The 43,359-nt window shown below is 72.8% G+C and carries 42 protein-coding genes, 1 tRNA gene and 1 pseudogene; 19 read left to right on the forward strand and 25 right to left on the reverse strand.

The window, feature by feature from the left end:
• Nucleotides 1–10: 10 nt before the first annotated feature.
• The 6 genes and pseudogenes from CUT83_RS08895 to CUT83_RS08920 all read right to left on the reverse strand — a co-directional run bounded on the left by CUT83_RS08895 (nucleotide 11) and on the right by CUT83_RS08920 (nucleotide 4,735).
• Complete coding sequence (locus tag CUT83_RS08895) at nucleotides 11–757, reverse strand: transposase family protein (RefSeq protein ID WP_101254054.1); 747 nt, start codon at nucleotides 755–757, stop codon at nucleotides 11–13.
• A 289-nt stretch (nucleotides 758–1,046) separates the two neighbouring features.
• Nucleotides 1,047–1,586 (reverse strand): GNAT family N-acetyltransferase, encoded by a 540-nt coding sequence (locus CUT83_RS08900; protein ID WP_101255323.1) that lies wholly within the window; start codon nucleotides 1,584–1,586, stop codon nucleotides 1,047–1,049.
• A gap of 42 nt (nucleotides 1,587–1,628) precedes the next feature.
• Nucleotides 1,629–2,107, reverse strand: a pseudogene (locus CUT83_RS08905) (hypothetical protein).
• 24 nt (nucleotides 2,108–2,131) lie between these two features.
• Nucleotides 2,132–2,290 (reverse strand): hypothetical protein, encoded by a 159-nt coding sequence (locus tag CUT83_RS30055; protein ID WP_158238982.1) that lies wholly within the window; start codon nucleotides 2,288–2,290, stop codon nucleotides 2,132–2,134.
• A 73-nt stretch (nucleotides 2,291–2,363) separates the two neighbouring features.
• A complete protein-coding gene (locus tag CUT83_RS08915) occupies nucleotides 2,364–3,269 on the reverse strand; it encodes an aminoglycoside phosphotransferase family protein (RefSeq protein WP_101255325.1) in 906 nt (301 codons plus the stop codon).
• Nucleotides 3,270–3,301: 32 nt separating this feature from the next.
• The gene (locus tag CUT83_RS08920; protein WP_101255326.1) at nucleotides 3,302–4,735 is read right to left on the reverse strand and encodes an NsdA family TPR-like regulatory protein; all 1,434 of its coding nucleotides are present in this window, start codon (nucleotides 4,733–4,735) and stop codon (nucleotides 3,302–3,304) included.
• A gap of 362 nt (nucleotides 4,736–5,097) precedes the next feature.
• On the opposite strand from CUT83_RS08920, the gene CUT83_RS08925 reads away from it, so the two are divergent.
• From CUT83_RS08925 to CUT83_RS08950, 6 genes are all read left to right on the forward strand, one after another.
• Complete coding sequence (locus CUT83_RS08925) at nucleotides 5,098–5,502, forward strand: hypothetical protein (RefSeq protein ID WP_158238983.1); 405 nt, start codon at nucleotides 5,098–5,100, stop codon at nucleotides 5,500–5,502.
• Complete coding sequence (locus CUT83_RS08930) at nucleotides 5,499–6,125, forward strand: hypothetical protein (protein ID WP_240958181.1); 627 nt, start codon at nucleotides 5,499–5,501, stop codon at nucleotides 6,123–6,125. Before CUT83_RS08925 ends, CUT83_RS08930 begins: the two co-directional genes overlap by 4 nt.
• Complete coding sequence (locus CUT83_RS08935; RefSeq protein WP_194074703.1) at nucleotides 6,122–6,547, forward strand: hypothetical protein; 426 nt, start codon at nucleotides 6,122–6,124, stop codon at nucleotides 6,545–6,547. The genes CUT83_RS08930 and CUT83_RS08935 overlap by 4 nt, the downstream gene beginning before the upstream one ends.
• Entirely contained in the window at nucleotides 6,544–6,831 is a 288-nt protein-coding gene (locus CUT83_RS08940; protein WP_101255328.1) for a hypothetical protein, read from the forward strand. The genes CUT83_RS08935 and CUT83_RS08940 overlap by 4 nt, the downstream gene beginning before the upstream one ends.
• A 91-nt stretch (nucleotides 6,832–6,922) precedes the next feature.
• On the forward strand, nucleotides 6,923–7,282 hold the full coding sequence (locus CUT83_RS08945) for a hypothetical protein (protein ID WP_101255329.1): 360 nt from the start codon (nucleotides 6,923–6,925) through the stop codon (nucleotides 7,280–7,282).
• A 217-nt stretch (nucleotides 7,283–7,499) separates the two neighbouring features.
• Complete coding sequence (locus CUT83_RS08950; protein ID WP_240958183.1) at nucleotides 7,500–8,357, forward strand: class I SAM-dependent methyltransferase; 858 nt, start codon at nucleotides 7,500–7,502, stop codon at nucleotides 8,355–8,357.
• 120 nt (nucleotides 8,358–8,477) lie between these two features.
• Here the strand turns inward: CUT83_RS08950 and CUT83_RS08955 are convergent, their stop codons facing one another.
• Together CUT83_RS08955 and CUT83_RS08960 are read right to left on the reverse strand one after the other, a co-directional pair.
• Entirely contained in the window at nucleotides 8,478–9,266 is a 789-nt protein-coding gene (locus CUT83_RS08955; RefSeq protein ID WP_101255331.1) for a DUF6928 family protein, read from the reverse strand.
• A gap of 304 nt (nucleotides 9,267–9,570) precedes the next feature.
• Nucleotides 9,571–9,963 carry a hypothetical protein gene (locus CUT83_RS08960; protein WP_101255332.1) on the reverse strand — a complete coding sequence of 131 codons (393 nt, stop codon included), beginning with the start codon at nucleotides 9,961–9,963 and terminating at the stop codon, nucleotides 9,571–9,573.
• A 121-nt stretch (nucleotides 9,964–10,084) separates the two neighbouring features.
• Between CUT83_RS08960 and CUT83_RS08965 the strand changes: the two genes are divergently transcribed.
• Nucleotides 10,085–10,897 (forward strand): nucleotidyltransferase domain-containing protein, encoded by an 813-nt coding sequence (locus CUT83_RS08965; RefSeq protein WP_101255333.1) that lies wholly within the window; start codon nucleotides 10,085–10,087, stop codon nucleotides 10,895–10,897.
• A gap of 75 nt (nucleotides 10,898–10,972) precedes the next feature.
• Here CUT83_RS08965 and CUT83_RS08970 read toward each other — a convergent pair whose 3' ends face one another.
• The 7 genes from CUT83_RS08970 to CUT83_RS09000 form a co-directional block, all read right to left on the reverse strand.
• Complete coding sequence (locus CUT83_RS08970; protein WP_101255334.1) at nucleotides 10,973–12,463, reverse strand: ATP-binding protein; 1,491 nt, start codon at nucleotides 12,461–12,463, stop codon at nucleotides 10,973–10,975.
• A 76-nt stretch (nucleotides 12,464–12,539) separates the two neighbouring features.
• Entirely contained in the window at nucleotides 12,540–13,766 is a 1,227-nt protein-coding gene (locus CUT83_RS08975) for an acyl-CoA dehydrogenase family protein (RefSeq protein ID WP_101255335.1), read from the reverse strand.
• Nucleotides 13,767–13,772: 6 nt separating this feature from the next.
• Nucleotides 13,773–14,795 (reverse strand): phosphotransferase family protein, encoded by a 1,023-nt coding sequence (locus CUT83_RS08980; RefSeq protein WP_101255336.1) that lies wholly within the window; start codon nucleotides 14,793–14,795, stop codon nucleotides 13,773–13,775.
• Between the two features lie 154 nt (nucleotides 14,796–14,949).
• A complete protein-coding gene (locus tag CUT83_RS08985) occupies nucleotides 14,950–15,423 on the reverse strand; it encodes a gluconokinase (RefSeq protein WP_101255356.1) in 474 nt (157 codons plus the stop codon).
• Nucleotides 15,424–15,440: 17 nt separating this feature from the next.
• Nucleotides 15,441–15,782, reverse strand: coding sequence for a DUF202 domain-containing protein (locus tag CUT83_RS08990; protein WP_241524780.1), 342 nt, complete (start codon nucleotides 15,780–15,782; stop codon nucleotides 15,441–15,443).
• On the reverse strand, nucleotides 15,779–16,189 hold the full coding sequence (locus tag CUT83_RS08995) for a YidH family protein (RefSeq protein WP_101255337.1): 411 nt from the start codon (nucleotides 16,187–16,189) through the stop codon (nucleotides 15,779–15,781). Before CUT83_RS08995 ends, CUT83_RS08990 begins: the two co-directional genes overlap by 4 nt.
• A 10-nt stretch (nucleotides 16,190–16,199) precedes the next feature.
• Nucleotides 16,200–16,748, reverse strand: coding sequence for an NUDIX domain-containing protein (locus CUT83_RS09000; protein WP_101255338.1), 549 nt, complete (start codon nucleotides 16,746–16,748; stop codon nucleotides 16,200–16,202).
• 94 nt (nucleotides 16,749–16,842) lie between these two features.
• Between CUT83_RS09000 and CUT83_RS09005 the strand changes: the two genes are divergently transcribed.
• Nucleotides 16,843–18,498, forward strand: a complete 1,656-nt coding sequence (locus tag CUT83_RS09005) for an FAD-binding dehydrogenase (protein ID WP_101255339.1) — start codon at nucleotides 16,843–16,845, stop codon at nucleotides 18,496–18,498.
• 190 nt (nucleotides 18,499–18,688) lie between these two features.
• Here the strand turns inward: CUT83_RS09005 and CUT83_RS09010 are convergent.
• Nucleotides 18,689–18,773, reverse strand: a tRNA-Leu gene (locus CUT83_RS09010).
• Between the two features lie 140 nt (nucleotides 18,774–18,913).
• Between CUT83_RS09010 and CUT83_RS09015 the strand changes: the two genes are divergently transcribed.
• From CUT83_RS09015 to CUT83_RS09025, 3 genes are all read left to right on the forward strand, one after another.
• Complete coding sequence (locus CUT83_RS09015) at nucleotides 18,914–20,251, forward strand: M20/M25/M40 family metallo-hydrolase (protein WP_101255340.1); 1,338 nt, start codon at nucleotides 18,914–18,916, stop codon at nucleotides 20,249–20,251.
• 160 nt (nucleotides 20,252–20,411) lie between these two features.
• Entirely contained in the window at nucleotides 20,412–20,645 is a 234-nt protein-coding gene (locus CUT83_RS09020) for a chaplin (protein ID WP_093851602.1), read from the forward strand.
• 167 nt (nucleotides 20,646–20,812) lie between these two features.
• Nucleotides 20,813–21,694: a chaplin gene (locus tag CUT83_RS09025; protein WP_101255341.1), complete on the forward strand. Its 882-nt coding sequence runs from the start codon at nucleotides 20,813–20,815 to the stop codon at nucleotides 21,692–21,694.
• Nucleotides 21,695–21,782: 88 nt separating this feature from the next.
• Here CUT83_RS09025 and CUT83_RS09030 read toward each other — a convergent pair whose 3' ends face one another.
• A complete protein-coding gene (locus CUT83_RS09030; RefSeq protein WP_093662929.1) occupies nucleotides 21,783–21,971 on the reverse strand; it encodes a DUF5703 family protein in 189 nt (62 codons plus the stop codon).
• Nucleotides 21,972–22,018: 47 nt separating this feature from the next.
• On the opposite strand from CUT83_RS09030, the gene CUT83_RS09035 reads away from it, so the two are divergent.
• Nucleotides 22,019–22,726 (forward strand): hypothetical protein, encoded by a 708-nt coding sequence (locus CUT83_RS09035; RefSeq protein WP_101255342.1) that lies wholly within the window; start codon nucleotides 22,019–22,021, stop codon nucleotides 22,724–22,726.
• Nucleotides 22,727–22,814: 88 nt separating this feature from the next.
• Here the strand turns inward: CUT83_RS09035 and CUT83_RS09040 are convergent, their stop codons facing one another.
• Entirely contained in the window at nucleotides 22,815–24,818 is a 2,004-nt protein-coding gene (locus tag CUT83_RS09040) for a helix-hairpin-helix domain-containing protein (protein ID WP_101255358.1), read from the reverse strand.
• A 77-nt stretch (nucleotides 24,819–24,895) separates the two neighbouring features.
• On the reverse strand, nucleotides 24,896–25,879 hold the full coding sequence (locus tag CUT83_RS09045) for an aldo/keto reductase (protein ID WP_101255343.1): 984 nt from the start codon (nucleotides 25,877–25,879) through the stop codon (nucleotides 24,896–24,898).
• Nucleotides 25,880–25,954: 75 nt separating this feature from the next.
• Here CUT83_RS09045 and CUT83_RS09050 point away from each other — a divergent pair, with 75 nt between their 5' ends.
• Nucleotides 25,955–27,007 (forward strand): LLM class F420-dependent oxidoreductase, encoded by a 1,053-nt coding sequence (locus tag CUT83_RS09050; protein ID WP_101255344.1) that lies wholly within the window; start codon nucleotides 25,955–25,957, stop codon nucleotides 27,005–27,007.
• A 320-nt stretch (nucleotides 27,008–27,327) separates the two neighbouring features.
• Nucleotides 27,328–28,203, forward strand: coding sequence for a hypothetical protein (locus CUT83_RS09055; protein ID WP_101255345.1), 876 nt, complete (start codon nucleotides 27,328–27,330; stop codon nucleotides 28,201–28,203).
• Here CUT83_RS09055 and corA read toward each other — a convergent pair.
• Nucleotides 28,181–29,173, reverse strand: coding sequence for a magnesium/cobalt transporter CorA (corA, locus tag CUT83_RS09060; RefSeq protein ID WP_101255346.1), 993 nt, complete (start codon nucleotides 29,171–29,173; stop codon nucleotides 28,181–28,183). The two genes, CUT83_RS09055 and corA, sit on opposite strands and share 23 nt — an antisense overlap.
• A 97-nt stretch (nucleotides 29,174–29,270) precedes the next feature.
• Between corA and CUT83_RS09065 the strand changes: the two genes are divergently transcribed.
• From CUT83_RS09065 to mshC, 4 genes are all read left to right on the forward strand, one after another.
• The gene (locus tag CUT83_RS09065; RefSeq protein WP_101255347.1) at nucleotides 29,271–29,975 is read left to right on the forward strand and encodes a histidine phosphatase family protein; all 705 of its coding nucleotides are present in this window, start codon (nucleotides 29,271–29,273) and stop codon (nucleotides 29,973–29,975) included.
• 179 nt (nucleotides 29,976–30,154) lie between these two features.
• Complete coding sequence (locus CUT83_RS09070; protein ID WP_101255348.1) at nucleotides 30,155–30,745, forward strand: DUF3090 domain-containing protein; 591 nt, start codon at nucleotides 30,155–30,157, stop codon at nucleotides 30,743–30,745.
• Nucleotides 30,709–31,614, forward strand: coding sequence for an SCO1664 family protein (locus CUT83_RS09075; protein ID WP_101255349.1), 906 nt, complete (start codon nucleotides 30,709–30,711; stop codon nucleotides 31,612–31,614). Before CUT83_RS09070 ends, CUT83_RS09075 begins: the two co-directional genes overlap by 37 nt.
• A 189-nt stretch (nucleotides 31,615–31,803) precedes the next feature.
• The gene (mshC, locus tag CUT83_RS09080; RefSeq protein ID WP_101255359.1) at nucleotides 31,804–33,033 is read left to right on the forward strand and encodes a cysteine--1-D-myo-inosityl 2-amino-2-deoxy-alpha-D-glucopyranoside ligase; all 1,230 of its coding nucleotides are present in this window, start codon (nucleotides 31,804–31,806) and stop codon (nucleotides 33,031–33,033) included.
• Between the two features lie 84 nt (nucleotides 33,034–33,117).
• Here mshC and CUT83_RS09085 read toward each other — a convergent pair whose 3' ends face one another.
• The 5 genes from CUT83_RS09085 to CUT83_RS09105 form a co-directional block, all read right to left on the reverse strand.
• Nucleotides 33,118–34,212, reverse strand: a complete 1,095-nt coding sequence (locus CUT83_RS09085) for a PAC2 family protein (protein WP_101255350.1) — start codon at nucleotides 34,210–34,212, stop codon at nucleotides 33,118–33,120.
• 231 nt (nucleotides 34,213–34,443) lie between these two features.
• Nucleotides 34,444–36,063, reverse strand: coding sequence for a glycerol-3-phosphate dehydrogenase/oxidase (locus CUT83_RS09090; protein WP_101255351.1), 1,620 nt, complete (start codon nucleotides 36,061–36,063; stop codon nucleotides 34,444–34,446).
• A gap of 5 nt (nucleotides 36,064–36,068) precedes the next feature.
• Nucleotides 36,069–37,586, reverse strand: coding sequence for a glycerol kinase GlpK (gene glpK, locus CUT83_RS09095; protein ID WP_101255352.1), 1,518 nt, complete (start codon nucleotides 37,584–37,586; stop codon nucleotides 36,069–36,071).
• A 74-nt stretch (nucleotides 37,587–37,660) separates the two neighbouring features.
• Nucleotides 37,661–38,449: an MIP/aquaporin family protein gene (locus tag CUT83_RS09100; RefSeq protein ID WP_101255353.1), complete on the reverse strand. Its 789-nt coding sequence runs from the start codon at nucleotides 38,447–38,449 to the stop codon at nucleotides 37,661–37,663.
• Between the two features lie 384 nt (nucleotides 38,450–38,833).
• Complete coding sequence (locus CUT83_RS09105) at nucleotides 38,834–39,598, reverse strand: IclR family transcriptional regulator (protein ID WP_101255354.1); 765 nt, start codon at nucleotides 39,596–39,598, stop codon at nucleotides 38,834–38,836.
• A gap of 216 nt (nucleotides 39,599–39,814) precedes the next feature.
• Here CUT83_RS09105 and metH point away from each other — a divergent pair.
• Nucleotides 39,815–43,359: methionine synthase (metH, locus tag CUT83_RS09110; protein WP_101255360.1), on the forward strand; the 3,545-nt coding region annotated here is incomplete at its 3' end.

The raw sequence follows: 43,359 nt of genomic DNA on the forward strand, positions 1-43,359 counted from the left end.
TGAACGCTTCTCATCCTGAGCGCCAGGCGATCTCGATGGCGTGAACGGCGGCGACCGTGCGACCGATGCGGTTGGTGCTGCACCGGGCCTTGCGGAGGATCCGCCATTGCTTGAGGCGGGCGAAGGCGCGTTCGCCCGGGGCGCGCAGCCGGGCGTGGTCGCGGTTGTACTGCTGGTAGTGCTCGGGCAGGTCGCGATGACCGTAGTAGGGGGTGCGGACGGTCGCGCCGGCGCCCTGGTAGGCGCGGTCGGCCAGGACGAGGAGCTGACGGGACAGGCAGGCTTGGATCACACCGTGGGCGCGGGCTGCGGTCAGGTCGTGCGTGCGGCCCGGTGTCGCGCGGGAGAACCAGAGCGGGGTGCCGTCCGGGCGGGCGATGACCTGCACGTTCATCCCGTGGCGGCGGTGCTTCTGCGAGTAGTACGGCTCGTCCGCCGCGATGCGGTTGGTAGTGATCAAAGTGCCGTCGAGGATGACGAACCCCTCCGGCGGCAGCTCGCGCAGGGCCTCGTGCAGGCTCGGGGCGCGCTCGGCGAGGAGGTCGACCGTTTCGCTCACGTACCGGCCGGCGGTGGCGGTGGAGATGCCGAACCCCGCTGCGGCCTGGGCCAGGGTCTCGTTCTTGCGCAGGTGCACCAGGACCAGCAGGGCCTGGCGGAAGCAGCCCAGCTTCCGCCAGCGGGAGTTCAGCTCACGCCTTCGGGCGTAGATGAGCCAGGAAACGTGCTCCACGACTTCGTGGGGGACGTCGAGCATGGCACGATACGGGACCAACAGGGCTCCTGTGTCGAGACGTTGGCGAGTGAGATCACCAGCCGCAACGACCAGGAGCCCTGCCGCGTTACGGCCCCCCGACCACCAGCCGCCATCACCCACGAACCACAGGATGAGAAGCGTTCAGTGACAGAAGGACTACTGATTGAGCGTGTGTGACAAGTCGGGTGCCTTGACTGTGACAGCCAGGATGCTTCGTCCGTTCCCTTTTCCAGCTCGTCCGACCCTGCTGGTGACAACTAACGTGCTTCGGCTCAGCGCTTCGGCCCGACTATCCCGGGTGCGGGTCCGTCGCCAGCCGTGCGTGCAACTCGACGTCGTAGCGGACGCCGTCGTAGGCGAGCTTCTGCCGTTGCAGGCCCTCGGGTGCGAACCCTGCCGCGCGGGCCACGTGGCAGGAGGCCGGGTTGTCGGTGCGGTGCCCCAGCTCCAGGCGGAACAGGCCCAGGTCGGTGAAGCACCAGTCGGCCAGCGCCCGGCAGCCGTGGGCCGCCACGCCCCTGCCACGGGCGGCGGCGGTGGTCCAGTACGAGACCCAGCCGGTGCCGTGCTGCGCGTTGACGCCGCTCACCGCGACACCGCCCAGAGCCGTGTCGCCGCCGTCGGCGACGGCGAAGCCGTAGGCCACTCCACGGTGCCACTGGTCCCGTCGCCGCCGGATCCACTGCTCGGCCTCCGCCGCCGTGGTGACGGGCGCGTCGGCCTGCCGCCCCATCACCGGTTCCGCGAACGCCTCCAGTACGGCGGAGACATCGGACAGCGCCCACGGGCGCAGGCACAACCCGGCCGGTAACCACAGTCGATCACGCATTCCACGGATTCTTCCGCCGGACCGGGCGAGGCGGCAACGCCGTCAGCCCCGGGAGGCGCCCTCGGGCCACAGAACCCGGACGGGGACGCCGGTGCGACGGGCGTAGGCCACCACATCCGCCGTGCCGCCGTAGCCGCGCGCCGGTTTCCCGTCCCAGACGGCGAGCAGAAGGTCCACCAGGCCGACGAGGATCTCGCTGCCCGCCTGGTGGGCGTGGGAGCCGGACTCGACCAGCCCGGTGCGGTGCACCTCGGCCGCGCTCCCCAGCAGTCCGTCGTACGCCGGGTGGTGCCACTGGGGCAGGTCGTCGCGGTACCGCTCGGCGGGCAGGACGGCCTCGACGAGCCCGCCGTGGTCGAGCACGTACTCTCGGCGAACCATGCGTCCGGCCCGTCCGCCAGGCACGACACTGCCACCAGCTCACCCGGCGGGCACTGCCGCACCTCCGCCTCCAGCATGGCCCGAACCCGCTCGGCGACCGGCTCGGGCAGTCCGCGGTGCCCGGTGATTCCCACGTGCATGGGTCTCCTCCGCAGGATGTGGCTTCAGCGCAGGTAGGTGCGCTGCCACTCGGTGATGGACATTCCTTCCGCCGCCTCGGCGAGTGCCTGCGCGGAGGGCGTCCTCAGCTTCGTCCGGGTGGTGTCCACCCACTCCCGTGCGTTGGGATAGCCCTGTTCCAGGTACTCCAGCCCCTGAATCACGCATTCCAACTTGTCGGCGTCGCGCGCGACGAGCACTCTTTCCCCGGTGTGACGGGAAGGGGCGGATACGGCATCAGAGTATGTTCCAGCGCAGCTGGCTATCCGATTCCCGCAGTCCCACGATGCGGCGTTCCACCTCCGCCAGGGAGCCGGGGGTGTGGGCCGCCTTGCGGGCGTTGGTGGTGACCATCCTCAGCTCCCGGATGTCGCGCAGGACCGGATAACCGGACCAGCCCGTGACGTCGTATCCGTAGGCCCGGGCGAACCGCTCGTAGTGTTCGGCGCCGTGGCCGAAGCGGCGGCAGTGGATCTCGATGGTCGTCAGATCCCACTCCGGCTGACCCCAGGCCACGGTGTCCCAGTCGCACAGCACGGTGTGCTTGCCGTCGTACAGGGCGTTGCGGTGCTGAGGGTCACCCTGGAGAACGGCCTCGGGCAGTTCGTACGTGAGGTCGGTGAGTTGCTTCTCCAGCCTGTCCACCCGCCGGGAGAGGAAGCGGACGGATTCCTGCGGCAGCGAGGTGATTGCCGCGAGGGAGGCCCGGATCGCCGACACGTTGTCCAGCGGCCTGAGCCGGAACGGCGGGGCGGGCAATCGGTGCAGGGCGCGCAGCGGCCCGGCGATGCGGCCTGCGGTCACCGGCTTGTCGGGCTGGGGAAGGTACGTCCAGAAGGTGACCGGGTGGCCGTCGATGACGGTCGGCTGATCCGGGCCCGGATACAGCGGGACGGTCGGGAAGTCCCGCTCCATCAGCCACCGGACGAAGCGGATGGTGCGCTCGACCCCGGTCGGGTGCGAGCCCCGTCGTGCGATCTTGACGACGACAGGCGCGTGGGCGAGGCGTACGACGGCATTGGTGTGGCCGCGCAGCAGCACCGCGCCGGTGCTGTCCAGCCCGGCCGTCTCACAGGCGCGTTCCAGCACATGTCGCAGTTCGGACTCGGAGAACCCACCGTGGCGGGGCAGCGGTGCAGTCATGGACCAAGGCTGGCCGAGGGTGCGCATGCCTGTCACACCGTCCCCGGAGGAAGCGCCAGGATCTCGCCCAGTTCCCGTACGGCTCGGGCGGACCTCATCGAGGGTGGCAGCGCCTCGATGACGTGTCGTACCCGTGCTCCCAGGATCGTCGTCCGATGGGCCGGGGATGCCTGAAGGTAGGCCGCGCCCGCCAGTCTGCACGCTTCGGTCAGGTTCCTTTCCCGGGCGAGACAGATGGCCTGCTCCAGTCTGAGCAGTGCGGGGTCGATGCCGCTGTGGCTCGGATACAGGGACAGCGCCCGCTGCTGGACCTCACGGGCCTGGCGGCTGCGGCCGAGGAAGGTGTGCACACCGCTGAGGTAGAGCAGTAGTCGGCGCTCGGGGAAGGCGAAGGCGTCCTCCGCCGACCCGTGCCCGCACTTCTCGAACACGTTGTGCGTGTGGCGAAGCGCCTCTTCCGCTCCCGGGGCATCGCCCTGTCTGGCGAGTGCGCGTGCCTCGGCGGCTGCGGCGAAGGCCCCCGTGGCGCTGAAGCGGTGGCGCAGCAGCAGACGGGCTTCCCGGGCCAGCGAGATCGCGGACTCCAACGGGCCGTAGTAGTAGGGCAGCATCGCCGCCTGAGCACGCACCCTGGCGCGGATCTCGACGTTCCCGCTGTCGTCCGCCGCCGTACGGGCCGTGGCGTACCACGCGCGGGACTGCCTGAGGCGGCCGAGCTTCATCAGGCAGTCGGCGACGAGGGTCGCCAGGAGCGCGATCGTCTCCGACAGCCGCACCTGCGCCGCGGCCGGCTGCCGCTCGGCCGCCAGCGTCCGGACTTCTTCGAGGTCCGCGAGCAGCACCCCCAGCATCGCCTCCGGCGGCGTGGAGATGTACTGCGTACGCAGCCACAACAACCGCTCGTCCAACAGGTCGAGTTGGCCGGCGCTCACGCTGGTGGACGCCAGCGTCCTGTCGACGGACCGGCGTACCGATCCCGCCATGCGTTCGATGGGATCGGCCGGGAGATCGGTGATCGTGCCGCCCTCCGAACGGGCGGCGGAGGAAGGCCCCATCACCGAGTTCTCCTGAACGTACCCCGATGGTGAACGGGGAGTCGGAGCTTCCAACCGAGAGGAGTCGCGGTAATCCCCGACCAGACCGATGCCCTGGGAGTCGGTCCGGTACAGACGGCAGAGAAGATCCACCGTCGCTGCTCTGGGGCGGCGGTCCGGGCGTTTCTCCCACAGGGCGAGCTGGTCCTCGTCCACTTTCGGCGGCGAGGTCACGCCCGATTCGGAGCACATGCGGTGGAACTCGGCCACGGCGGTGCCCAGCGTCCAGCCACGGGCCAGCCGGTGCGCCCGCAGCCTGCTCACTCCGCAGCAACCGTGGATGGCGTCCACCGTCCGCTCGACAGACCACTGTTCGGTGGTCGCGTGCTCCCGCCAGCGCTTGGCACAGGAGGGGCGGTGCTGTCCCTGCATGCTCCTACCTCCGTTTCACCCGGGCAGTCATCGAGCGTAGTGATCGCCTCCACGTTCCGTGACGGAAATCCGTGACTTCTCACGGGTTTGCCCCGGCCGACCGAGAAAAGCCACGGGGTGGGCACCATCCGTGATTTCTCCAGGTTGTTCGTCCCCTGCCGTCATGGCGAACCTGACGAACCTCGCCTCGCCGGGAAACGGAGGCTTCGCCCCGGGCGATGCACTTTCTCCCAGGGGAGGCGAGCAGGAGTGCGGTTTTCCGACGAAGGCAGGAAACAGTGCGTCCACACCTCGACATCGCTCGCCCGGCGGTTTGGAGTAGGTCCAAAACGCGGCGCCTCTTCGTCTGTTCCTCCGCGCAGATGCGGGAGGCGTTGCCCCGTGCCGCTCTCGTCCGGCCGGGTGTGTGGTGCGAGGCGGTCGTCGCCGCCGAGAGCGACCCGGGCGCGGAGAAGTGGTACGACGGGTACGCCGCCGCGTCGCCGGAGACGGCGATCCGGTGGCTGCGGACCGGGGCGCGGACGGTGGCGCCGTCGCTGGGGCCGTTGCAGGCCGGGTACGTGCTGGAACACTGGGTGCACGGGCCCGGCTCGCTCCAGGACTACGTCCGGCTGCGCCGGGGCCGCCCCTGCGCGCTGACCGTCTACCGGGACGGGCACCGGCTGACCTGGAGAGCCCGCCAGGTGCGGTTCCTGCACCTGGCGGCGGTCAACGGCAGGCGGCCGTGTACCGCCGCCGTGCGGGCAGGGGAGGTGCGGTGGCCGTGAACGCACAACCCCTGGACCGGCCGGATGTGGTGCCGTACATCACCGCCTGGAGCGGCGAGCAGCGCCTCACACCTGCGGTGATCGCCACCGCACGAGGCATCGCCTACTCCGACGAGGTACCCCACGACCGCGACGCCGACGGCGCGCTGTGGGTGCGCCGCGCCCTGCACCCGGGCCGGGGCAGGCCGCGCTACTCCCGCGTTCATCCCCAGCGGCAGCGCCGGGCGATGGCCCGGCTGCTGTGCCAGATCTGCGGCTCTCCGGCCGACCGCGACGGGCACGGGGTGCTGTGGCTGCTGGAGGACGACCGCACCGATTGGACCGGCTGGCCGGAGGGCCTGGTCACCGTCCATCCGCCCGTCTGCCTGCCCTGCGCATCGAAGGCCGCCGGGCTCTGCCCCCACTTGCGCGGCACCGGAGCGGTGGCGGTCCGCGTCCGTGACTCCGTACTCGACGGCGTCCACGGCCAGACCTACCGCCTCCACAACGGCCGTCTCGTTCCCGACCTGCAGGCCATCGTCCTGTACGAACAGCCCGAGATCCGCTGGACACTGGCCGCCCAGGCCGCCCGCACTCTCAACGGCTGCACTCTGGTCGACCTCCACACCGGGCGGCCCCTGTGAACCGGCCCCGATCCTTCCGCGAGACGTACGTATCCGGGCCGTTCTGCCACCAGGACGTACGCCGACCACCGCGAGACGCCACGGCCGCCACCGGACTCCGCTCCCTCGGGCCTGCCACCCGTCTCTACCGGTGCCAGGCCATCGCCTCCACCCCCGACGACGGCCGCACCTTCCCCCTCGGCGCCCATACGGCCGGCTCACCCCGCCTGGCCCTGCGCTGGCTCCGACAACGGGCCCGCCACATCGCCGACCAGCTCGACCCGTCGGCCGCACGGCCCCTCCTGGCCTGGCTCCATGACGACCAGGCCCACGAACACGCGTTAGCCGTCCTCGCCTCCGGCATGCCCTACACCCACACCATCCGCGACGACACCGTCCGCTACCAGCTCACCGCCCACCCGACCCCAAGGCGCTACCCGTGACCTTCGACCGTGCTGCCCAGACCGAGCAGTTGTACCGCTACGAGATCACCGCCGCCCTGAACGCCGTCGTCCGCGCCTGCCAGGACATCGTCACCGAACACAGCCACCGCGGCTTCTGGACACCCCACACCAGCACCGAGCCGACCCCCACGCATCAAGACCTGATCGAGGCCGCCCGCCGCGATGTCCTCAACCGTCTCCAGATGGTCATCCACTGCGCCGAGACGGTCGCCTACACCATCGAGCACGACCGCCAACGCCGGCCCAACCGGCTCTCCGGGTAACGACCTTCGCTGAGCGGACGGATCGGCGAGGAAGCCTGGAGGCTCGGCGAACCGGCAGCGCATCGGGCGACGGGCTCAGTATGGTCGGCTCATGGCGGTCGACATCGAGGATCTGGCGACGCTGATCCGTGATCTGCATGCCGCTTACGACAGCAACGAGTGGGAGCCGAGTCCGGCGGAACGGGTCTGCGCTGTCCGGATTCTGGAGGTCGTCGCCTCACGCCCCCTCAGCGAGGCGATCGTCCAGGGTCTGCGGTGGGCGACTCCTCTGTCCGAGGACTCACGCCTTGCGTCCGTCGCGGTCTCGTACGCCGTGCACTTTCGGCGCTCGATGGCCCCGCCTCCCGGTCCCGGTCAGCGGGTCGAGGACGCTTTCCTCGACCTGCTCCGGAAGATCACAGGTCACCCGGGAGAGGGTGCGGCGGTCGCGGTGGGAACGAGTGGGCCGTAGCCCTTAACCGGAAACTCGACGCCGACGATGCGAGCCGTCGGCGGTCCGGTAGGAGACCTGCCCGGTGTCGTGTCGCCGTAGCCGCACGCCGGTTTCCCGTGCCGGACGGGAATCGACCGAGATACCTCCCAAGTGATGCGAAAGAGAAATCAATCCCCTATTGCGAAATTTTTGTTTTAATGATATCATTTGCCAGTTGTTGGCTATGGTGAGTGCTGTGACACCACAGAGCCCAAGCAGTACTGCCCTGACGGCCGCAGCCTCACGCGCCGCCCATCTCGTCGTCGACAGCCCGCCGTCGATCTTTGCCGACACGCTCGCCGAAGCCCTGCTGGGTGCCCAGGCCGAAGAGCTTCTGGGCTACCACCGCGCTTACGGGGACCATCTCGTCCTGTCCGCCGCCCGAGCCCAGACCGTCTGCCGCAGCCGCTACGCCGAAGAGTGCGTCAGCCGCGCGATCCACTCGGGCATACGCCAGTACGTCATCCTCGGCGCCGGTCTCGACACCTTCGCCCACCGCTCCGAACTCGCCGGGCACGTCCGTGTCTTCGAGGTTGACCATCCCGCCACCCAGCAGGACAAGAGGGAGCGGCTGGCTGCCGCGGGAGTTCCGGTCCCCGGCAACCTCACCTATGTGCCGCTGGACTTCGAGCGCGAGCCCCTGGCCGGCGGGCTCGGCGCCCACGGCTTCGATCCGAGCCGGCCGTCGGTCGTCGCCTGGCTGGGCGTGAGCATGTACCTCACCGCCGACTCCGTCGCCGAAACTCTCGGCGCGATAGGAAGCTTCGCTCCCGGTACTCAACTCGTCATGGACTACATGCTCCCCGGGGAACTGCGCGATGCCACCGCGCGGCGATACGCCGACGCCGTCGCGTCCTTCGCCGCCGAACGCGGTGAGCCGTGGCGGACCTTCTTCGCTCCGGACGAACTGACCGCTGTGCTGTCCGGCTGCGGTTTCGAGTCCGTCAGGCATGTCCGCCAGCGCGAGATGCTCGACGCCGCCCTGTGGGACCGTCAGGACGTACTGGTACCGCTCGACCTGTCTCGCATAGCCCACGCCCGGACACGCGGGTAGGAGCGGACGCACTGCATCGCCCGGGAGGTGCTCCTTCGGAGACAACGGCCGTGCACCAGGGATACGGGGCGTCCCGGGGGGCGGCGGAAGGGGAGTCGTGAGCCGGGGCGTCGGAGTGGACTACAGGCTGTCGCGTCTGGTCAGTGAGCCGTCGGGATTCATGGTGTAGAAGCGCGGTGGGCCCATGGCCTCCACGGCCCGCCTCAGTTCCGCTTCCCGCTCGGCTGAGCCGGGTCCGCATGCGTCCCGCACGCGGAAACCGTGGAGTTCGACGGCTCCCGCGTCGATGTCGCCGGGCTCGGGGCGTCCCTCCAGGACGAATCCGCACAGTGCGCGCAGCGCGTCTTCGCCGAGCTCAAGAGGATGGAAGGGCAGCGGGTACGGTTCCTCCTCTTCCTCCTCTTCCTCCTCTTCCCCTTCCTCCTCGTCCGGCCAGGGGATGACGTCGGCGGGACGGTTCCCGGCCCAGTAGGGCAGTTCGAAGGGGAGTGGTTTGCCGATGTTCTCGATGATCCCGTCGTCCGGCGACAGGCTCAGGGAACGGACGAGGCGCCCGTCCTCCCACACGGCGAACGCGAACCAGTCGACCACGCTGTGCATGGCGTGCAGGACGAGCCGTCGATCGGCGCTCGCCGCGACGAGGTGCTCCGGAAGCTGCGACGGGAAGTCGACCATCACCTCCCGGTCGCAGACGATCTCCAGGCCCGGCCGACAGGCCGCGTACACCCTCCCGTCCGGCGGGTACACGCCGTCCCGCAGGTTTGAGCCCGTGCCTTCCTCGATCTTCCGGTCCGGATACAGGCGACGCAGCAGGGCGGATGTCCGTGCCGGGTCCGGATCTCCTGCCTGCCGCAGGAGATCCGGCACGTCCCCGTCGGCGTATACGAGCAGCCCCGTTTTCGCTCCCAAAACCCCTCCCGAGATCGTCCCCGTTCGTCGTCGCACGGTAGCCGCCCGCACCGACATCAGGGCGAACCTCGGAGAGGGGTGAGGGGGGTGGGTACGGAGCCATTCGGCGTCCCGGGCCCGTGCGGGCCGGGGACGCCTATCCGGCCCCCCCCCTTGGCCGCCGCACTCCTTGCCGAGAGCGTCGAACCGGCTCATTTCTGCGCATGAAGCTAGCAGTCACCACCGACAGCGCCGCTCGGAAGGCAGAGGGGGCAGGCAGGACGCGGCCTGTGTGCGCCCGCTTTCAGGGAGGGCGACCGCCCAGTCAAAGCTGCGCAAGGCGGTTGAAGCCGGCGAGGCGGGGCGAGACGGTGAAGGGGAAGGACTCACCGCCGGGGGTCTTGAGGGCGGCGATGATGTCGTGGTCCGGTTCGCCGAACACCTCGAAGTGCTGAACAGCGCAGTGCTCCATGACCTCGCGGATGTACGGGTCCGACAGCCGCCAGTGGGCGCGGATGGCCTCGGAGTCGCGGTAGAGCTGGAAGCTGTGCGCCAGCATCCGCTCCTCGTCGATGAAGACCTCCACCATCAGCTGGGGGCCGTGATCCTGAGTGAACGCCACCGCCTGCGAGATGGCGCGGCGGAAGCCGTCGAGGTGGCCTTCGGCGATGCGCATGGTGTTGCGGAAGAGGATGGTGCCGCTGCTCGTGGTGTCCATGCGCTTGAGTGTCTTACTTCAAGCGAGGTTGAGGTCAAGGGTGGAGCCTGACCGGAGACACCGGCCAGGTGAGGAGCGTCATCCACCGGCCCGGCATGTCGCCGGCTGCCAGACTCGTTCCATGCGGGCGATCATCGAGGACATGGCCGGCCGCCTGGCCGAGGTGCCGGGCGTGGTCGGGGTAATGCTCGGCGGCAGCCGGGCGCGCGGCGAGCACCGGCCCGGATCGGACTGGGATCTCGGCGTCTACTACCGGGGCGAACTCGATCTCGCCGCACTGCGCGCGCTGGCCGGTCCCGGGGTGGAGGTGGTCGGCCCGGGCGGCTGGGGGCCCTGGGTGAACGGCGGTGCGTGGCTGCGCGTCGACGGTGTGGCGGTGGACTGGATCCTGCGGGACCTGGACCGGGTCGAGCGGGTGTGGGCGGACTGCCGGGAGGGCCGGTACGAGGTGGGCGTACAGGCCGGGCATCCACTCGGATTCTGGTCGCCGTGCTACGCGGGCGAGGTGGCGCTCGGCCGGGTACTGGCCGACCCGTCCGGCGAGTTGGCGGACCTCCGGTGCAGGACCGCGGTCTACCCCGAGCCGCTGCGGGAGGCGTTGACCGCGGCGGCCTGGGAGGCGGAGTTCCTGGTCGGTGCCGCGGCGAAGGGCGCGGCAGGGGCGGACACGCTCTACGTCTCGCTCTGCCTGTCCCGGGCGGTCGGTGTGCTGGTGCAGGCGGTGTTCGCCGAGGACCGGCGCTGGTGCCTCAACGAGAAGGGCGCGCTGGCCGTCGCCGGGACACTGCCGGCCGCGCCGGCCGGCTTCGGCCCGCGAGTCCGCCGCCTGCTGGGGGCTCCCGGCGAGACCTCCGAGTCGCTGGCGGCGACGGTGGCCGAGGCGCGGGCACTGGTCGGGGAGACCGTCGCCGCACTGGGGAACCGCACCGGGTGACAGCGCCTGCCCCGAGCGCGGGGCCCGCGCGTGCCGCGGGCCACCCGCCGAAGTCCCGGCGGGTTGCCGCACCGTTCAGGCGTACAGGTCGTCCAGGCCGATGAGCAGTACGTCGCCGTCGCGTGCCGCCTCGGCGCGCAGGGCGTCGCTGAAGCCCGCGCCGCTGAAGCAGGCCAGCCGGCACCCATCGGTGTCCGCCGCGCCCCGCTCGGTGAGGATCTCCCGGGCCCGCCTGAGCCTCTCCAGGTGCTTCACGCCCATGACCGTGCCCCACTTGGCCTCGCCGAGCAGGGCCACCGACGGTCTGCCCGCCCCCGATCCCGGTTCGACCGCTGCCACGTCGATCTCGATCTGCCTGCGCGCCGCCGGGTCGGTGACGACGCCGCTGCCCACCTGCCCGGGGAAGGAGTCGAGCAGGGCCTGCCCCGGGCCGAGTACGTACTCGCGGCACACCGCCTCGAAGTGCGGTCCGGCCACCTGGGAGGCGAAGCGTTCGGCCGACCGCTCCCACACCTGTGCCGCCTGGCCGCTCTCCAGCCGCGCCCAGGAGGGGCGCATCACGGCCTCGTAGAAGGTGATCAGCGGCTCGCTGATGCGGTAGTGCGACTTCCCGGCCCGGAAGACGTCCGCCTCGCGGACCAGCAGATGGCTGTCCTCCAGGACGTGGAGGGGGTGGGAGATGTCCACCGACTTGCGGCCGATGTAGCCCGCGATCGCGCCCCGGGAGGTGTTGCCCTGGGCCACCGCGGCGAGGACCGAGTGGTAGAGCGCGGTGTCGCGGATGTCCGCCTCCTCGGCCAGCAGGTACCGGGCCTCCCGGAAGAGCGGGCTGAGGGGGGAGAGGACGGTACGGCAGAGCCAGTCGTCGAACTCCTCCAGGCTGCCGGGAACGTCGTCCGCCAGGAACTGCCGCCGGTACGCGGGCGTGCCGCCTAGGACGGCGTGGAGCCGGGCCGCGAGAGCGGGCTCGTCCGCCACGCCCCAGAAGTCCGCCGCCTCCCGGTATCCGAAGGGCCTCACGACCAGCTCCAGTTGGGCCCGGCCGCGCAGGGGGGCGGTGCTCGCCAGCAGCCCGCCCATGACGGACATCGCCGAGCCGCACAGCAGCAGCCGCATCCGGCTCTCCCGCACCTGGAAGCGGTCGATCTCCCGCTGGATCAAGGAGGGGAGCTCCGGAGCCGTCTTCACCAGATAGGGGAACTCGTCGATCACCACGAGCACCGGCCCCTCGCCGCGCTCGGGCAGGGCCAGGGCGAACAGGTAGGAGATCGCGTCGTCCCAGGTGGCGAAGGAGAACGGGGCCGGGGAGCCGGTGTACTCGGCCAGGGCGGCGCCGAACTGGCGCAGCGACTCGGCGGCGGTCGCGGTCGTGGCCCCGAAGTAGAAACCGCCCCGCCGCTCCACGAGGGCGCGCAGCAGATAGGTCTTGCCCATGCGCCGCCGGCCGCTGACGACTCCGAGCATGGCGTGCGGCAGCGGGCGGGCCGCGAAGGCCGCGAGGCCGTCCCATTCGGCGTCCCGGCCGAAGACGTGGGGTGGTTTGGCGGGGAGACTCGGGCGGGGCATCTCGCTCCAGGTGTTAGGACTACACTCCTTAGGAGTGTAGTCCTAACACCTTCGCGCGCCCTCCGGGCGCGGGGCCTCAGGACTGAGCGGGCGCGAAGCGCTTCAGCTCGCGGCGGGCCAGGGAGCGCTGGTGGACCTCGTCCGGGCCGTCGGCGAGCTGGAGGGTGCGGGCGCCGGCCCACAGCTCGGCCAGCGGGAAGTCCTGGCTGACGCCGCCCGCGCCGTGCAGCTGCACCGCGCGGTCCAGGATGCCCACGACCGTGCGCGGCACCGCGATCTTGATGGCCTGGATCTCGGTGTGAGCGCCCCGGTTGCCGACGGTGTCCATCAGCCAGGCCGTCTTGAGCACCAGCAGCCGCAGCTGCTCCACCGACACCCGCGCGTCGGCGATCCACTGCTGGACGACGCCCTGCGCGGCCAGCGGTCTGCCGAAGGCGGTACGGGTGCCGGCGCGGCGGCACATCAGCTCGATCGCCCGCTCGGCCATGCCGATCAGCCGCATGCAGTGGTGGATGCGGCCAGGTCCGAGCCGGGCCTGGGCGATGGCGAAGCCGCCGCCCTCCTCGCCGATCAGGTTGGCCACCGGCACCCGCACGTCGTGGAAGAGGACCTCGGCGTGGCCGCCGTGCCAGTGGTCCTCGTAACCGTAGACCGTCATCGCGCGGCGCACCTCGACGCCCGGGGTGTCGCGCGGCACCAGCACCATCGACTGCTGGCGGCGGATGTCCTCGCCGTCCGGGTCGGTCTTGCCCATCACGATGAAGACCGCGCAGTCGGGGTTCATCGCCCCGGAGATGTACCACTTGCGGCCGGTGATGACGTACTCGTCGCCCTCGCGCCGGATGCGGGTCTCGATGTTGGTGGCGTCGGAGGAGGCGACCTCGGGCTCGGTCATGGCGAAGGCCGACCGGATCTCCCCGGCCAGCAGCGGCTTCAGCCACCGCTCGCGCTGCTCGGCGCTGCCGAACTGGGCCAGCACCTCCATGTTGCCGGTGTCGGGCGCGGCGCAGTTGGTGGCGGTCGGGGCGAGCTGCGGGCTGCGGCCGGTGATCTCGGCCAGCGGCGCGTACTGGAGGTTGGTCAGTCCGGCGCCGTGCTCGGCGTCGGGCAGGAAGAGGTTCCACAGCCCGCGCTCGCGGGCGGCGGCCTTCAGCTCCGCCACCACCGGCGGGGTGCGCCACGGCGAGTCCAGCGCCGCCCGCTGCTGGCCGGCCACGGCCTCCGCGGGGTGGACGTGTTCGTCCATGAAGGCCAGCAGCTTCTCGCGGAGCTCCTCGGTGCGTGCGTCGAATCCGAAGTCCATGGCGGATCAGCCTTCCTGCAGGGTGGTGAGGCCTTCTGAGACGAAGAGGGGGACGAGCGCGCCGATGCGGTCGAAGCCCGCGCCGACGGTCTGCCCGAGGGTGTAGCGGTAGTGGATGCCCTCCAGGATCACGGCGAGCTTGAAGTAGGCGAACGCCGTGTACCAGGCGATGCCGGAGACGTCGCGGCCCGATGAGGAGGCGTACCGCTCGATCAGCTCCCGCGCGTCGGGGTGGCCGGGGGCCTCGCGGGTGGTGGCGATGGGGGCGCCGGGGATGCGCTGCTGGCTGCTGTACATCACCAGCAGTCCCAGGTCGGTCAGCGGGTCGCCGAGGGTGGACATCTCCCAGTCGAGGATGGCCGCGATCTCGTCGTCCGCGCCGACGAGTACGTTGTCCAGCCGGTAGTCGCCGTGGACGATCGCGGGGGCGGGGGAGGCGGGCAGCCGGCTGCCGAGCAGGGCGTGGAGTTCGTCGATGCCGGGCAGTTCGCGGCTGCGGGAGGCGTCCAGCTGCTTGCCCCAGCGCCGCAGCTGCCGCTCCAGGAAGCCCTCGGGACGTCCGAAGTCGCCCAGGCCGACGGAGTCCGGGTCCACCGAGTGCAGCTTCACCAGGGCGTCGGACAGGCCGAGGACCAGTTCGCGGGTGCGCTCGGGGCCGAGCGGGGCGAGCTGCTCGGCGGTGCGGTAGGGGGTGCCCTCCACGTACTCCATCACGTAGAAGGGCGCGCCGAGGACGGCGGTGTCCTCGCACAGCAGTACCGCGCCGGGCACGGGCACGTCGGTGGGGCCCAGGGCGTTGATCACCCGGTGCTCGCGGGTCATGTCGTGCGCGGTGGCCAGGACGTGGCCCAGCGGAGGGCGCCGCACCACCCAGCGCGAGGTCCCGTCGCTCACCTTGTAGGTCAGGTTCGAGCGGCCGCCCTCGATCAGCTCCGCGCTCAGGGGCCCCTGGACGAGCCCCGGGCGCTCGCCGTCCAGGTACGCGCGCAGCCGCGCGGGATCGAGGCCCGGTGGGTGGTGCTCGGTCATCGGCAGGCTCCTCGGCGGGAAGAGGGTGGTCGTACGTACCGGGCAATGATGCCGACCAGTCGGTATGGAGTCCAGAGAGGGGCCCGAAAAGAGAGCCCCGACACCGCGCGGAGACGGTGCCGGGGGCGATGCGAAGGGGAGTACGTGAACCGGATCAGCGGGGGACGGCGGCGACGGCCAGCTCCGTGACCTCCTGCGGCGTCCCGTCGATGGGAACGACCGCGCCCGCCTCGTCCGCGTCCAGCGCCTCCAGCGTCTCGAACTGGGACTTGAGCAGCGCGGACGGCATGAAGTGCCCGGTGCGGCCCGTCAGCCGCTCGCCGATCAGCTCGGGCGAGCCGTCCAGGTGGAGGAAGAACAGCTGCGGCGCGGCCCGGCGCAGCCGGTCGCGGTAGACGCGCTTGAGGGCGGAGCAGGTGACCACACCGCCGTCGGCACCCTGGACCTTGAGCCAGGCGGCGATCGCGTCCAGCCAGGGCGCGCGGTCGGTATCCGTCAGCGGTACGCCCGAGGCCATCTTCGCCACGTTCTCCGGCGGGTGGAAGTCGTCGGCCTCCGCGTACGGCACCCCCAGCCGCTCCGCCAGGGCCGTGCCCACCGTCGTCTTCCCGGACCCGGACACACCCATCACCACGACGAGCGGACTCACCACAGCCACACCACCACTCCAAAGATCGGCACGGACAGCGTACAGACGGCCGCCGCGTACGCCGTGCGTGTACCCAGCGTCCCCGGCCGGGGCACATCCAGCGCGCGGATACGGCGGTGGGCCAGCGCCAGGAACACCAGCCACACCAGCGCCCCCAGCGCGGCCGGGGCGTACTGCCGCGGCGGCCCGCCGTCGTGCAGCGTCCCGCGGGCCAGCAGCGCCACCACCGCCGCGAAGGCCAGGGTGGTGCGCCGCCACGCCATCCGGGTGCGCTCCGGCTGCGCGGCCGGATCGCGTACCGCCTCCTCGTCCCCGCGCGGCCGGCGGTCCGCGCTCACCGGCCCAGCTCTCCCAGCAGCACCCCGGCGACCACCACCAGCGCGGCCACCGCCGTGCCCAGTGCCAGCAGCACGGGGAAGCGGGACAGCGGCAGATCGTCGCCGTGCCGCATGGCCCGCTCGGTACGCAGCCAGTGGTTGACCGCCCGCACCGCGCACAGCGCGCCGCCGGCCAGGAGCACCACGGCGATCGCCGCCCGGGGGCCGGGGCGGAGCCCGGTCAGGAACTGGTCCACCGCCAGACCACCCGCCACCAGCGCCAGCGCGGTGCGGATCCACGCAAGGAAAGTCCGCTCGTTGGCCAGCGAGAAGCGGTAGTCGGGAGTGGTGCCCTCGGCCCGCATCCGCTCCGGCGCCAGCCACAGCCGCAGCGAGTCCCGCAGTCCATGCCAGAGCCGTTCGATCATGCTTCCGACACTACGTGGGACCCCCGCCCCGCTTCCGGTGCCACTCCTGCAGCCGCCGGTGGCACTCCAGGCCGTCGGGCACCACGTCCCACTCCTCCAGCCGCCGCTCCACCTCGTCCTCCGGCAGGAAGTCCCACCAGGCGACCTCCTCGGCCTGCGGGCGCACCGGCAGCTCGCACCGCACCTCGTAGACGGCCAGGAACCAGGTGTGCTCCGGCGACTCGTACAGGAACGTCAGCCGGTGCTCCGGATGCGGCAGCCCGCTCACCCCCAGCTCCTCCCCGGCCTCGCGCAGCGCCGCCTCGTCGTAGCTCTCGCCCGCGCCGACCACGCCTCCGACGACCAGGTCGTACATCGAGGGGAAGATCAGCTTTTCGGGGGTGCGGCGGTGCACGAAGATCCGGCCCCCGGCGTCCCGCACCTGCACCGACACGCTCCGGTGCCGCATCCGCCGGGCGGTGGCCGTACCGCGCCGGGCCCGGCCGATCACACGGTCGTACTCGTCCACGATGTCCAGCAGTTCGTCCGCGGATCTACCCGCCGCCTCCTCATTTGTCATCCGATCATCAAAGCAGCCCGCAAGGGTGCCGCGCCTCCGGGCGACGGGTTACTCTCCGGTCACCAGCGGGACGGACCGAGGAACGGATGGGCCGATGGCGTACGACGCCGATGTGATCGTGATCGGGGCGGGCCTGGCCGGGCTCGCGGCCACCGCCGAACTGGCCGACGCCGGGCGGAAGGTGATCCTGCTCGACCAGGAACCCGAAGCGTCCCTGGGCGGCCAGGCGCACTGGTCCTTCGGCGGGCTGTTCCTCGTCGACTCGCCCGAGCAGCGCCGTATGCGGGTGCGCGACAGCCGCGAGCTGGCCTGGCAGGACTGGCTGGGCACGGCCGGCTTCGACCGCGAGGAGGACGCCTGGCCGCGCCGCTGGGCCGAGGCGTACGTCGACTTCGCCGCCGGGGAGAAGCGCGCCTGGCTGCGCGCCCGGGGGGTGCGGCTGTTCCCCGTCGTCGGCTGGGCCGAGCGGGGCGGCTACGACGCCCGCGGCCACGGCAACTCGGTGCCGCGCTTCCACATCACCTGGGGCACCGGACCGGGTCTGGTCGAACCCTTCGAGCGGCGGGTGCGCCAGGGCGCCGAGCGGGGCCTGGTGGACCTGCGCTTCCGGCACCGCGTCACGGGGCTGGCCCGCAGCGCCGGAGCGGTGGACACCGTCACCGGCGAGGTGCTCGCCCCCAGCGGTGCCGCACGCGGCACTGCCAGTGGCCGGGAGGTGACCGGCCTCTTCGAACTGCGCGCCCAGGCGGTGATCGTGGCCTCCGGCGGCATCGGCGGCAACCACGACCTGGTGCGCGCCAACTGGCCGGAGCGCCTGGGCACTCCGCCCAGGCGGATGCTCTCCGGAGTGCCCGCCCACGTCGACGGCGCGATGCTGGGCATCGCCGAGGAGGCCGGCGGCCGGGTCGTCAACCGCGACCGGATGTGGCACTACACCGAGGGCATCGAGAACTGGGACCCCGTCTGGGCGCGGCACGGCATCCGCATCCTGCCGGGCCCCTCCTCCCTGTGGCTGGACGCCACCGGCCGCCGGCTGCCGGTGCCGCTCTTCCCCGGCTTCGACACGCTCGGCACCCTCGAACACATCATGGGCACGGGGTACGAGTACACCTGGTTCGTCCTCACACAGAAGATCATCGAGAAGGAGTTCGCGCTCTCCGGCTCCGAGCAGAACCCCGACCTCACCGGCCGCAGCGTCCGCCAGGTCCTCGGCCGGGCCCGCTCCGGAGCGCCCGGCCCGGTGCGCGCGTTCATGGACAAGGGCGCCGACTTCGTCGTCGAGCGCGACCTGTCCGCCCTGGTGCGCGGGATGAACGCGATCACCGGCGACGGTCTGATCGACGAGGCCGCCCTGCGCCGCGAGATCACCGCCCGCGACCGCGAGATCGCCAACCCCTTCACCAAGGACCTCCAGATCACCGCCGTCCGGGGCGCCCGCACCTACCTCGGCGACAAGCTGATCCGCGTCGCCCCGCCCCATCGGCTGCTGGACCCGGAGGCGGGCCCGCTGATCGCCGTGCGCCTGAACATCCTCACCCGCAAGACCCTCGGTGGCCTGGAGACCGATCTGTCCTCCCGCGTCCTCACCACCGAAGGCGAGGTGCTGCCCGGCCTCTACGCGGCGGGCGAGGCCGCCGGCTTCGGCGGCGGGGGCATGCACGGCTACCGTTCCCTGGAGGGAACCTTCCTGGGCGGCTGCCTGTTCTCGGGCCGCACCGCCGGCCGCGCGGCGGCGAAGGCGGTGGGCTGAGGTGGCGGGCTGAGGTGGCGGGCTGAGGTGGTGGGCTGAGGTGGTGGGCTGAGGCGAGCGGGCCGACAGGCCGGGGACGGCCCCGGGCCGGGGGCGGGCGACCGCGCCCGGCCCCGGCCCGCCGCCCCCACCGGTGGACCGGAAACGGCGAAGGTCCCGCGGACATCCGCGGGACCTTCGCCTTCTTCTGTGTCCGGAGGGGGACTTGAACCCCCACGCCCGATAAAGGGCACTAGCACCTCAAGCTAGCGCGTCTGCCATTCCGCCACCCGGACAGGTGCGTGCCGCCGACCGTGGTCACGGCGACGTGTAAACCATAGCACTGGAGCGGAGCCGGGCGATCACCCCGGCTCCTGTGCCCCGGGCCCCGGAGACGGGAGGATGGGCGCGGATCCCCGCAACACGAGGAGGCAGTGTGAGCGAGCCGAACGCGACCACCACCGCGGCCGACGCGGTCAGGGGCGAGGACGAGGTCGTCGACCTGTGCCGCGATCTCATCCGGATCGACACCAGCAACTACGGCGACCACTCGGGGCCGGGCGAGCGGGCCGCGGCCGAGTACGTGGCGGAGAAGCTCGCGGAGGTGGGACTGGAGCCGGAGATCTTCGAGTCGCACCCGGGCCGCGCGTCGACCGTCGCCCGGATCGAGGGCGAGGACCCCTCCCGGCCCGCGCTGCTCATCCACGGGCACACCGACGTCGTCCCGGCCAACGCCGAGGACTGGACCCACCATCCGTTCTCCGGCGAGATCGCCGACGGCTGCGTGTGGGGCCGCGGAGCGGTCGACATGAAGGACATGGACGCGATGACGCTGGCGGTCGTGCGCGACCGGCTGCGCAGCGGCCGCAGGCCCCCGCGCGACATCGTGCTGGCCTTCCTCGCCGACGAGGAGGCGGGCGGCACCTGGGGGGCGAAGCACCTGGTCAAACGCCACCCGGAGCTGTTCGAGGGCGTGACCGAGGCGATCGGCGAGGTCGGCGGCTTCTCCTTCACCGTCAACGAGAAGCTGCGGCTGTACCTGGTGGAGACCGCCGAGAAGGGCATGCACTGGATGCGGCTCACCGTGGACGGCACCGCCGGACACGGCTCGATGACCAACACCGACAACGCGATCACCGAGCTGTGCGAGGCGGTCGGCCGGCTGGGCCGGCACCGGTTCCCGGTCCGGGTCACCAAGACGGTGCGCTCCTTCCTCGACGAGCTCTCCGACGCCCTCGGCGTGGAGCTGGACCCGGAGGACATGGACGCGACCCTGGAGAAGCTGGGCGGCATCGCCAAGCTGATCGGGGCGACGCTGCGCAACACCGCGGCCCCGACGATGCTGGGCGCCGGCTACAAGGTCAACGTCATCCCCGGCCAGGCCACCGCCCATGTCGACGGCCGCTTCCTGCCCGGCCACGAGGAGGAGTTCCTGGCCGACCTCGACCGGATCCTGGGCCCGCGCGTGAGGCGCGAGGACGTGCACGCCGACAAGGCGCTGGAGACCGGCTTCGACGGCGCCCTGGTGGACGCCATGCAGTCCGCGCTGAAGGCCGAGGACCCGATCGCGCGGGCCGTGCCGTACATGCTCTCCGGCGGCACCGACGCCAAGTCCTTCGACGACCTGGGCATCCGCTGCTTCGGGTTCGCCCCGCTGAAGCTGCCGCCGGAGCTGGACTTCGCCGGGATGTTCCACGGGGTGGACGAGCGGGTGCCGGTGGAGGGGCTGAAGTTCGGCGTGCGGGTGCTGGACCGCTTCCTCGACCAGTGCTGACCGGCCCGGCGCCGTACGCCCGGCCTCCTCGGTAATCGTCCATGTGTGCGCGTGTGACCAGGACGGGTGAATGCGCCCCCGGGCCGTAGCCCGCCTCCTCCGGTGTCGTTACAGGGAGTGCGGTCCGCGGCTGGGATCGCATTGCCAACAAGGAGGAAGAATGATCAAGAAGGTCGTCGCCGTCGCGGCTGCCACCGGTGGTCTCGTGCTCGCGGGCGCGGGTGTGGCCGCCGCCGACTCCGGTGCCCAGGGCGCTGCCATCGGCTCCCCCGGTGTCATCTCCGGCAACGTCATCCAGGCGCCGATCCACGTCCCGGTGAACGTCTGCGGCAACACGGTCAGCGTGATCGGGCTGCTGAACCCCGCCTTCGGCAACTTCTGCGTCAACGACTGACGTCGCGCCCGGGCCCGTGAAGGGCCTGTGCGCGGCGGCCCCGGAGCGCGCGCCATGCGCTCCGGGGCCGCTGTTTCGGCGGGCGGGGAGTCGAGGAGTGCCTCCTGCCCGCGCACAACCCGTAGACCGCAAGCCACCCGCACATCAGAGGGCAAGGGGAAGTACACATGCGACAGGTCACAAGGAAGGGCCTGATCACCATCGCCGCTGCCGGCGGCGTGCTGGCCATGACGGGCGGCCACGCCGCCCACGCGGACGCCGAGGCCCGGGGCGTGGCCGCGGGCTCGCCGGGCGTGCTGTCCGGCAACACCGTCCAGGCCCCGGTGCACGCGCCGGTGAACGCCTGCGGCAACACCGCGACCGTCGGCGGCGGCCTCAACCCGGCTTTCGGCAACAAGTGCGCCAACGTGGACGACCACCGAGGCGGCCACCAGCAGGGCGGCCACCGGCAGGGCGACCGCGACGGCGGCCGGCACCGGGGCGGCCACGAGGGCGGCCACCAGCAGGGCGGCCACCAGGAGGACCGCGGCGGGCAGAACTGGGAGCAGGGCAGGGAGCACGGCAAGAGCCACGACCGCAAGCAGCACGGGAAGCACGCCGGCGACGGCGGCGCCAGGGCCGAGGGTGTGGCCGCGGGCTCGCCGGGCGTGCTGTCCGGCAACACCGTCCAGGCCCCGGTGCACGCGCCGGTCAACGTCTGCGGCAACTCCGTGAACGTGGTGGGCGCGCTCAACCCGGCCGCCGGCAACGAGTGCGCCAACGTCAGCGACCACAGGCCGTCCCCGGAGAAGCCCGGGCCCGAGCACCCGGAGAAGCCGAAGCCGGAGGAGCCCAAGCAGCCGGAGAAGCCGAAGCCGGAGGAGCCCAAGCAGCCGGAGAAGAGGGACGAGCCCCGTGCCGAGGCCCCCGAGAAGCCCGCTCCCCAGGTCATGGGCGGCGAGCTGGCCCAGACCGGCAGCAGCGGGCTGGGCACGGTCGTCCCGGTCGGCGCCGGAGTGCTGCTCGGCGGCGCCCTGCTCTACCGGCGCGCCCGCGCCATGCGGGGCTGACCGGCGCCGGGAGTCACGGACAAAAGCACGACGAGGAGCGGGCTCCGCCCCTTACCGGGGTCGGGGCCCGCTCCTTCCGCCTGCCGCGTCACCAGGTGGCGCGCAGCTGGCGGATGATCCGCCGCCGCAGCCGCACCTGGCGGCTGCCGTCGGAGTTGAGCCTGAGGCGGTCCAGTTCCCAGTGTCCGTACTCGGCGTGTTCGGTCAGCAGACGTGTGGCGGCCTTGCGGGAGACCCCGCGCGGGACGTACACATCACGAAATTCGTATTCCGGCATCACATCTATTGTGCGTGCGGGGCCCCGGTACGGATAGCGTCTGCACTATGTCTGATGCTGCGCAGCCCGGTGCTGCCGAGGTACGAGCCGCCGCCGAAGCGTTGAAGACCGCGCTGGACCGTCACCTCGAAGCCGTCGAACGACGGTCCGCCGAGGGGGGCTCGGGTGCCGGGGCCGCCCGGGCCGAGGCCGCCGTCCACGCCGCCTTCGACGAACTCGCCGCGGCGGGCGAGGCGTACGACGAGCTGTTGTACGACGTCTACGACGAGGTCACACCCTTCGAGATCCCGGGCGGCGACAGCATGCCCGCCTACGCCGGGCCGGAGGAGCCCAGCACCATCGGCGTCCTCATCCGCCGCGACTACACCGTGGTGGAGCCGCAGCGGCTGATGGCCCAGGCGCAGCGCGTCACCGCGCTCGACCCGGACTCGGCGGACGCGGACGAGGAGGCGCTGGAGGGCCCCTTCGCCGGGAGCGGGGTGCACGCCGCCCTCAGCGTGCTGTTCGGCGAGTACGAACCCGACGAGATCGCCACCCGGCACGAGGAGTTCGGTCTGGAGGAGGGCGACTCCACGCTCTGGGTGATCGCGGGCGACGAGCCGGCCGAGCCGGGGGAGTGGCTGGGCTCGCCCTTCGACGGGGCCGACCCCGAGCAGGTCGTGTGCCGTTTCGACGTCAGCGCCGTCTTCGACGAGGAGGAGGACCTCTACGGCGAGGACGGGGACCGCGGGCCGGTGCTCCGGGCCGCGGACTGACCCGGGCCCGCCCCTGCCGCCGGGGGGCCGCCGGGGGGCCGCCGGCCCCCGTCCCTGCCTCCGGTGGCAGGAGCGCGCCGCCGGGAGGTCAGCCCGCGGCCTCCGGAGGCGGGGCCGCCTGCGCCGCCTGCGCGCGCAGCAGCGTGCGCAGACGTGTCGTGCGCTCCGGGGCCGGGATCCGCTCCACCGCCCGCGGCAGCGCCTGATCCACACCGTGCACCACGGACAGATGCCGCTCGCCGCGGCCGAACGCCGTGTAGACCCAGGCGCGGTTGAGGGCCGGGACCGCGTCGCCCGGAAGCACCACCACGGCCGCCGGCCAGCGCGTCCCGACGGCCTGGTGGGCGGTGATCGCCCAGCCGTGCCGCACCGTCCGCGCCACTCGCCCGCGCGGGACGGTGACGGCGCGGCCGGAGCAGTCCAGACGCAGCCCCTCCTCGTCCCCCGACACCACCGTGCCCAGCGCGGTGTGGCCGGGGGCGGGGGAGTGGGCCACCCGGTCGCCCGGGTCGAAGCCGCCGAACCGGCCGGGTCCGGGGTTGAGCCGCTCCTTGAGCGCGGCGTTGAGCACCCGGGTGCCCGCGGCGCCGCCGTGGCCGGGCGTGATCACCTGCGTCAGTCCGGCGGGCACCCCCAGCGCGCGCGGCACCGAGTCGGCGACGAGCTGCACGGTGCGGTGCACCGCCTCCCCGGCGTCGCGCACCGGGACGATCACCACCTCCCGGCCGGGCGCCTCCACCTGGTTCAGCTCGCCGATCCCGATGCCCGAGACCAGTTCGCCGACCGGCCCGGGATCCGGGGTGCGGGAGACCACCTGCGGGCAGACGCGCGCCGCCAGCAGATCGGCCAGCACCTGGCCGGCACCCGCCGAGCCGAGCAGGTGCGGATCGCCGCTGAGGACCAGCCGCGCACCGTCCGGCACCGCCTCGACCAGCATCGCCGCGCGTTCGGCGTTGAGCTGGGGGGCGTCCAGCACGGCGAGCAGATCCAGCGCGTACGCGCCCTCCTCGTCGCGCCCGGGGCCCTCCCGGCCGGCCAGCAGCCCGTCGACGGTGACGGCCGCCGGGCCCATGCCGCCGTCCGGGCCGTCCCCGTCCGGGCCGTCGCTCCGGCCGCCCCCGCCACCGCCTCCGGCATCCAGCAACGCCGCCAGCCGCCGCCTGCCGTCCTCGCTGTGTGCGGCGGCGTACGCCCGCAGTCCCAGCGCCCGGGCCGCGGCCACCAGCGCCGCCGGCTCGGCACGGGCGGCCTCGCCGCCGGTGTGCGCCACCAGGCCGCCGCGGGCGGCGGTGCGCACCAGCTCGGCCGCGGAGGGGCCGGGCGCCCTGCCCGCGGCCTCCTCCCAGCGGGCCGCCTCCTCCTCGCCGGGCGGGGCGAAGGTACTGCTCAGCCGGGCCAGACCCTCGGCCAGGCTCTCCTCGGCCAGCGCGTGGCGCTCCAGGCCGACGAGCAGCCGTACGGGCCGCCCGCCCTCCTCTTCCTCCTCGCCCGCCACGGTGTTCCCGGCCCCGGCTGCCCCGGCCCCGGCCTCCCCGGCTGCGGGGCCCTCCTCGACGGCGTCCTCGAAGGCCAGCACCGCGCCCGCGTCGACCGCCTCGCCCACCGCCGTCTCCGCGTCCGGTACGCCGTACCGGGCCAGGCCCTCGGCCAGCTTCCCGGGGGCGAGCACCGTGTGCCCGGACAGCGCCGCCCGCTCCAGCAGCCACACCGCCAGGGCCCGGCAGCGCCGCTCGTCGCCCGGGCCGCCCTCCGGCCCCAGCAGCGCCCGCGCGAAGCCGTCCGCCTGCTCCGGCGCCACGCCCGGAACGGCCAGCAGCTCCCACGGATCGGCGCGCAGCACCTCCTCGGCGCCCTCGCCGAAGGCCTCCACCACGGCCGTGCCCAGCGCCGCGGGCGCGCCGCCCTCGGCCAGCAGCGCGGTGACGCCCTCGGGCACGGCCACCGGGCCGCCGCCCGGTACGGCCTGGGGACCGCCGGGGCCGCCGGGCCGGGCGGCCGGGGCGGCGCGCCGGGGCCGGGGCGCGGGCCTCGGCTCGGCGAAGAACTCGGTGGCCGAACGCTCGCCGCTCTCCACGGCGCGTACGGCGGCCATGAGCTCGGCGGCCTTGTCCGGGGCGCCCGGGGCGGGGGTCTGGCGGGCCTGATCGGCGTTGTCGGCGCCGGACGCGGTCACAGCGTGCTCCAGTCGTGATCGGGATAGCGGTGCACCGGGGCCGACACATCGTCCAGCGCCCGGCAGATCTCGTCGGGAAGCGTAAGGCCCTCCACTGACAGAGCCTCGCCGAGCTGCTGCGAGGTGCGCGGGCCGATGACCGGCGCGGCCACCCCGGGCCGGTCGCGTACCCAGGCCAGTGCCACCTGGAGCGGGGTGACGGCCAGCCCGTCGGCGGCCGTGGCGACCGCGTCGACGATCCGCGCCGCCGCGTCGTCCAGGTAGGGCTCCACGAAGGGCGCCAGATGCTCCGACGCCCCGCGCGAGCCCGGCGGGGTGGAGTGCCGGTACTTGCCCGTGAGCACGCCCCGGCCCAGCGGCGAGGACGCCAGCAGCCCCACCTCCAGGTCCAGCGCGGCCGGCAGCACCTCCCGCTCCACACCGCGCTGGAGCAGGGAGTACTCCATCTGGACGCCGGCCAGCCGGGTGCGCGCCCCCGGGGCGGCGAGCTGCCAGGTGGCGGCCTTGGCCAGCTGCCAGCCGCAGAAGCCCGCCACCCCCGCGTAGCGGGCGCGGCCGCTGGCCACCGCGGTGTCGAGGGCCTGGAGGGTCTCCTCCAGGGGGGTGAAGGGGTCGTAGGCGTGGACCTGCCACAGATCGACGTAGTCGGTGCCCAGCCGCTCCAGGGAGGCGTCCAGCGCGGCCAGCAGATGACCGCGCGAGCAGTCGAAGTGACGCTCGGGGTCGGGTACGCCGCCCGCCTTGGTGGCGATCACCAGATCCCGGCGGGGCACCAGATCCTGCACCAGCCGGCCCAGGAGGTACTCGGCGCCGCCGTCGGCGTACACGTCGGCGGTGTCCACCAGCGTCCCGCCGGCCTCCCAGAAGGACTTCAGCAGGTCGGCCGCCTCCCGCTCCCCGGTGTCCCTCGCCCAGGTGAGAGTACCGAGCCCGATCCGGGATACGCGGAGGCCGGTGCGGCCCACGTGCCTGTGCTCCATGGGCGTTGAGAGTACTTGCGGCCGCGCGCTAGAGTCCCGGCGACGGGCACGTTACCGATCGGTAAGGGGACGCGGATGAGGCTCGGGATCAACCTCGGCTACTGGGGCGCCGGGATGGACGCCGACAATCTCGCGGTCGCCCAGGAGGCCGACCGGCTGGGCTACTCCGTGTGCTGGGCCGCCGAGGCCTACGGATCGGACGCCCCCACCGTCCTGGCCTGGGTGGCGGCCCAGACCGAGCGGATCGACGTCGGCTCGGCCATCTTCCAGATCCCCGCCCGCACCCCCGCCATGACGGCCATGACCGCCGCCACCCTCGACACCCTCTCGAAGGGACGCTTCCGTCTGGGCCTGGGCGTCTCCGGGCCGCAGGTGTCCGAGGGCTGGTACGGGGTGCGGTTCGACAAGCCGCTCGCCCGCACCCGCGAGTACGTGGAGATCGTCCGCAAGGCGATGTCCCGCGAGCGGCTGACCCACTCCGGCGAGCACTGGACGCTGCCGCTGCCCGACGGCCCCGGCAAGCCGCTGAAGCTGACCGTCCACCCCGTCCGCGAGCGGATCCCGCTGTACATCGCCGCCATCGGCCCGAAGAACCTGGAGCAGACCGGCGAGATCGCCGACGGCGCCCTGCTGATCTTCTTCGCCCCCGAGCACGCCGAGGAGACCACGCTCGGCGCGCTGCGGGCCGGACGCGAGAAGGCGGGCCTGACCATGGAGGGCTTCGACGTGGCGCCCACCGTGCCGCTGGCCCTCGGCGACGACATCGACGCCCTGGCCGACACCTTCCGCCCGTACACCGCGCTGTACGTCGGCGGCATGGGCAGCCGCAAGCAGAACTTCTACAACCGGCTCGCCCGGCGCATGGGGTACGAGAAGGAGGCCGCCGAGATCCAGGACAGGTACCTGTCCGGCGACAAGGAGGGTGCCGCGGCCGCCGTGCCCCGGCAGCTCATCGACTCCACCACGCTGCTCGGCTCCGTCGAGCGGATCGCCGACCGGATGCGGGCCTACGCCGCGGCCGGGGTGACCACCCTGTCGCTGGCGCCGGCCGGCTTCACCCTGGAGGAGCGGATCGCCGCGCTGCGGGCCGGGGTGGAGGCCCTGGAGCGGTCCGGGGCCGCCTCCTGAGGAGCCGCCGCCCCCGGCTCTCCGCCTCCGGCACTCCGCCCCCGGTTTCTCCGCCTCCGCCGTGAACGCCGCGCGGGGTGCGACCGGACCGAACCGTCCGGCCGCACCCCGCGCCGAGGTGTGTCCACGGCCGTGGTGGGGGCTCGGGGGTCCTCCCCGCCACGGCCGTCTCCCGGCACAACGGCGCGCAGCCTCCGGGGTTACGCCGGGCACGGCGGACACGCCCGTTCGGCGCAGGGGCGGGGGTGAGCTGTTGCCGCGGCCCGCCCGCGCCGGTTGACTCGGGTTTCTGCGGATACGTCCACGGAAGGTGTCGGGCCATGCTGCGCAGAAGGGACCTGGTGCGGGAGGTCCTCGACGACGACGCCTCCTTCCGGCTGCTGTGCTCGCTGGCCGCCGCGGCCCAGGCGCGCAACGGCCGGGAGAACCGCCGGATCGCCGCCCTCGTCCCCCAGGGCCGGCGCGGTCTCGCACCCGCGATGGCCCGGTACGGCGAGATTCAGGAGCGGCACGCCCGGCTGCTGACCGGGCTGCTCGCCGACTGCGGTCTGGAACCGGCCGAGGTGCCCCCCGAGGCGGACCACGCCGCCCTCCTGGAGCGGCGGGGGAACTGCCCGGCGCACGTCCGGATGAGGTGCGGGCAGCCGCTGAGCGAGCGGGACGTCCTCGCCCACCTCGCCCACGGGTACGCGGCCTCGTCCCGCGCCGCCGCATGGCTCGCCCGCCTGGCCGGGCAGGCATCCGTCCGCACCGGGACCGGCGAGGCGGTCCGGGAGGTCCTCCGCGCCGAACGGGAGTACCGGGCCTGGTGCCGCGAGGGGATGCTGGGCTTCGCCCGCGCCGGCCACGTCGCCGCCGTCGAGCTGGTGCTCAGGGAGAACGCGCTGGCGGAGGCCCGTGCCCACCGCGACGCCGCCCTCGCCGTACTGGCCCGCACCGGCCATCTGCTGGGCTGGAGCATGGCCAGGTCGGTGGTGCTGGAGGGGCGTGTCCAGGCCCGGTACGCCTACGAGCGGCTGGCCGGCCGGCACCGTGCCGTGTGCCTGGATCCACCGCCCGCACCGCCCGCACCGCCCGCACCGCCTGCACTGCCCGCACTGCCCGAACCCGGGCGCGGGCCCGACCCCGAGGCGGAGCCCGGGGCCGGGGCGGCGGCCCGGCCCGGGGACGCGGCTACAGCCAGCCCCGGCGCTTGAAGAACCGGTACAGGCCGGCGCTCACGGCGACCATCACCACCACCACCCCCGGGTACCCCAGCGGGTGGGCCAGTTCGGGCATGTGGTCGAAGTTCATGCCGTACACCCCGGCGATCATGGTGGGTACCGCCGCCATGGCCGCCCACGCCGAGATCTTGCGCATGTCGTCGTTCTGCCGGACGCCCACCTGCGCCAGATAGGCCGACAGGATGTCCGACAGCAGCCGGTCCAATGCCTCCACCTGCTCGTTCGCCCTGGTCAGATGGTCGCTGACGTCGCGGAAGAACGGACGCGAGTCGTCGTGCACGAACGGTACGCCGATGCCCGCCAGCCGCTCCATCGGCTCCGCCAGCGGACCGGTGGCCCGGCGGAACTCCAGCACCTGGCGTTTGAAGGCGTAGATGCGGCTCGCCACGGTGCCGCGCGCCGTTCCGCCGGGGGTGAAGACCTCCTCCTCCAGCTCCTCCAGATCGATCTGCAGCTCGGCGGCCACCTCCATGTAGTGGTCGACCACCGCGTCGCTCACCGCGTACAGCACGGCCGTCGGACCGTGCTGCAGCACCCGCGGGTCGCGTTCCAGCCGTTCGCGCACCGAGCCCAGCGGGTTGGTCGTGCCGTGCCGCACCGACACCACGAAGGAGTCGCCGAGGAACAGCATCAGCTCCCCGGTGCGCACCGTGTCGGCCGCCTCGTCGTAGTCCACCGGCTTGAGCACCAGGAACAGCGAGTCCTCGTAGACCTCCAGTTTGGGCCGCTGGTGGGCCGACAGGGCGTCCTCCACCGCCAGCGGGTGCAGCCCGAACTCCCGGGAGACCTGACCGAACTCCTCCTCGGTGGGCTCGTGCAGTCCGATCCACACGAAGGCCTCGCGGTCCGCGCGGGCCGCCCGGAAGGCCTCGGCGAGGCCGGAGGGGTCCTCGGCGCGGCGCCCGTCCCGGTAGATCGCACAGTCCACAATCACACCCACGATTCTCCCCCGCCGGCCCGGCGGCGTGTGCGGCGGCCGTCCGCCCGGCCTCCGCCCCCGCCCCTACTCGGCCCCGCCGCCCTCGCCTACGCTGGCTGCCATGCCCACGCTGCTCCTCGTCCGGCACGGCCGGTCCACCGCCAACACCTCCGGACTGCTGGCCGGACGAACCCCCGGGGTCGAGCTGGACGAGCTCGGCGCCGCCCAGGCCGCCGCCCTCCCCGCGCGCCTGGCCGCGCTCCCGCTGACCGCCGCCGTCCACAGCCCGCTGGAGCGCTGCCGCCAGACCCTGGCGCCGCTGGCCGCCGCCAGGCCGGACCTGCCGCTGCACACCGAGGAGCGCGTCGGCGAGTGCGACTACGGCGACTGGACCGGCCGCAAGCTCGCCGAGCTGAACGAGGAGCCGCTGATGGCCACCGTCCAGCAGCACCCCTCGGCCGCGGCCTTCCCCGGCGGCGAGACGATGCGCGGTATGCAGGCCCGGGCGGTGGAGGCCGTACGGGAGTGGAACGAGCGGATCGAGCGGGAGCACGGGCCGGACGCCACCTATCTGGTGTGCTCGCACGGCGACATCATCAAGTCGCTGGTCGCCGACGCCCTCGGCATGCACCTGGACCTCTTCCAGCGCGTCCACGTCGAGCCCTGCTCGGTCACCGCCATCCGCTACACCCCGCTGCGTCCCTTCCTGCTGCGGCTGGGCGACACCGGTGACCTCGCCTCGCTCGCTCCGCGCGAGGCGGACGCCGCGCACGGCACGCCTCGGGCCGGCGGCGACGGGGACGCGGTCGTCGGGGGCGGCGCCTGACAGCGCCACCCGGAGAGCACCCGGAAGCCGCCCGCACCGTACGGGCGTCCGCCCGGCACGGCACCCGGCGCGGCGGCGGACACCGCGGCGGACACGGTGGCGGGTGCGGTGGTCGGCACGGTGATCGCCGGGCGCAGTAGGGTGCCAGTGTCCCAGCAGTCGACCGATGGAGCAGGAACGTGTCCCGTCAGGTGTTCCTCTACGACCCCCCGGAACGCTTCGTGGCCGGCACGGTCGGGCTGCCTGGCCGCCGGACGTTCTTCCTCCAGGCGTCCGCGGCCGGCCGCACCACCAGCGTCGCCCTGGAGAAGGCACAGGTCGAGGCGCTCGCCGAGCGCATAGACGAACTGCTGGACGAGGTCGTGCGGCGCACCGGCGGCAGCGCCCCGGTCCCGGCCGTCGCGCCCGCCGAGACGGCCGACAACGCCCCCCTGCGGGCTCCGGTGGAGGAGGAGTTCCGGGTCGGCACCATGGCGCTGGCCTGGGACGGCGAGGACGAGTGCGTGATCGTGGAGGCGCAGGCCCTCGTCGAGATCGAGGCCGATTCCGACGAGGATCTGGCCGAGGCCGAGGAGAGGCTGCTGAGGGACGACGAGAACGGCCCGCCGGTGCTGCGCGTGAGGATCAGCGGCACCACGGCCCGGGCCTTCGCCAAGCGCGCCATGGAGGTCGTCAAGGCCGGCCGGCCGCCGTGCCCGCTGTGCAGTCTGCCGCTCGACCCGGAGGGACACGTATGCCCGCGCCAGAACGGATACCGCCGCGGCCTGTGAGGCCGGAGGCGGACCACGACGGCTCACCGCCGGCCGAACTGCTGGCCGACGGTGAGCTGACGGTGCGCGGACGCCTCGGCGGCGCCTCCAACACGGTGCTGTACTGCACGGTCGCCGGGGCGGGCGCGGAAGGCGGGGACGGCGGGCGGGAGGTGCCCTGCGTCTACAAGCCGGTACGCGGGGAGCGCCCGCTGTGGGACTTCCCCGACGGCTGTCTCGCCCGGCGCGAGGTGGCCGCCTACGAGGTCTCCGAGGCCCTGGGCTGGCGTCTGGTGCCGCCGACCGTGCTGCGCGACGGCCCGTACGGCGAGGGCATGTGCCAGCTGTGGATCGGCCCCCGGCCGGACGGTACGGAGGAGCCGGGGGAGGACGGCGGGCCCGCCGCGGCGGAACTGCTCGCGCTGGTGGAGGAGGGGGAGCCGGGACCGGGCTGGAAGCCCGTCGTCCCGGTCGGCGTGGGCGGGGACCGCACCGCGCTGCTGGTGCACGCCGACGATCCCCGCCTGCGCCGGCTGGCCGTGCTCGACGCGGTGATCAACAACGCCGACCGCAAGGGCGGGCACCTGCTGACCGCCCCGGACGGAAAGCTGTACGGCATCGACCACGGTGTGACCTTCCACACCGACGACAAGCTGCGCACCCTGCTGTGGGGCTGGGCGGGCGAGCCGCTGCCCGGGGAGGCGCTGGAAGCGCTGCGCGGCCTGTCCGCCGCGCTGGCCGACGGCGGGCCGCTCGCCACCCGGCTGGCCGGGCTGATCACCTCCGCCGAGCTGGACGCCCTGCGCAAGCGGACCGACGCCCTGATCGCCGCCGGCCGCCACCCGCTGCCCGGCGGCGACTGGCCCGCGATCCCCTGGCCCCCCGTCTGAGCCGCCGGATCCGTCCGCCCGCCCCGTCCTGCACGCCCCGCCCCGCACGTCCCGCCCGCCCAGCCCGGGCGGACGGACCCGGCCGGCGGCGGTCCGTCAAGTGGGCCACATCGGCCGCGGTGCCTCGGTTCAGGCCATTGCGCGCATCCCGTTCGTGGACGGCACAGCGTGCCGGTTACGCTCATGACCATGCATGCCTGGCCCGCTTCCGAGGTGCCCGCCCTGCCAGGTCAGGGCCGAGACCTCAGCCTCCACGACACCGCGACCGGCGGACGGGTGACCCTCGCCCCCGGTCCCGTCGCCCGCCTCTACGTCTGCGGCATCACGCCGTACGACGCGACCCACATCGGGCACGCGGCGACCTACAACGCGTTCGACCTCGTGCAGCGCGTGTGGCTCGACACCAAGCGGCAGGTCCACTACGTGCAGAACGTCACCGACGTCGACGACCCGCTGCTGGAGCGGGCCGCCGCCACCGGTGAGGACTGGACGGCGCTGGCCGAGCGCGAGACGGCGCTCTTCCGCGAGGACATGACCGCCCTGCGGATGCTCCCGCCCAGGCACTACATCGGGGCCGTGGAGTCCATACCCGGGATCGTCCCCGTCATCGAGCGGCTGCGGGAGACCGGCGCCGCCTACGACCTCGACGGCGACGTCTACTTCTCCGTCGCCTCCGACCCCCACTTCGGCGAGGTCTCCGGTCTGGACGCCGAGACGATGCGGCACCTGTCGGCCGAGCGCGGCGGCGACCCGGACCGCCCCGGCAAGAAGAACCCGCTCGACCCGCTGCTGTGGATGGCCGCCCGAGAGGGCGAGCCCTCCTGGGACGGCGGCTCGCTCGGCCCCGGCCGCCCCGGCTGGCACGTCGAGTGCGTCGCCATCGCCCTGGACCACCTGGGCATGGGCTTCGACGTCCAGGGCGGCGGCTCCGACCTGGCCTTCCCCCACCACGAGATGGGCGCCTCGCACGCGCAGGCGCTCACCGGCCAGTACCCCTTCGCCCGCGCCTACGTCCACGCCGGGATGGTCGCCCTCCACGGCGAGAAGATGTCCAAGTCCAAGGGGAACCTGGTCTTCGTCAGCGCGCTGCGCCGCGACGGCACCGACCCGGCCGCCGTCCGCCTGGCCCTGCTGGCCCACCACTACCGCGCCGACTGGGAGTGGACCGACGCCGTTCTCGACGAGGCGGTGGCCCGGCTCGGGCGCTGGCGGGCCGCAGTCTCCCGCCCCGACGGCCCGCCGGCCGACGCGCTGGTGGAGGAGATCCGCGCCGCCCTCGCCGACGACCTCGACGCCCCCGCCGCGCTGGCCGCGGTCGACCGCTGGGCCGAGCGCCAGAACGCGGACGGCGGTACGGACACCGGCGCGCCCGGCCTGGTGTCGCGGGCCGTGGACGCCCTGCTGGGCGTCGCGCTCTGAGCGTCCGAGCACGCGACGGAAGACGCCCGGGGCGCCCGCCGAACGGCGGGCGCCCCGGGCGTCTCGCGTCGTCTCGCTGTGGGCTCAGTCGCCCTTCTCCGGGCCCTGAGGGCCGCTGTCCGTGCCGTCCGTGCCGTCCGTATCATCCGTGCCGTCCCCGCCTTCCGCGCCCTGAGGGCCGGCGCCCCCGCCTCCGGCGCCCCGCGCGCCGCGCTCCGGCCCGTCCTCCGGCGGCCTCGCCGGACGCGTACGCCCCCCGGCCGAGGTGTCGCGCAGGTACGAGCCGCCCTCGGCGGCCGTACCGCCCCCGGCGTGGCCGCCGGGCTGGCCGTCCCGCCGCCGCAGATAGCGCTCGAACTCCTTGGCGATCGCCTCGCCCGACGCCTCCGGCAGCTCCGCGGTGTCCCGGGCCTCCTCCAGCGACTGCACGTACTCGGCCACCTCGTTGTCCTCGGCGGCGAGCTGGTCCACGCCCAGCTGCCAGGCCCGGGCGTCCTCCGGCAGTTCGCCCAGCGGGATCCGCACGTCCAGCAGGTCCTCCAGGCGGTTGAGCAGGGCGAGGGTCGCCTTCGGGTTGGGCGGCTGCGAGACGTAGTGCGGCACCGCGGCCCACAGGCTCACCGCGGGCACGCCCGCGTGGCCGCACGCCTCCTGGAGGATGCCGACGATGCCGGTGGGGCCCTCGTACCGGGACTCCTCCAGGTCCATTGTGCGGGCCAGGTCCGGGTCGGAGGTGACACCCGTGACCGGGACCGGCCGGGTGTGCGGGGTGTCCCCGAGCAGTGCGCCGAGCACGACGACCATCTCCACACCCAGCTCGTGGGCGAACCCCAGGATCTCGTTGCAGAAGGACCTCCAGCGCATGCTCGGCTCGATACCGCGCACCAGCACCAGATCGCGGGCGCGGCCCCGGCCGTCGGCGTCACCGATCCGCACCACCGACAGGCGGGTCGTCGGCCAGGTGATCCTGCGCACACCGCCCTCCAGCCACACCTGGGGACGGTTGACCTGGAAGTCGTAGTAGTCCTCGGCGTCCAGCGCCGCGAACACCTCGCCCTTCCACTCCCGCTCCAGATGCGCGACCGCGGCGGAGGCGGCGTCACCGGCGTCGTTCCAGCCTTCGAACGCGGCCACCATGACCGGGTCGACCAGCTCGGGAACCCCCTCGAGCTCGATCACCCAGTGCCTCCTTCCGGCCGACCGGAGCACACGCTCCGTACCGGCTGACGTTCCATTACCGTGCGGGCCCAGCCTACGGCGTGACCGTGCCCGCGCCGCAGCCATCACACTCCTTCCCGGGCCGTGCGGCGGTGATCCGTCCGGATACCGCCGCAGCCGCCCACGGCGCGCGGGCCCGTACGGCGGGCGGGAAGCCGCCGTACGGGCCCGCGGAGCACCGGGGCGGGGGCGTCAGGGCCGCCGTGCGTCCAGCACCTTCGCGACCTCGGCGCGGACCTCCTCGGTGTCCAGGCCGCGGACGGTCAGCGTGGTGCGGCGGCGCAGCACGTCGTCCGCCGTCGCGGCCCACTCACGGTCGCGGGCGTAGACGACCTGCGCCCAGATCTCCGGGGCGTCCGGGTGGACGCGCTCGCCCAGCGCCGGGTCCTCGTGCACCAGGCGGGCGATGTCGAACGCCAGCGCCCCGTAGTGGGTCGCCAGGTGCCTGGCGGTCAGCGGGTCGAGCCGGGTGCCCGGCCCACGGTCCACCAGCAGCCGGTGGGCGACCGCGTCCGGGTTGGCCACCCCCGGCAGCGGCACCCGCCGCACCAGCTCGGAGACCGGCACGGCGTCCTCGGCGAAGCCGGTCCGCGCGGTGCCCGGCAGCGTCGCCAGCTTCCTCAGGACGGTGCGGCCGATGTGCCGGTAGGTGGTCCACTTGCCGCCCGCGACCGAGAGCATCCCGCCGCGGCCCTCGGTGAGAACCGTCTCCCGCCTGGCCGACTCCACACCGCCCGGGCCGCCGGGCAGCACCCGCAGGCCCGCGAAGGCGTAGGTCACCAGATCCGGCGAGAGCTGCTCGTCGCGCACGGAGAAGGCGGCCTCGTCCAGGATCTGCCGGACGTCGGCGTCGGTGGCCGACACCTCGGCCGGATCGCCCTCGTAGGCCTCGTCGGTGGTGCCCAGCAGCAGGTGGTCCTCCCAGGGGAGGGCGAAGGTGATGCGGTACCTGTCGACGGGCGTGGCCAGCGCCGCCCGCCACGGCGCCGTCCGCCTCAGCACCAGGTGCGCGCCCTTGGACAGCCGGACGCTGGGCGCCGCGCCCGCGTACTCCATCCGCCGCATGCGGTCCACCCACGGTCCGGTGGCGTTGAGCACCAGCCGGGCGTCCACCTTGAACTCCGTGCCGTCCAGCCGGTCCCTCAGCTCCGCGCCGGTGACCCGGCCGTGGGTGAAGCGCAGACCGGTGACCTCGGCGTGGTTGAGGACGACCGAGCCGGAGTCCACGGCGGCGCGGACGGTCATCACCGCGACCCGGGAGTCGTTCATCTGGTGGTCGCCGTAGACCGCGACCGCCTTGAGGCCCTCGGTGCGCAGGGCCGGGTTGTCGGCGGCGGCCTTCGCCGGGGAGATCAGCCGGCCCACCCCGTCGCCGAAGGCGGACAGGGCGGAGTAGGCGAAGACGCCCGCGCCGAGCTTGGCCGCGCCGTGCGGACCGCTCCGGTAGACCGGCAGGTGGAAGGTGAGCGGGTTGACCAGGTGCGGCGCCACGTCCCGGGCCAGCACCCGCCGCTCGTGGTGGTTCTCGGCGACCAGCCTCACCGCACCGGTCTGCAGGTAGCGCAGCCCGCCGTGGACCAGTTTGGAGGAGGCGGAGGAGGTGGCGCCGGCGAAGTCGCCGGCGTCCACCATCGCCACCCGCAACCCCGACTGCGCCGCGTGCCAGGCGACCGAGGTGCCCAGGATGCCGCCGCCGACGACCAGTAGGTCGAAGACCGCGCCCTCCAGCACCTCCCGTGTCTCGGCACGGCCCGGGTCCGGGCCGGCGGCCGGGCGCGCCCCGAGGGTGGGGGCGCTTTCGAGGGTGTTCATGTGGATCAGTTCTCCTCTTCGAGCCAGCCCATGGTCCGCTCCACGGCCTTGAGCCAGTTCTTGTACTCGCGTTCGCGCACGTCGGCCTCCATCCGGGGCGTCCACTCCGCGGCCCGACGCCAGTTGGCTCGCAGGGCGTCGGTGTCCGGCCAGAAGCCGACGGCCAGGCCGGCCGCGTAGGCGGCGCCCAGACAGGTGGTCTCGGCGACCATCGGCCGGACGACCGGAGCGTCCAGGACATCGGAGATGCACTGCATCAGCAGGTTGTTGCTGGTCATGCCGCCGTCCACTCTCAGGGCGGTCAGCTCGACGCGGGAGTCCTTCTCCATCGCGTCGACGATCTCGCGGGTCTGCCAGGCCGTCGCCTCCAGCACCGCGCGGGCGATGTGCGCCTTGGTGACGTAACGGGTCAGGCCGGCTATGACGCCCCGGGCGTCGGAGCGCCAGTAGGGGGCGAACAGCCCGGAGAAGGCGGGGACGAAGTAGGCGCCGCCGTTGTCCTCCACCGAGCTGGCCAGCGTCTCGATCTCGGCGGCGCTGTTGATCAGACCCATCTGGTCGCGCATCCACTGTACCAACGAGCCGGTGACCGCGATCGATCCCTCCAGCGCGTACACCGGGTCCTGGTCGCCGATGCGGTACCCGACGGTGGTCAGCAGGCCGTTGTAGGAGTTGACGGCCTCGGAACCGGTGTTGAGCAGCAGGAACGTACCGGTTCCGTACGTCGACTTGGCCTCGCCCGGCGAGAAGCAGGTCTGGCCGAACAGCGCGGCCTGCTGGTCGCCCAGCGCGGAGGCCACCGGCACGCCCTCCAGTGCCCCGCGGGCCTCGCCGTAGACCTCGGCGGAGGAGCGGATCCCGGGCAGCACCGCCATGGGCACGCCCATGGACTCGCAGATGCGCGGATCCCAGTCCAGGGTGCGCAGGTTCATCAGCAGGGTGCGGGAGGCGTTGGTGACGTCGGTGACGTGCACGCCGCCCTCCGTGCCGCCGGTGAGGTTCCAGATCACCCAGGAGTCCATCGTGCCGAAGAGGATCTCGCCGGCCTCGGCGCGCTCGCGCAGTCCTTCGACGTTGTCCAGCAGCCAGCGGATCTTCGGGCCCGCGAAGTAGGAGGCGAGCGGCAGGCCGGTCTCGCGGCGGAAGCGGTCCTGTCCGACGTTGCGGCCCAGCTCCCGGCAGAGCGCGTCGGTGCGGGTGTCCTGCCAGACGATGGCGTTGTGGACCGGCTCGCCGGTGGCCCTGTCCCACAGCAGCGTCGTCTCGCGCTGGTTGGTGATGCCCAGCGCCCGTACGTCCTCGCGCGTGATGCCCGCCCTGTCCAGGGCCTCGGCGATCACCTCCTGGACGTTGGCCCAGATCTCGTTGGCGTCGTGCTCGACCCGGCCGGGCTCGGGGAAGATCTGCTCGTGTTCCTTCTGGCCGACCGAGACGATACGGCCGTCCCGGTCGAAGACGATGCAGCGGCTGGAGGTGGTGCCCTGGTCGATGGCGGCGATGAACTCGCGGCGGGTGTCGCTCATGTCGGGGTGCTCCATGGGTGGGCGGCGGGATGGCGCCGGGGGATCGGGGGAGGGGTGGGGAGAGCGGGAGCCGGTCAGGCGAACGCGAGCCGGTAGAGGACGCCCGCGAACGCTCCGCCCAGCAGGGGGCCCGCCACCGGGACCCAGGCGTAGCCCCAGTCCGATCCGCCCTTGTTGGGCAGTGGGAGCAGGGCGTGCACGATGCGCGGCCCGAGGTCGCGGGCGGGGTTGATCGCGTACCCGGTCGGGCCGCCCAGCGAGAGGCCGATCCCGACGACGACCAGGGCGGTGACGAGGACGCCGGTGCCGGACAGGGCCAGTCCCTCGGTGAGGCCCTGGGTGAGGATGGCCAGGACCAGCACGGCGGTGGCGATGGTCTCGGTGGCCATGTTCTGCACGGGGCTGCGGATCTCGGGGGCGGTTGAGAAGACGCCGAGCACCGGGCCGGGGGCGTCGGAGCGCTGCCGGTCGGCGGCGGCCGTCGTCTGGGCACCGGGGCCGCCGACGACCTCGCGGTCGGTCAGGTGCGCCAGGAACTGGCCGTAGTAGGAGACCCACACCAGGGCGGCGCCGGCCATGGCGCCGAGCAGCTGGCCGGCGAAGTAGACGGGCACCTTGTCCCACTCCCCGCTCTGCACGGCGATGCCCACGGTGACCGCCGGGTTGAGGTGGGCGCCGGAGAGGCCCAGGGAGATGTAGGCGGCGGTGAGGACGGCGAATCCCCAGCCGAAGGTGATGGCGACCCAGCCGGCGCCGGCGGCCTTGGATCGTCTGAGCGTGACGGCGGCGCAGACGCCGCCGCCCAGCAGGATCAGGACGGCGGTGCCGATGACCTCGCCCAGGAATATGTCGGAGCTGGACACCCGCGACTCCTTTGCTCTTGTCCGGAGGGAGCCAGATGGAAGAAGTGGGGGAGGCGGACCGAGTCCCGTTCACTGTTCGACATTGTCGACCGCCGAACGGCAGTTTCGCCTCAGTCGAACATCTCGTCAAGGGTGCGAGCGGCGGATCGTGACGGCGAACACGGGCCGCACGGCCGAAACCGTGCGAAAGCGATCGGGTGAGGCCGGGGTGAGCGGGGTGCCCCCGGACACTGCCCAGGGGCGACTGCCCCGAACCGGACGGCGGCCTGAATCGAACAAATAATGTGCCAAGCAGATGAATAGACTCACAAGGGCGGGACAACGAGCCGGCAGGTCGGCGGCTCGGCGAGCCGACGCGGGCGGAGCGGCGTGGAACGCGGTGGCTCAGAAACGGCCCGCGCCCAGGTCGCGCGACACCGCCCGCGCGCAGTCCCGTACGGCCGCCACCAGCCGCGGCTGTATCTCCCCGTCCGCGCACACCCGCTCCACCGCGCCGGTGACGGCCACGGCGCCCACCGGCATCCGGCGCCGGTCGTGCACGGGGGCGGCGATGGAGGCGACCCCCTCCCAGGTCTCCTCGACGTCGGCCGCCCAGCCGCGGGACCGGGTCAGTTCCAGGACCTCCTCGAACGACTCCGGATCGGTGATCGTCCGGGCGGTCAGCGCCTCGCGTTCGGAGTCCATCGCCTCGCTGTGGGCCACCGGGTCGTACGCCGCCAGCACCTTGCCCAGCGCGGTGCTGTGCAGTGGCTGCATCGCACCCACCTCCAGTACCTGCCGGCTGTCGTCGGGGCGGAAGACATGGTGCACGATCAGCACGCCCTGCTGGTGGAGCACGCCCAGGTAGACGCTCTCCCCGCTGGAACGGGCCAGGTCGTCTGTCCATACCAGGGCGCGGGCCCGCAGCTCGTGGACGTCCAGATAGCTGTTGCCCAGCCGCAGCAGCTCCGCACCCAGCTGGTACCTGCCCGAGGCGGGATCCTGCTCGACGAAGCCCTCCTGCTGGAGGGTGCGCAGCAGACCGTGGGCGGTGCCCTTGGCCAGGCCCAGGGTGGAGGCGATGTCGGACAGCCCGAGGCGCCGCTCACCCCCGGCGAGCAGCCGCAGCACCGCCGCCGCCCGCTCCAGCGACTGGATGGTCCGGGCCATCGCGCACCTCTCCTCTGTTGGCTTCTCTCGGTGGGCCGGAAGACGGCATTCGACAATGTCGAACGCTATCGGATCATGCCGATACCGCGGTAGCCGTCCGGCGTCCACGCCTCGGAACACCTGCGGCTCCCACGGCGCCGACAGATACCCTGGCCGGGTGCGCTTCCCGATGGAAGACGCAAAGCCGACAGCCGTCGCATCTCTGGGAGCCCTTCCATGGCAGCTTCGCCGACTTCGCACGACCTCGACCCGACGCCGACCGCCGGACCCGCCTCCGCCGGGACGTCGAAGACCCCCCGCGCCGATGCCCTGCGTGAGGCGTTGTCCTCGCGGGTGGTGGTGGCGGACGGGGCGATGGGCACGATGCTGCAGGCGGCCGATCCGTCGCTGGAGGACTTCCAGCAGTTGGAGGGCTGTAACGAGGTTCTCAACGTCACCCGCCCCGACATCGTGGCCTCGGTGCACGAGGCGTATCTGGCGGTGGGGGTGGACTGTGTGGAGACCAACACCTTCGGTGCCAACTTCGCGGCGCTGGCGGAGTACGACATCGCCGGCCGGGTGGAGGAGTTGTCCGAGGCCGGGGCGCGGGTGGCGCGGGAGGTGGCCGACGCCTTCACGCGGGACACGGGGCGGCAGCGGTGGGTGCTGGGGGCGATGGGGCCGGGTACCAAGCTGCCCACCCTGGGCCATGTCGAGTACCGCACGCTGCGGGACGCCTATCAGGCCAATGCCGAGGGTTTGCTGGCGGGGGGTGCGGACGCGCTGCTGGTGGAGACGACCCAGGACCTGCTGCAGACCAAGGCGGCGGTGCTGGGGGCGCGGCGGGCGCTGGATGCGGCCGGGTGGTCGGTGCCGGTGATCTGCTCGGTGACGGTGGAGACGACCGGCACGATGCTGCTGGGCAGTGAGATCGGTGCGGCTCTGACGGCGCTGGAGCCGCTGGGCATCGACATGATCGGGCTCAACTGTGCCACCGGTCCGGCGGAGATGAGCGAGCATCTGCGCTACCTCGCGCGGCACTCCCGCATCCCGCTGTCCTGTATGCCGAACGCGGGGCTGCCGGAGCTGACCGCCGACGGTGCGCGCTATCCGCTCACGCCGGGTGAGCTGGCGGATGCGCAGGAGTCGTTCGTGGCCGAGTACGGGCTGTCGCTGGTGGGTGGGTGCTGCGGGACGACGCCGGAGCATCTGCGGCAGGTGGTCGAGCGGGTGCGGGGAGTGGTGCCGGCGGGGCGGGAGGTGCGGCCGGAGCCGGGGGCGGCGTCGCTGTACCAGGCGGTGCCGTTTAGGCAGGACACCTCGTATCTGGCGATCGGGGAGCGCACCAACGCCAACGGGTCGAAGAAGTTCCGCACCGCCATGCTGGAAGGGCGGTGGGAGGACTGCGTGGAGATCGCGCGGGAGCAGATCCGCGAGGGCGCGCACCTGCTGGATCTGTGTGTGGACTATGTGGGCCGTGACGGGGTGGCGGACATGGCCGAGCTGGCCGGGCGGCTGGCGACGGCCTCCACGCTGCCGGTGGTGCTGGACTCCACCGAGCCGGCCGTGATCGCGGCGGGGCTGGAGAAGCTGGGCGGCCGGGCGGTGATCAACAGTGTGAACTACGAGGACGGTGACGGGCCCGGCTCCCGGTTCGCGCGGATCACGGCGCTGGCGGCCGAGCACGGGGCGGCGCTGATCGCGTTGACCATCGATGAGGAGGGGCAGGCGCGTACGGCCGGGCAGAAGGTGGCCGTGGCCGAGCGGCTGATCGCGGATCTGACGGGCAGGTGGGGTATCCGGGAGGAGGACATCCTCATCGACTGCCTGACGTTCACCATCTGTACCGGTACCGAGGAGTCCCGCCGGGACGGGGTGGCCACGATCGAGGCGATCGGTGAGCTCAAGCGGCGGCATCCGCGGGTGCAGACCACGCTGGGGCTGTCGAACATCTCCTTCGGTCTGAATCCGGCCGCGCGGATGGTGCTCAACTCCGTGTTCCTGGACGAGTGCGTCAAGGCCGGGCTGGACTCGGCGATCGTGCACGCGGCCAAGATCCTGCCCATCGCGCGGATTCCCGCCGAGCAGGTGCGGGTGGCGCTGGATCTGATCTATGACCGGCGGGCGGAGGGCTATGACCCGCTGCAGCGGTTCCTGGAACTGTTCGAGGGCGTGGACACCAGGAGTGTGCAGGCCTCCCGGGCCGAGGAGCTGGCGGCGCTGCCGCTGGAGGAGCGGCTCAAGCGGCGGATCATCGACGGGGAGCGGGGCGGTCTGGAGGCCGATCTGGATGAGGCCCTCACCGAGCGTCCGGCGCTGGACATCGTCAACGACACCCTGCTGGCGGGCATGAAGGTGGTCGGGGAGCTGTTCGGCTCCGGGCAGATGCAGCTGCCGTTCGTGCTGCAGTCGGCGGAGGTGATGAAGACGGCCGTGGCCCATCTGGAGCCGCACATGGAGCGGGTCGAGGGCGCGGCGGGCAAGGGCACCATCGTGTTGGCCACGGTGCGCGGAGACGTGCACGACATCGGCAAGAACCTGGTGGACATCATCTTGTCCAACAACGGCTACACGGTGGTCAACCTCGGGATCAAGCAGCCGGTGTCGGCGATCGTGGAGGCGGCCGAGGAGCACGCCGCGGATGTGATCGGCATGTCCGGGCTGCTGGTGAAGTCCACCGTGATCATGAAGGAGAATCTGCAGGAGCTCAACGCCCGTTCCCTGGCCGGGAAGTATCCGGTGATCCTGGGCGGGGCCGCGCTGACCCGCGCCTACGTCGAGCAGGACCTGCACGCCCTCTACGACGGGGAGGTCCGCTACGCCCGGGACGCCTTCGAGGGGCTGCGGCTGATGGACGCGCTGATGGGTGTCAAGCGTGGTGTGCCGGGGGCGAAGCTGCCCGAGCTGCGGCAGCGGCGGGTCAAGGCGGCGGCCGCCCAGGTGGCCGAGCCGGAGCCGGGCGGGCCGGTGCGCTCGGACGTGGCCACCGACCATCCGGTGCCCACCCCGCCCTTCTACGGCACGCGGGTGGTCAAGGGCATTCCGCTCAAGGAGTACGCGTCCTGGCTGGACGAGGACGCGTTGTTCAAGGGGCAGTGGGGGCTGAAGGCGCCGCGCACCGGGGACGGGCCCTCCTACCGGGAGCTGGTCGAGGCCGAGGGCCGGCCGCGGCTGCGGGGCTGGCTGGAGCGGCTGCACACCGACAGCCTGCTGGAGGCCGCGGTGGTCTACGGCTACTTCCCCTGCCACGCCGAGGGCGACGACCTGGTGGTCCTCGGTGAGGACGGTGCCGAGCGGTGCCGGTTCACCTTCCCCCGCCAGCGCCGCGGGCGCCGGCTGTGCCTGGCGGACTTCTTCCGCCCCAAGGAGTCCGGTCAGACGGACGTGGTGGGCCTGCAGGTGGTCACCGTCGGCTCCCGCATCGGCCAGGCCACCGCCGAGCTGTTCGCCGCCAACGCCTACCGCGACTATCTGGAGCTGCACGGCCTGTCGGTGCAGCTGGCCGAGGCGCTGGCCGAGTACTGGCACGCCCGGGTCCGTGCCGAGCTCGGTTTCGCCGGCGACGACCCCGACGCGATCGAGGACATGTTCGCCCTCAAATACCGCGGGGCGCGGTTCTCGCTGGGGTACGGGGCGTGTCCGGAGCTGGCCGACCGCGCCAAGATCGCCGAGCTGCTCCGGCCCGAGCGGATCGGGGTGAAGCTGTCCGAGGAGTTCCAGCTCCATCCCGAACAGTCCACCGACGCCATCGTCGTCCACCACCCCGAGGCCAAATACTTCAA

The sequence above is a fragment of the Streptomyces barkulensis genome, assembly GCF_002843305.1.
GTDB classification, from domain to species: domain Bacteria; phylum Actinomycetota; class Actinomycetes; order Streptomycetales; family Streptomycetaceae; genus Streptomyces; species Streptomyces barkulensis.

Coding starts and splice junctions, on each gene's coding strand:
- CUT83_RS08895 (WP_101254054.1), bottom strand. CDS start 757: ATGCTCGACGTCCCCCACGAAGTCGTGGAGCACGTTTCCTGGCTCATC.
- CUT83_RS08900 (WP_101255323.1), bottom strand. CDS start 1,586: ATGCGTGATCGACTGTGGTTACCGGCCGGGTTGTGCCTGCGCCCGTGG.
- CUT83_RS08915 (WP_101255325.1), bottom strand. CDS start 3,269: ATGACTGCACCGCTGCCCCGCCACGGTGGGTTCTCCGAGTCCGAACTG.
- CUT83_RS08920 (WP_101255326.1), bottom strand. CDS start 4,735: ATGCAGGGACAGCACCGCCCCTCCTGTGCCAAGCGCTGGCGGGAGCAC.
- CUT83_RS08925 (WP_158238983.1), top strand. CDS start 5,098: ATGCGGGAGGCGTTGCCCCGTGCCGCTCTCGTCCGGCCGGGTGTGTGG.
- CUT83_RS08945 (WP_101255329.1), top strand. CDS start 6,923: ATGGCGGTCGACATCGAGGATCTGGCGACGCTGATCCGTGATCTGCAT.
- CUT83_RS08960 (WP_101255332.1), bottom strand. CDS start 9,963: ATGGACACCACGAGCAGCGGCACCATCCTCTTCCGCAACACCATGCGC.
- CUT83_RS08965 (WP_101255333.1), top strand. CDS start 10,085: ATGCGGGCGATCATCGAGGACATGGCCGGCCGCCTGGCCGAGGTGCCG.
- CUT83_RS08970 (WP_101255334.1), bottom strand. CDS start 12,463: ATGCCCCGCCCGAGTCTCCCCGCCAAACCACCCCACGTCTTCGGCCGG.
- CUT83_RS08975 (WP_101255335.1), bottom strand. CDS start 13,766: ATGGACTTCGGATTCGACGCACGCACCGAGGAGCTCCGCGAGAAGCTG.
- CUT83_RS08980 (WP_101255336.1), bottom strand. CDS start 14,795: ATGACCGAGCACCACCCACCGGGCCTCGATCCCGCGCGGCTGCGCGCG.
- CUT83_RS08985 (WP_101255356.1), bottom strand. CDS start 15,423: ATGGGTGTGTCCGGGTCCGGGAAGACGACGGTGGGCACGGCCCTGGCG.
- CUT83_RS08995 (WP_101255337.1), bottom strand. CDS start 16,189: ATGATCGAACGGCTCTGGCATGGACTGCGGGACTCGCTGCGGCTGTGG.
- CUT83_RS09000 (WP_101255338.1), bottom strand. CDS start 16,748: ATGACAAATGAGGAGGCGGCGGGTAGATCCGCGGACGAACTGCTGGAC.
- CUT83_RS09005 (WP_101255339.1), top strand. CDS start 16,843: ATGGCGTACGACGCCGATGTGATCGTGATCGGGGCGGGCCTGGCCGGG.
- CUT83_RS09020 (WP_093851602.1), top strand. CDS start 20,412: ATGATCAAGAAGGTCGTCGCCGTCGCGGCTGCCACCGGTGGTCTCGTG.
- CUT83_RS09025 (WP_101255341.1), top strand. CDS start 20,813: ATGCGACAGGTCACAAGGAAGGGCCTGATCACCATCGCCGCTGCCGGC.
- CUT83_RS09030 (WP_093662929.1), bottom strand. CDS start 21,971: ATGCCGGAATACGAATTTCGTGATGTGTACGTCCCGCGCGGGGTCTCC.
- CUT83_RS09035 (WP_101255342.1), top strand. CDS start 22,019: ATGTCTGATGCTGCGCAGCCCGGTGCTGCCGAGGTACGAGCCGCCGCC.
- CUT83_RS09040 (WP_101255358.1), bottom strand. CDS start 24,818: ATGGCCGCCGTACGCGCCGTGGAGAGCGGCGAGCGTTCGGCCACCGAG.
- CUT83_RS09045 (WP_101255343.1), bottom strand. CDS start 25,879: ATGGAGCACAGGCACGTGGGCCGCACCGGCCTCCGCGTATCCCGGATC.
- CUT83_RS09050 (WP_101255344.1), top strand. CDS start 25,955: ATGAGGCTCGGGATCAACCTCGGCTACTGGGGCGCCGGGATGGACGCC.
- CUT83_RS09055 (WP_101255345.1), top strand. CDS start 27,328: ATGCTGCGCAGAAGGGACCTGGTGCGGGAGGTCCTCGACGACGACGCC.
- CUT83_RS09065 (WP_101255347.1), top strand. CDS start 29,271: ATGCCCACGCTGCTCCTCGTCCGGCACGGCCGGTCCACCGCCAACACC.
- CUT83_RS09075 (WP_101255349.1), top strand. CDS start 30,709: ATGCCCGCGCCAGAACGGATACCGCCGCGGCCTGTGAGGCCGGAGGCG.
- mshC (WP_101255359.1), top strand. CDS start 31,804: ATGCATGCCTGGCCCGCTTCCGAGGTGCCCGCCCTGCCAGGTCAGGGC.
- CUT83_RS09090 (WP_101255351.1), bottom strand. CDS start 36,063: ATGAACACCCTCGAAAGCGCCCCCACCCTCGGGGCGCGCCCGGCCGCC.
- glpK (WP_101255352.1), bottom strand. CDS start 37,586: ATGAGCGACACCCGCCGCGAGTTCATCGCCGCCATCGACCAGGGCACC.
- CUT83_RS09105 (WP_101255354.1), bottom strand. CDS start 39,598: ATGGCCCGGACCATCCAGTCGCTGGAGCGGGCGGCGGCGGTGCTGCGG.